At 72.3% G+C, this 42923-nt stretch carries 41 protein-coding genes; 15 read left to right on the forward strand and 26 right to left on the reverse strand.

Annotated features, from left to right (window positions below; genetic code table 11):
• The 3 genes from DEJ32_RS15140 to DEJ32_RS15150 all read right to left on the reverse strand — a co-directional run.
• Positions 1-771, reverse strand: a 771-nt coding sequence (locus DEJ32_RS15140; protein ID WP_110901883.1) for a metal ABC transporter ATP-binding protein, incomplete at its 3' end; no start/stop codon positions are given.
• Complete coding sequence (locus DEJ32_RS15145; protein ID WP_110901884.1) at positions 768-1682, reverse strand: metal ABC transporter solute-binding protein, Zn/Mn family; 915 nt, start codon at positions 1680-1682, stop codon at positions 768-770. The genes DEJ32_RS15140 and DEJ32_RS15145, both read right to left, overlap by 4 nt.
• Positions 1683-1803: 121 nt before the next feature.
• Positions 1804-3072: a PTS transporter subunit EIIC gene (locus DEJ32_RS15150; protein WP_110901885.1), complete on the reverse strand. Its 1269-nt coding sequence runs from the start codon at positions 3070-3072 to the stop codon at positions 1804-1806.
• 178 nt (positions 3073-3250) lie between these two features.
• Between DEJ32_RS15150 and DEJ32_RS15155 the strand changes: the two genes are divergently transcribed.
• Both DEJ32_RS15155 and DEJ32_RS15160 read left to right on the forward strand, forming a co-directional pair.
• Positions 3251-3487, forward strand: coding sequence for a glucose PTS transporter subunit EIIB (locus DEJ32_RS15155; protein WP_110823137.1), 237 nt, complete (start codon positions 3251-3253; stop codon positions 3485-3487).
• Entirely contained in the window at positions 3484-3936 is a 453-nt protein-coding gene (locus tag DEJ32_RS15160) for a PTS glucose transporter subunit IIA (protein ID WP_110901886.1), read from the forward strand. Before DEJ32_RS15155 ends, DEJ32_RS15160 begins: the two co-directional genes overlap by 4 nt.
• Before the next feature lie 7 nt (positions 3937-3943).
• On the opposite strand, the gene DEJ32_RS15165 is transcribed toward DEJ32_RS15160, so the two are convergent.
• The 6 genes from DEJ32_RS15165 to DEJ32_RS15190 all read right to left on the reverse strand — a co-directional run bounded on the left by DEJ32_RS15165 (position 3944) and on the right by DEJ32_RS15190 (position 10486).
• On the reverse strand, positions 3944-4678 hold the full coding sequence (locus tag DEJ32_RS15165) for a GntR family transcriptional regulator (RefSeq protein WP_110901887.1): 735 nt from the start codon (positions 4676-4678) through the stop codon (positions 3944-3946).
• Positions 4679-4908: 230 nt separating this feature from the next.
• Positions 4909-5484 (reverse strand): GNAT family N-acetyltransferase, encoded by a 576-nt coding sequence (locus DEJ32_RS15170; protein ID WP_110823131.1) that lies wholly within the window; start codon positions 5482-5484, stop codon positions 4909-4911.
• Between the two features lie 121 nt (positions 5485-5605).
• Positions 5606-7156 carry a dihydrolipoamide acetyltransferase family protein gene (locus DEJ32_RS15175; protein WP_110901888.1) on the reverse strand — a complete coding sequence of 517 codons (1551 nt, stop codon included), beginning with the start codon at positions 7154-7156 and terminating at the stop codon, positions 5606-5608.
• A gap of 44 nt (positions 7157-7200) precedes the next feature.
• Complete coding sequence (locus DEJ32_RS15180) at positions 7201-8160, reverse strand: alpha-ketoacid dehydrogenase subunit beta (protein ID WP_110823934.1); 960 nt, start codon at positions 8158-8160, stop codon at positions 7201-7203.
• An 86-nt stretch (positions 8161-8246) separates the two neighbouring features.
• Positions 8247-9383, reverse strand: coding sequence for a thiamine pyrophosphate-dependent dehydrogenase E1 component subunit alpha (locus tag DEJ32_RS15185; RefSeq protein ID WP_110823127.1), 1137 nt, complete (start codon positions 9381-9383; stop codon positions 8247-8249).
• A gap of 5 nt (positions 9384-9388) precedes the next feature.
• Positions 9389-10486: a histidinol-phosphate transaminase gene (locus tag DEJ32_RS15190; protein WP_110891411.1), complete on the reverse strand. Its 1098-nt coding sequence runs from the start codon at positions 10484-10486 to the stop codon at positions 9389-9391.
• A gap of 257 nt (positions 10487-10743) precedes the next feature.
• Here DEJ32_RS15190 and DEJ32_RS15195 point away from each other — a divergent pair, with 257 nt between their 5' ends.
• From DEJ32_RS15195 to purB, 3 genes are read left to right on the forward strand one after another with little or no spacing between them, the layout of a single operon-like run.
• Positions 10744-11145 carry a phage holin family protein gene (locus DEJ32_RS15195; protein ID WP_110901889.1) on the forward strand — a complete coding sequence of 134 codons (402 nt, stop codon included), beginning with the start codon at positions 10744-10746 and terminating at the stop codon, positions 11143-11145.
• A 51-nt stretch (positions 11146-11196) separates the two neighbouring features.
• The gene (locus DEJ32_RS15200) at positions 11197-11709 is read left to right on the forward strand and encodes a low molecular weight protein-tyrosine-phosphatase (RefSeq protein WP_110901908.1); all 513 of its coding nucleotides are present in this window, start codon (positions 11197-11199) and stop codon (positions 11707-11709) included.
• A complete protein-coding gene (gene purB / locus DEJ32_RS15205; protein WP_110901890.1) occupies positions 11706-13091 on the forward strand; it encodes an adenylosuccinate lyase in 1386 nt (461 codons plus the stop codon). Before DEJ32_RS15200 ends, purB begins: the two co-directional genes overlap by 4 nt.
• Positions 13092-13336: 245 nt before the next feature.
• Here purB and DEJ32_RS15210 read toward each other — a convergent pair whose 3' ends face one another.
• Positions 13337-14251 (reverse strand): LysR family transcriptional regulator, encoded by a 915-nt coding sequence (locus DEJ32_RS15210; protein WP_110901891.1) that lies wholly within the window; start codon positions 14249-14251, stop codon positions 13337-13339.
• A gap of 71 nt (positions 14252-14322) precedes the next feature.
• On the opposite strand from DEJ32_RS15210, the gene DEJ32_RS15215 reads away from it, so the two are divergent.
• Positions 14323-15360, forward strand: a complete 1038-nt coding sequence (locus DEJ32_RS15215; RefSeq protein WP_110901892.1) for an EamA family transporter — start codon at positions 14323-14325, stop codon at positions 15358-15360.
• On the opposite strand, the gene DEJ32_RS15220 is transcribed toward DEJ32_RS15215, so the two are convergent.
• Both DEJ32_RS15220 and DEJ32_RS15225 read right to left on the reverse strand, forming a co-directional pair.
• Positions 15332-16309 carry an epimerase gene (locus DEJ32_RS15220; RefSeq protein WP_110901893.1) on the reverse strand — a complete coding sequence of 326 codons (978 nt, stop codon included), beginning with the start codon at positions 16307-16309 and terminating at the stop codon, positions 15332-15334. The genes DEJ32_RS15215 and DEJ32_RS15220 overlap by 29 nt on opposite strands.
• 19 nt (positions 16310-16328) lie before the next feature.
• Positions 16329-17063, reverse strand: coding sequence for a DUF4166 domain-containing protein (locus DEJ32_RS15225; protein ID WP_181420707.1), 735 nt, complete (start codon positions 17061-17063; stop codon positions 16329-16331).
• 48 nt (positions 17064-17111) lie between these two features.
• On the opposite strand from DEJ32_RS15225, the gene DEJ32_RS15230 reads away from it, so the two are divergent.
• Positions 17112-18026, forward strand: a complete 915-nt coding sequence (locus DEJ32_RS15230) for a cation diffusion facilitator family transporter (RefSeq protein ID WP_110901894.1) — start codon at positions 17112-17114, stop codon at positions 18024-18026.
• Between the two features lie 24 nt (positions 18027-18050).
• Here DEJ32_RS15230 and DEJ32_RS15235 read toward each other — a convergent pair whose 3' ends face one another.
• A complete protein-coding gene (locus DEJ32_RS15235; RefSeq protein ID WP_110901895.1) occupies positions 18051-18683 on the reverse strand; it encodes a hypothetical protein in 633 nt (210 codons plus the stop codon).
• Positions 18684-18864: 181 nt separating this feature from the next.
• Positions 18865-20124, reverse strand: a complete 1260-nt coding sequence (locus DEJ32_RS15240; RefSeq protein WP_110823930.1) for an MFS transporter — start codon at positions 20122-20124, stop codon at positions 18865-18867.
• Between the two features lie 81 nt (positions 20125-20205).
• Between DEJ32_RS15240 and DEJ32_RS15245 the strand changes: the two genes are divergently transcribed.
• Positions 20206-21081 carry a LysR family transcriptional regulator gene (locus DEJ32_RS15245; protein WP_181420708.1) on the forward strand — a complete coding sequence of 292 codons (876 nt, stop codon included), beginning with the start codon at positions 20206-20208 and terminating at the stop codon, positions 21079-21081.
• Positions 21082-21231: 150 nt separating this feature from the next.
• On the opposite strand, the gene DEJ32_RS15250 is transcribed toward DEJ32_RS15245, so the two are convergent.
• The 5 genes from DEJ32_RS15250 to DEJ32_RS15270 all read right to left on the reverse strand — a co-directional run bounded on the left by DEJ32_RS15250 (position 21232) and on the right by DEJ32_RS15270 (position 27505).
• Positions 21232-22644, reverse strand: coding sequence for an MFS transporter (locus DEJ32_RS15250; RefSeq protein WP_258369099.1), 1413 nt, complete (start codon positions 22642-22644; stop codon positions 21232-21234).
• Positions 22645-22702: 58 nt separating this feature from the next.
• A complete protein-coding gene (locus DEJ32_RS15255; protein ID WP_110823101.1) occupies positions 22703-22966 on the reverse strand; it encodes a hypothetical protein in 264 nt (87 codons plus the stop codon).
• Positions 22963-23604 carry a DUF308 domain-containing protein gene (locus tag DEJ32_RS15260; RefSeq protein WP_258369094.1) on the reverse strand — a complete coding sequence of 214 codons (642 nt, stop codon included), beginning with the start codon at positions 23602-23604 and terminating at the stop codon, positions 22963-22965. Before DEJ32_RS15260 ends, DEJ32_RS15255 begins: the two co-directional genes overlap by 4 nt.
• 121 nt (positions 23605-23725) lie before the next feature.
• Positions 23726-25771, reverse strand: a complete 2046-nt coding sequence (locus DEJ32_RS15265; protein WP_110901898.1) for a DUF11 domain-containing protein — start codon at positions 25769-25771, stop codon at positions 23726-23728.
• A gap of 99 nt (positions 25772-25870) precedes the next feature.
• The gene (locus tag DEJ32_RS15270) at positions 25871-27505 is read right to left on the reverse strand and encodes a glycoside hydrolase family 13 protein (protein WP_110901899.1); all 1635 of its coding nucleotides are present in this window, start codon (positions 27503-27505) and stop codon (positions 25871-25873) included.
• Positions 27506-27631: 126 nt separating this feature from the next.
• Between DEJ32_RS15270 and DEJ32_RS15275 the strand changes: the two genes are divergently transcribed.
• The 5 genes from DEJ32_RS15275 to DEJ32_RS15295 all read left to right on the forward strand — a co-directional run bounded on the left by DEJ32_RS15275 (position 27632) and on the right by DEJ32_RS15295 (position 31511).
• The gene (locus DEJ32_RS15275; protein ID WP_110891423.1) at positions 27632-28189 is read left to right on the forward strand and encodes an NADPH-dependent FMN reductase; all 558 of its coding nucleotides are present in this window, start codon (positions 27632-27634) and stop codon (positions 28187-28189) included.
• A gap of 132 nt (positions 28190-28321) precedes the next feature.
• Positions 28322-28837, forward strand: a complete 516-nt coding sequence (locus DEJ32_RS15280) for a MarR family winged helix-turn-helix transcriptional regulator (protein ID WP_110901900.1) — start codon at positions 28322-28324, stop codon at positions 28835-28837.
• 146 nt (positions 28838-28983) lie between these two features.
• Positions 28984-29490: a Dps family protein gene (locus DEJ32_RS15285; protein ID WP_110823091.1), complete on the forward strand. Its 507-nt coding sequence runs from the start codon at positions 28984-28986 to the stop codon at positions 29488-29490.
• A 13-nt stretch (positions 29491-29503) separates the two neighbouring features.
• Positions 29504-30304, forward strand: a complete 801-nt coding sequence (locus DEJ32_RS15290) for an SDR family NAD(P)-dependent oxidoreductase (protein WP_110901901.1) — start codon at positions 29504-29506, stop codon at positions 30302-30304.
• A 10-nt stretch (positions 30305-30314) separates the two neighbouring features.
• Positions 30315-31511, forward strand: a complete 1197-nt coding sequence (locus DEJ32_RS15295; protein WP_110901902.1) for an NAD(P)/FAD-dependent oxidoreductase — start codon at positions 30315-30317, stop codon at positions 31509-31511.
• Positions 31512-31591: 80 nt separating this feature from the next.
• Here DEJ32_RS15295 and DEJ32_RS15300 read toward each other — a convergent pair whose 3' ends face one another.
• The 6 genes from DEJ32_RS15300 to DEJ32_RS16360 form a co-directional block, all read right to left on the reverse strand.
• Positions 31592-32698 (reverse strand): alpha/beta fold hydrolase, encoded by a 1107-nt coding sequence (locus tag DEJ32_RS15300; RefSeq protein ID WP_258369096.1) that lies wholly within the window; start codon positions 32696-32698, stop codon positions 31592-31594.
• A 111-nt stretch (positions 32699-32809) separates the two neighbouring features.
• Complete coding sequence (locus DEJ32_RS15305) at positions 32810-33685, reverse strand: SMP-30/gluconolactonase/LRE family protein (protein ID WP_110823082.1); 876 nt, start codon at positions 33683-33685, stop codon at positions 32810-32812.
• A 170-nt stretch (positions 33686-33855) separates the two neighbouring features.
• A complete protein-coding gene (treS, locus tag DEJ32_RS15310; RefSeq protein ID WP_375342329.1) occupies positions 33856-36099 on the reverse strand; it encodes a maltose alpha-D-glucosyltransferase in 2244 nt (747 codons plus the stop codon).
• 182 nt (positions 36100-36281) lie between these two features.
• Entirely contained in the window at positions 36282-37847 is a 1566-nt protein-coding gene (locus tag DEJ32_RS15315; protein ID WP_110901903.1) for a GAF domain-containing serine/threonine-protein kinase, read from the reverse strand.
• A 128-nt stretch (positions 37848-37975) separates the two neighbouring features.
• Positions 37976-38833 (reverse strand): DUF1206 domain-containing protein, encoded by an 858-nt coding sequence (locus tag DEJ32_RS15320; protein ID WP_110891428.1) that lies wholly within the window; start codon positions 38831-38833, stop codon positions 37976-37978.
• A 113-nt stretch (positions 38834-38946) separates the two neighbouring features.
• Positions 38947-39090: a hypothetical protein gene (locus tag DEJ32_RS16360; protein WP_181420486.1), complete on the reverse strand. Its 144-nt coding sequence runs from the start codon at positions 39088-39090 to the stop codon at positions 38947-38949.
• A 9-nt stretch (positions 39091-39099) separates the two neighbouring features.
• Here DEJ32_RS16360 and DEJ32_RS15325 point away from each other — a divergent pair, with 9 nt between their 5' ends.
• Positions 39100-40917 carry a glycoside hydrolase family 15 protein gene (locus tag DEJ32_RS15325; protein WP_110901905.1) on the forward strand — a complete coding sequence of 606 codons (1818 nt, stop codon included), beginning with the start codon at positions 39100-39102 and terminating at the stop codon, positions 40915-40917.
• 17 nt (positions 40918-40934) lie between these two features.
• On the opposite strand, the gene DEJ32_RS15330 is transcribed toward DEJ32_RS15325, so the two are convergent.
• A complete protein-coding gene (locus DEJ32_RS15330) occupies positions 40935-41996 on the reverse strand; it encodes a sodium:calcium antiporter (RefSeq protein ID WP_110901906.1) in 1062 nt (353 codons plus the stop codon).
• A 121-nt stretch (positions 41997-42117) separates the two neighbouring features.
• On the opposite strand from DEJ32_RS15330, the gene DEJ32_RS15335 reads away from it, so the two are divergent.
• Positions 42118-42714 (forward strand): DUF1992 domain-containing protein, encoded by a 597-nt coding sequence (locus DEJ32_RS15335; protein WP_110901907.1) that lies wholly within the window; start codon positions 42118-42120, stop codon positions 42712-42714.
• Positions 42715-42923: the final 209 nt, after the last annotated feature.

Raw genomic sequence — 42923 nt, forward strand, 5'->3', positions numbered from 1 at the left:
GACGTCGACGGGCGTGCCGTACAGGTCGCTGAGCACCTCGGCGCGGAGGACCTCGTCGGGAGCGCCGATCCGGAAGCGTCCGCCGGCGATGTAGAGCACCCGGTCGACGACGTCGAGGATGGGGTTGACGTCGTGGGTGACGAACAGCACCGCGGCGCCCTGCTGACGGCGCTGCCGGTCGATGAGCTCGGTGACACCGCGCTGGTGCCGGAGGTCGAGCGAGATGAGGGGCTCGTCGCACAGCAGGAGCGCGGGGTCGGCGGCGATCGCCTGGCCGACACGGGTGCGCTGCTGCTCGCCGCCGGACAGCTCGGCGACGGGTGCGTCGGCGAACTCGGTGGCACCGACCTCGTGGACGATCCGGTCGATGCGCTCGCGCTCGGCCTTCCGCTCGGGTCGGAGGCCCCAGCGGTGCCCGGTCACGCCCTGCGCGATCATGTCGCGGGCACGCAGGGGGGTGCCGGACTCCATGAGCCGCTGCTGCGGGATGTACCCGATCTTCCGGTGCCCACGGCGGACCGGTCGTCCGAGGAAGGCCATCGAGCCGCTCGTCAGACGCTGCTGGCCGAGCACGGTCCGGAGCAACGAGGTCTTGCCCGCACCGTTCGGCCCGAGGACCGCGACGAACTCACCCGGTGCCACGTGCAGGTCGAGGCCGTCCCAGAGCGCGCGGCTCCCGTACGACAGCCCGGCCTGGCGGAGCGCGAGCACAGCGGGACCGCCACTGCGCGCGGCAGTGGCGGTCCGGTTCGGCTCCTGGACCGTCGTCACTTCGTCAGTGCCGCCTGCACCGCGTCGATGTTCGCCTGCTGCCACGAGACGTAATCCTCCCCCTTCGGGAGCGTCTCCGTCACACCGACCACCGGGACACCGGCGTCCTCGGCGGCCTTCTGGACCTGTTCGGTCTCCGGGCTGGAGGTCTGCTCGTTGACGGCCAGGAGCTCCGCACCGCCGTCCGTGAAGAGCTTGAGCGTGTCGTTGAGCGCTGCCGGCGGGACGTCGTCGCCCTCCTCGATCGCCTCGGAGAAGTCGCCGGGGGTCACGTTGTCGAGGCCCATCGCGTCGAACAGGTAGCCCGGCACCGGCTCGGTGTAGGCGACCTTGTCCCCGTCGACCGTCCGCGCGATGTCGGCGGTCTGCGACTCGAGGTCCTGCAGCTTCTCGGTGAGTGCGTCGGCGTTCGTGGCGAACGTGCTCTTGTCCGCCCCGTCGAGGTCGCTGAGGCGCTTCGCGACCTCGTCGACGAGCTTCACCATGGCCGGGTAGCTGTAGAACACGTGCTCGTTGAACTCGTCGGAGCCGCCCGAGTCGAGCCCGGAGACGTCGACGGCGTTGATCATGTCGGCCTCCGTGTTCGACGACTTCGCGAGCGTCGTCATGAAGTCGTCGTAGCCGCCGCCGTTCTCGATGAGCAGGTCGGCCTTGGACACGGCGAGCTGCGTCTTCGCGCTCGACTCGAACGAGTGCGGGTCCTGGGACGGGTCCTCGAGGATGCTCGTCACGTCGACGTGGTCGCCGCCGATCGTCTCGACGATCGAGCCGTAGACGTTCGTCGAGGCGACGACGCGGATCGTGCCGTCGCTGCTGTCGTCGGAGGGCGTGGAGGAGGTGGCGCAGCCGGTCAGGGCGAGCGCGGCGGCGCCGACGACGAGCGGCAGGGCGAGGAGGCGGCGGGAGTGCATGGGGAGGACGCTAGCGCCAGGTGATAACGATTGTCAAAAGCGCGAGCACCGGGCAGTCCTCGGACCGACGGGAGGCCCGTCACCAGCTGGTGACGGGCCTCCCGGTGGGCGGTCCCGACGGCTACGGCTTGGTCGCCGCGTCGATCGAGTTCTCGGCGATCGTGTCCTCCTCGCGCCCCGGGGTGCGGAGGTTCCACTTCTTGATCACGAAGCTGAAGAGGAAGTAGTAGACGACCGCGTACGCCAGGCCGATCGGGATGAGCCAGATCGCCCCGTCCGCCTTGCCGAAGTTGAGCACGTAGTCGATCGCCCCCGCCGAGAACGAGAACCCGTCGTTGATGCCGAGGGCGTTCACCAGCGCGAGCGAGGTCCCGGTGAGCACCGCGTGGATGACGTAGAGCGGGAACGCCACGAACATGAAGGAGTACTCGAGCGGCTCGGTGATGCCGGTGACGAACGACGTCAGCGCGGCCGAGAGCATGATGCCGCCGACGAGCTTGCGGTTCTGCGGCTTGGCGTTCCGCCAGATCGCCAGGGCCCCGGCCGGGAGCGCGAACATCATGATCGGGAAGAAGCCGGTCTGGAAGATGCCCGCCGTCGGGTCGCCCGCGAGGAAGCGCGGGATGTCGCCGTGGACGATCGTGCCGTCGGCGCCGGTGAAGCTGCCGAGCTGGAACCACGGGAAGAAGTTGAGCAGCTGGTGCAGGCCGATCGGGATGAGCATGCGGTTGACGAACCCGAACACGCCACCACCGAGGACGGCGTTGTCCGCGACGGTCTGCCCGGCCCAGGTGAGCGCGATGTCGAAGTACCGGTAGAAGAACGACATGACCACGGCGATGACCAGTGCGGCGGCGGCGGTCAGGATCGGCACGAGACGACGGCCCGAGAAGAACCCGAGGAAGTCGGGCATCTTCGTCCGGTGGAAGCGCTGCCAGAGGACCGCGGAGACGAGGCCCATCACGATGCCGCCGAGGACACCGAAGTTGATGGTGGCCTGGTTGCCGTTCGCGTCCTCGACACCGGCGAGCACGATCGGCGACATGGCCGCGAACACCTGGTACATGACCATGTAGCCGACGACCGCGGCGAGTGCCGTCGTGCCGTCCGACTTCTTCGCCCAGCCGATCGCGATGCCGACCGCGAAGAGCAGCGGGAGCCAGGTGAAGACACCGTTGCCCGCCGCGGCGATGATCGTCGCGCCCTGCTCGAAGCCCGGGATGGCGCCGAGCATGTCGGACTGACCGAGGCGGAGGAGGATGCCGGCCGCGGGCATGACCGCGATCGGGAGGAGCAGACTGCGGCCGAGCCGCTGGGCGTTGGCGAAGAGCTTGCTCTGCTTCTTCGGCGTCTTCTTCTCCGGCACGTCCGTGGGGGCAGCGGTGCTCATCGGCGGTCCTCTCGTCATCGGGTGGAGCTGGTCGGGGTGAGTTGAGTCGTGTGGTCGGCGCAGGTACCCTCGGCAGTGTCGCCAGGTCCGGTCCTGTCCGGTCATGACCAGTTCGTAGTGTCGATGACCACGACGGTCGTGTCAACCTGTGAGCGAACCCGTAACGAGGAGGAAACAGATGGCCGACATCAAGGCAGCCGACATCATCGCCGCACTCGGCGGAACCGACAACATCGACGAGGTCGAGGGCTGCATCACCCGCCTCCGCGTCGAGGTCGAGGACGGCGACCTGGTCGACAAGGACGCCCTCAAGGCCGCCGGCGCCCAGGCCGTCGTCGGAGGCGGCACCGGCTGGCAGGTCATCGTCGGCCCGATCGCGGACAACCTCGCGCAGGACATCCAGGACGAACTGTGACGGTCGTCCGCACGCCGTTCGCCGGACCGGTCGTCGCACTCGCCGACGTGCCGGACCCGGTGTTCGCCGAGCAGCTCGTCGGCGCGGGTGTCGCGGTCGATCCCTCCGCCGTGACCGGCCCGGTCACCGCCGTCGCCCCGGTCGACGGGACCATCGTCAAGCTGCACCCGCACGCGTTCGCCCTGCAGGGTGCGGCCGGGACCGACGTCCTCGTGCACGTCGGCATCGACACGGTCAAGCTCAAGGGCAAGGGCTTCGAGCTGCTCGCCGCCGAGGGCGACACCGTCGCGGCCGGCGACCCCGTCGTGCGCTTCGTCCCGTCGGCGATCATCGCCGCGGGCTACTCCCCGGTCGTGCCGGTCGTCGTGCTCGGGTCCACGCCGGACTCGGTCCCGCAGGACACCGTCGGCAGCGACGTCGCCGCCGGGGACGGGCTGTTCGAGGTCTGACGGCCGGTCAGGCGATCGCCCGCGCGGCCGTCACCTCCATCTGCACCCGGTACCGGTCCGACCGGTACCAGCTGCGCGCGTGCTCGACCGGCCGGGTGCCCGAGTAGGACACCCGGTCGAACTCGAGCAGGGGCGCTCCGGTCCGTGTGCCCAGGAGCGTCGCGATCTCGTCCGCGGCCGGGTTCGCCGCGACCGTCTGCTGCGCCCGGTCGATCGGGTGCCCGTACACGTCGGCGGCGATCGAGTACACCGAGCCCGACAGGTCGTGGTCGAGCAGGCCGGGGAAGACCGCCGCGGCGAGCCAGGCGTCGTCGACGGAGACGGGCGCACCGTCCGCCATCCGCAGTCGCTTGAGGTGGTACGCGGCCTCGCCCTCGGCCAGCCGGAGCGCGGCGACCGTCGCGGCCGGCGGTACCCGCTCCTCGCGGACCAGCACCACCGTCGTCGGCACGTGCCCCATCGCCCGCATCTCCTCGGTGAACGAGGCGAGGTGCAGCGTCGACTGCATCGGACGGTGCGCGACGAAGGTGCCCTTGCCGCGGACGCGCTCGAGGTGCCCCTCGTTCACGAGCTGCCCGAGGGCCTCCCGGACCGTGATGCGGGAGACGCCGTACTCGGCGATGAGCTGGCGCTCCGAGGGGATCGCGGCACCGGGCGCCAGTCGCGTGTTGATGAGGTCGAGCAGGATCCGCCGCAGCTGCTGGTGCTTCGGTTCAGCACCCTCGGTGATGCGGCGGGACAAGCGGGCTCCTCGGGCTGCGGCGGTGGTCCTGTGCGGACATGACCAGTCCCTCCACAGTACCGTCCGACGCTGCACGGTCCAACGGAGCCCGGCCGGCGGCGGCACGGTCGACGAGAGGCACGGTCGACGAACGGCGCGGTCGACGAAGGGCACGGTCGGCAGAGGCGCCGTGCGGTCGGACGCGTGACCGCGGCACCGCGGCACCGCGGCACCGCGGCACCGCGGCACCGCTACGCGTTGGCGATGAGCCAGTCGAGCTGTTCCCGCGTCAGCTCGCGGTCGCTCCACGCCTGGCACTCCACGTCGTCCGACCCGGCGGCCGCCGACGGACCCTGCCACACCTGCGTCAGCCCGACGCGGGTCAGCACCCGAGCCGAGGCGGGGTTGTTCGTGAGCACCCTGCCCGTGACCGGGAGCTCGGGGCGCACGTCGCGCGCCGCGTCCACCGCAGCCCGTGCGAGCTCGGTCGCGTAGCCGTGCCCGTGGTGTTCCGGGGCGAGCCGGTACCCGAGGTTCCACACGCCGCCGGCGGTGCGGTCGACCCCGCCGAGCCCGATGAAGGCGCGGGAGTCCGCCGCACGCGCGACCCACGAGCCGAGCCCGTACCGCACCCGACCGCCGATCTTCCGCTGCACGAGGTCCTCGGTCTGGGCCCGGGAGGTGTGCCGTCCGGCGGGGAGGTGCGTCCAGGTGCGGGCGTCCGAGAAGAGCTCGTGCACCGCGTCGATGTCCGCGGGCGTCACGGGGGTGAGCACCAGGCGACCCGTCCGGATCTCCTGCTGCGGGACGAGCAGCTGGTGGACCATGGCTCGATCTTCCCCCGCGCCGCCGACAACGGCGAGGACGGCACACCGGGACCGCGCGACCCGGACCACGTCGACCGGTCCGGCCGGGACGGAGCGGGGTCGCGCTCCGGTGTCCGGGACGTCAGTCCAGCAGGAGCGCCGGCTCCTCGAGGACCGAGGCGACGTCGTGCACGAACCGCGAGGCCACGTCGCCGTCCACCACACGGTGGTCGAACGAGGCGCCGATCGTCGTCACCATGCGCGACCGCACGTCCCCGTCGACGACCCACGGCTTCGGCTTGATCGTGCCCATGGCGACGATGGCGACCTCGCCCGGGTTGAGGATGGGCGTACCGGTGTCCATGCCGAAGACCCCGATGTTCGTGATCGTGATCGTGCCGTCGGCCATCTGCGCGGGGCTCGTCTTGCCGTCACGCGCGGTCAGGGTCATCTCCTCGATCGCCTTGGCGAGCTCGAGGAGCGACATGTCCTGCGCGTCCTTGATGTTCGGCACGAGGAGCCCGCGCGGGGTGGCCGCGGCGAACCCGAGGTTCACGAAGTGGTGGACGATGATCTCGCGGTCGGTCCACGACGAGTTCACCGAGCGGTTGCGCCGGACGGCCCAGATCACGGCCTTCGCCATGACGAGCAGCGGGGACACCTTCACCCCGGCGAACGTCGGCGACTCCTTGAGGCGCTTGACGAACTCCATCGTGCGGGTCGCGTCGACGTCCACGAAGAGCGACACGTGCGGCGCGGTGAACGCCGAGGTCGTCATCGCGGTCGCGATGGCCTTGCGGACGCCCTTCACCGGGATGGTCTCCTGGCGGACACCGCCCCACTCCGGCGTCTCGATGTTGCGGAACACGCTGGCCTGCTTCGCGTGCCGGATCACGTCGTCCCGCGTGACCTCGCCGGCGAGCCCGGTGGGGACGACCGTCGTCAGGTCGACGTCCAGGTCCTTCGCGAGCTTCCGGATCGGCGGCTTCGCCATGACCTGCAGCGCCGAGCCGCTCGGCATCGTCGGGCGGGCGGGGCGCCGACCCTGCGCGGCGACGGCGTCGGCGGTCGTGGCCTCGCCGTCGTCGGTCACCAGGTCGAGGTCGGCCTCCCGACTGGAGGCCCGGCTCGCCTGCGCCGCGGCCGCTGCGGCCCGGCGGGCACCCGGCTTGCGGCGGGACGGTGCGGAGGTCGCGGACCCGTAGCCGACGAGGACGGCGCCGGAGCCCTCGTCCGTGCCGACCACGCCGGCGTCGACGGCGACCTGTGCGGGCGCAGCGGGGGCCGTCGGTGCGGCGGCGGAGGCCGGGGCAGCGGCGGGCGCGGGGACGGCGGCGGTCTGTGCCGGCGCAGCGGAGGCCGGCGCGGGAGCCGGTGCGGCCGGAGCGGGCGTCTGCGCGACGGTGGCTGCGTCGGCGACGGGTGCCGATCCTCCCGGCACGCCCGCGGCTCCGTCGGACTCGACGCGGATGATCGGCTTGCCGACCTCCACCGTGTCGCCCTCGGCGACGAGCAGCCCGGTCACGGTGCCGGAGAACGGCGACGGGAGCTCGACGAGCGACTTCGCGGTCTCGATCTCGACGAGCACCTGGTCCACGGCGATCTCGTCGCCGGGGGCGACGCGCCACTGGACGATCTCGGCCTCGGTCAGGCCCTCCCCCACGTCGGGCAGGGGGAATTCGGCGACGGCCACGTCGGCTCCTTCAGCAGGGTTCGTTCGTACGGGTGCGGTGCGGGTCAGTAGGCGAGGGCGCGGTCGACGGCCTCGAGGACGCGGTCGGCGTCCGGCAGGTGGAAGTGCTCGAGCTTGGACTGCGGGAACGGGACGTCGAACCCGGACACCCGCAGCGGCGGTGCCTGCAGCGTGTAGAACGCCCGCTCGGCGACGGTCGCGGCGATCTCGCTGCCGACGCTGATGAAGCCCGAGTCCTCCTGCGCGATGACCAGGCGACCGGTCTTGCGCACCGAGGCGAGCAACGGCTCCCAGTCGATCGGCGAGATCGAGCGGAGGTCGACGACCTCGCAGCTCGTGCCCTCGGCCTCGGCGATGTCGGCGGCCTGCATGAGCGTCGCGACCATCGCACCGTGACCGACGAGCGTGACCTCGGTGCCGGTGCGGGCGACGCGGGTCGTGTGCATCGGCACGTGGCCGTCGACGAGGTCGACCTGCCCCTTCGGCCAGTAGCGCGACTTCGGCTCGAAGAACACCACCGGGTCCTTCGACGCGATGGCCTCCTGGATCATCCAGTAGGCGTCGTTCGGGGTGCTCGGGCTCACGACGCGCAAGCCCGGGGTGTGCGCGAAGTACGCCTCCGGGCTCTCCTGGTGGTGCTCGATCGCGCCGATGTGACCGCCGTAGGGGATGCGGATGACGATCGGCAGCGACATGTGCGCCGGCAGGCGGTTCGCCATCTTCGCGAGCTGCGAGGTGATCTGGTTGAACGCCGGCCAGACGAAGCCGTCGAACTGGATCTCGATCACCGGACGGTAGCCGCGCAGGGCGAGTCCGATCGCGGTGCCGACGATGCCGGACTCCGCGAGCGGGGTGTCCCGCACACGGTCGGCGCCGAAACGGTCCTGCAGGCCCTCGGTGATGCGGAAGACGCCGCCGAGACGGCCGATGTCCTCGCCCATCAGCAGGACCTTGTCGTCCGCCTCCATCGCCTTCGCCAGGCCGGCGTTCAGCGCCTTGGCCATCGGGAGGGTCGGCGTCGGGTCCGCGGGGACCTCGCCGGCGCCCGGGTGCGCGCGCAGCGTGTAGTCGAAGAGCTGCTCGGTCGTGCTCATGCGTGGGCTCCTGCGTCCTGGCCGGCCTCGTAGTCCCGGAGCCATGCGCGCTGCTCGTCGATGCGCGGGTGCGGCTCCCGGTACACGTTGTCGAACATCGCTTCCATCGGCGGGTCCTGGAGGGCGTTCGTGCGGGTGCGCACGTCGACGGCGATCTGCTCGCCCTCGGCGTCGAACTCCGCGAACTGGGCGTCGGTGGCGCCACGGCTGCGGAGGTACGCCTCGGACCGGGTGATCGGGTCGCGGGCGACCCAGCCGGCGAGCTCGTCGTCGGCACGGTACCGGGTCGGGTCGTCCGAGCTCGTGTGCGCGCCGATGCGGTAGGTGTCCGCCTCGACGAACGCCGGGCCCTGCCCGGTCCGGGCGTGCTCGGTCGCGATGACGCTGGCCGCGTACGAGGCCAGCACGTCGTTGCCGTCCACACGGATGCTCGGGATGCCGAAGCCGCGCGGCCGGTCGACGAGCGGGGTCGGCGACTGCACCGACACCGGCACCGAGATGGCCCAGTGGTTGTTCTGCAGGAAGAAGACGACCGGGGCGGTGTGCGACGCGGCGAACACGTACGCCTCGTTCACGTCACCCTGGCTGGTCGCGCCGTCGCCGAAGTACACGATCGAGCACTCGTCGACCGTCGGGTCGCCCGTGCCGACGACGCCGTCGAGCGCCTGGCCCATCGCGTAGCCGGTGGCGTGCAGCGTCTGCGCGCCGATGACGAGCGTGTAGACGTGCGTGTTGCCGCGCTCGTCCGGGTCCCAGTTGCCGTGGGCCTGCCCGCGGAAGAGCGAGATGATCTCCATCGGGTCGACCCCGCGCTGCAGGACGACGGCGTGCTCGCGGTACGACGGGAAGACGTGGTCCTGCGGGCGGAGCGCGAACGCGGAACCGACCTGCGCCGCCTCCTGCCCGTGGCTCGGCGCCCAGAGCCCGAGCTGACCGGTGCGCTGCAGGTTCGCGGCGGCGTGGTCGAAGCGTCGGGTGAGCACCATCTGACGGTGCATGGCGAGGAGGGTCTCGTCGGGGAGGGCCTGTGCGACGGCGGCGAGTTCGGCGTTCTCGTCGGTCTCCACGAACCGGCCCTCGGGGTCGAGGAGCTGGACGGGGGTCGTCGCAGGAGCCGCGGCGCGGAACAACATGTCGGTCAGCGTACCGGCCGGTCCGAAGCCCCCGTTGTGAGACGTCCCACAACGGCACCCGTGGTTTCGAGGAGCTTTGCGACAGCCTCGTGCTCGCCGATCGAGACACGGATGCCCTCGGGCGCGAAGGCCCGGACGATGAGCCCGGCGTGCTCGAGGGCCTCGGCCACGACCGCCGTGTGCTCGCCCGTCGGCAGCCACACGAAGTTGCCCTGCGCCTCCGGCACGTCCCAGCCCTGCGCGAGCAGCCCCGCGCGGATCCGGTCCCGTCGATCGGCGAGCTCGGCGACCCGCTCGAGCAGCTCGCCCTCGCGCTCCAGACTGGCCAGCGCGGCCGCCTGACCCTGCGCCGTCACGGACAGCGGGATGGCGCACGCACGGACGGCGTCGAGGACGTATGCCGGTCCGAGTGCGTACCCGACCCGGAGGCCCGCGAGGCCGTACGCCTTGGAGAAGGTCCGGAGCACCACGAGGTTCGGGTACCGCTCGAGCAGCGCAGGACCGCGGACGGCGTCCACGTCGGTGACGAACTCGGCGTACGCCTCGTCGAGCACCACGAGCACCGAGGACGGCACCTGCGCCATGAACGACTCGAACTCCGCCCCGGTGACGATCGGTCCCGTGGGGTTGTTCGGGGTGCACACGAGCACCATGCGCGTCCGCTCGGTGACCGCCGCCGCCATCGCGTCGAGGTCGTGCCCGCCGTCGGGCCGGTTCGGCACCTGCACGCTCGTCGCGCCGGCGACCGTGACGACGCCCGGGTACGCCTCGAAGGAGCGCCAGGCGTAGACGACCTCGTCGCCGGGGCCGGAGGTGGCCTTCGCCAGCTCGTGCAGGATCGCGACGCTGCCGGGGGCGACGTGCACCTCGTCGACCGTGACGCCGAACCGGTTCGCGAGCACCGCCCGGACGGCGAGCGCGGTGGCGTCCGGGTAGCGGTTGTACGACGTCTGCGCCTGCACGGCCTCGACCACGCCGGGCAGCGGCGGGAAGGGGTTCTCGTTGCTCGAGAGCTTGAGGGCGTCCGGCGCGGCCTGGCGTCCCTGCTTGTAGGGCGGGAGGACCGCGATCTCGGGTCGGATGTGGACGGGCTGGTCGGTCACCGGGTCAGGCTAACGGGCACGACCGCGATGCTGCGTCCTCCGGGCGTCGGATGTGGACGGGCTGGTCGGTCACCGGGTCAGGCCAACGGGCAGGACCGCGATGCTGCGTCCTCCGGGCGTCGGATGTGGACGGGCTGGTCGGTCACCGGGTCAGGCCAACGGGCAGGACCGCGATGCTGCGTCCTCCGGGCGTCGGATGTGGACGGGCTGGTCGGTCACCGGGTCAGGCCAACGGGCAGGACCGGCATCATGGGTGCATGCGGTTCATCGTCCGGCTCGTCGTCAACGCCGTCGCCCTGTGGCTCACCACGCTCGTCGTCGCGGGGGTGTCCGTCGACGCCTTCGGGGACGCCGGCCCCGTCGAGACCGTCCTGACCTACCTGCTCGTCGCGTTCGTCTTCGGCATCGTGAACGCCGTCATCGGCACGCTCATCCGGATCGTGGCGTTCCCGCTCTACGTGCTGACGCTCGGGCTCATCTCGTTCGTCGTGAACGGCGTCCTGCTGCTCATCGTCGCGGGGGTGTCCACCGCGCTGGGCTTCGGCCTGTCGGTGGAGTCCTTCGGCTGGGGCATCGTCGGCGCCTTCGTGCTCGCGGTGTGCTCCTGGCTGGTCGGACTCGTCGCCCGCCCGGTGCTCGGCGGTCGCGGTCGCGCCTGACGGACGGGCGTCGCGTCCGCACCCCGGCTGCGCCATGATGTGCACATGACCATGGACGCCGGCGCCCCGTCGCCCTTCCGTGTCTCCTTCGTCTGCAGCGGCAACATCTGCCGGTCCCCCATGGCCGAGATCGTCTTCGCGCAGGTCGCCGCCGACGCGGGCATGGCGGACCGGTTCGTGGTCGTGTCCGCGGGCACCGGGGACTGGCACGTCGGCGAACCCGCCGACGAGCGCACGATCGCAGCGCTCGCGGCACGCGGATACGATGGCAGCAGGCATCGCGCCCGTCAGTTCGACCCGGACCGGTTCCCGGACCTCGACCTGGTGGTCGCACTCGACCGCTCCCACGAACGCATCCTGCGCTCGTGGGCCCCGACCATGGACGACGCCGCCAAGGTGACGCTCCTGTTGCGGTACGACGACGCCTGGCCCCAGCAGGCCGACGTGCCGGACCCGTACTACGCGGACCGACACGAGTTCGACCGGGTGCTCAGCACGGTCGAACGGGCCTGCCGGGCGCTCTTCCACCAGCTCGAGCCGGCAGTCCGCCAGGGAGCCCCATGACCCCCCTTCCCCCGCAGCCGATCAGCCCGCTCGACGGGCGCTACTACCCGATCGTGCACACGGTGGGCGAGCACCTGTCCGAGGCCGGTCTCAACCGTGCCCGGATCCGGGTCGAGGTCGAGTGGCTCGTGTTCCTCACCGACCACGCGATGTTCACCACCTCGCCGCTCTCGGTCGACGACAAGGCCGCCCTCCGCGCGATCGTCGACGACTTCGGGCAGGCCCAGATCGCGGAGCTCGCCGAGATCGAGGCGACGACCCGTCACGACGTCAAGGCGGTCGAGTACTTCGTCCGCCGTCGACTCAGCGACCTCGGCCTCGACGCCGTCGCCGAGCTCACCCACTTCGCGGCGACGAGCGAGGACGTCAACAACCTGTCGTACGCCCTCACCGTGCGCGACGCCGTCGAACACGTCTGGCTGCCGTCCGCCCGTGCGGTCGTGGAGCGCCTGCGCGAGATGGCCACGAGCCTCCGCGCCGTCCCGATGCTCTCGCACACGCACGGCCAGCCCGCGACGCCGACCACCCTCGGCAAGGAGATCGCGGTCGTGGTCTACCGGCTGGAGCGGATCCTGTCGCAGGTCGAGCGGGGCGAGTACCTCGGCAAGTTCTCCGGCGCGACCGGGACGTTCTCCGCGCACCTGGCCGCGGACCCCGAGGCCGACTGGCCCGCGCTGTCCCGGGAGTTCGTCGAGGGCCTCGGCCTGACGTGGAACCCGCTGACCACGCAGATCGAGTCGCACGACTGGCAGGCCGAGCTGTACGACCGGGTCCGCCACGCGAACCGGATCCTGCACAACCTGGCGACCGACGTGTGGACCTACATCTCGATGGGGTACTTCACGCAGATCCCGGTGGCCGGCGCCACGGGGTCGTCGACGATGCCGCACAAGATCAACCCGATCCGGTTCGAGAACGCCGAGGCGAACCTCGAGATCTCGTCGGCGCTGTTCTCGACGCTGTCCGAGACCCTCGTCACGAGCCGCCTGCAGCGTGACCTGACCGACTCGACCACGCAGCGGAACATCGGCGTCGCGTTCGGGCACTCGCTCCTGGCGCTCGACAACCTGCGCCGTGGGCTCGGCGAGATCGCGGTCAACGAGACCCGTCTGGCCGAGGACCTCGACGGCAACTGGGAGGTGCTCGCGGAGGCGATCCAGACCGTCATCCGCGCCGAGGTCACCGCCGGGCAGTCCGACATCGAGGACCCGTACGCGATGCTCAAGGAGCTCACGCGCGGCAAGCGGATCGGACGCGACGACCTGGTCGCATTCGTGAACGGCCTGGACATCTCGGACGGCGCGAAGGCCCGGCTGACGAACCTGACGCCGGCCGGCTACACGGGCCTGGCGGACGAGCTGGTCGACCACCTGGACGTCTGAGCCGCACAGCGTCGCGACGGCGGCGGGTCGCACCGGTGCGTCCCGCCGCCGTCGTCGTCTCCGCGGTCGGACGGGAGGCCCGGCACGGCAGTGCCGACCCGTCGCCTTCACGGGGCAGTGCTGACGCGCCCGCTCGCTCGACAGGATGGACCCCGACCCCGTGCTCCGCTCCCGCATCGCCGCAGCCGCCGGTCTCGGGGAACGTCTCCTCCGCCACAACAGCACGACCGCGCGGTCCCACCACCTCAGGTGGTGACGTCCGTCGCTCCGGCGACCAGGGCCTCCAGGACGACGCGCACCGCCGGTCGGACCGCTCGGTCCGGCCGCACGAGCGCCTCGATCCGCCGTCCGGCGCGCACGTCGGCGAGGGTGGCGAGGTGGAACCGTCCGGGTGCGCGCGTCCGTGAGGTGTACCGCGGGACGAGCGCGATGCCGTGTCCGGCTGCGACGAGGTTCTCGATGACCGGCAGGTGGATCGTGCGGAACGCGACCGACGGCGGTGCATCCGAGGCCGCGGCCATGGCGGTGAGCACGCGGTCGATCGGGTAGTCCTCCGGGACGCCGATCCAGGTCTCGCCGAGGACGTCCTCGATCCCCACGCGTTCCCGGCCCGCGAGGGGGTGGTCGAGCGGCAGGGCGACGTCGAGCGGTTCCCGGAGCAGCGCGACGGTCTCCACCGCGGGACGGTCGGCACGGCGCGCCCCGTCGGGCCGGTGACCGATGACGACGTCGTGGTCGGCGGTGAGCGGGGCGAACTCCCCCTCGCTGACGTCGACGTCGGAGAGTTCGAGGGCGATGCCCGGGTGCTCGCGCATCCGCGTCAGGAGCCCGGGCAGCAGCAGTTCCGCGGCCGAGGGGAACACCGCGAGGTCGACGGTCCCGGTGGCACCGGCGAGGTGTTCGGCCCAGGCGGACTCGACGGTGGCGAGGGCGGTGGCGACGCCGGTGGCCATCCCGGCCAGGACACGACCGTGCTCGGTGAGCCGCACCCCACGCCCGACGCGCTCCACGAGCGGCACCCCGGCCTGGCGCTGCAGCGTCCGGAGCTGCTGTGACACCGCACTCGGTGTCCGGTGCGTGGCGGCGGCGACCGCGGTCACGCTCCCGCGTTCGGCGAGCTCGCGGAGGACCGGCAACAGGGCGATGTCGAACCCGACCATGCAGGGACCCTACAACGATCCTGTCGGAACGTACGCTGGTGCTACTGCTTCAGGTGCGGGACGATCATCCGGTGCTGTTCCGCGATCGCATCCTCGCCCTCGTCGTCGCCGTCGCCTGGGGTCTGAACTTCCCGGCGACCGCGATCGCCCTCGAGCACTTCCCGCCGTTCCTGCTCGCCGCGGTGCGCTTCACACTGCTCGCCGTGCCGACCCTGCTGTTCGTGCCGCGGCCGCAGGTGCCGTTCCGGTGGATCCTCCTCGTCGGCTCGACGCTCGGCGTCGTGCAGTTCGCGTTCCTCTACCTGGGCATGTCGGCCGGGATGCCCTCGGGGCTGGCGTCGCTCGTCATCCAGGCCGCGGCGCCCTTCACCGTCGTGCTCGCCGGGGTCCTGCTCCGCGAACGCCTGACCACCCGGCAGGTCGTCGGCGTGAGCATCGCCGTCGCCGCGCTCGGCGTCATCGCGGTGCACCGGGCGCAGACGGCCGCGCTGCTCCCCGTCGTCCTCGTGCTCCTGGGGGCGATCGGGTGGGCGACGGGCAACGTGGCGACGCGCCGGACGGGACCGGTGAACCCGCTGCACCTGACGCTCTGGTGGGCGGTCGTCCCGCCGATCCCGATGGCCGTGCTGTCGTTCGTGGTCGAGGGTCCGGAACGGATCGGGCAGGCACTGGGCACCGCGTTCACGCTCGAGGCGCTGCCGGCCGACCTCGGCGTCCTGTACATCGTCGTCGCGGCGAGCCTGGTGGGCTACGGCATCTGGTCGCGGTTGATGGGGAAGTACCCGTCGAGCACGGTCGCGCCGTTCTCGATGCTCGTGCCGGTCGTCGGGGTGCTCGCGTCCTGGGCGGCCTTCGGCGAGGTGCCCGATGCGGTCGAGGCCGTGGCCGGGGCGGTCGTGGTCGCGGCGGTGCTGTGGTCCTCGCGCCCGCCGCGGACCGGCCTGGCCGTCGGGACGCCGCCGGGTGCTCGGGACGCCGCGGGGCCCGGCGGCGTCCCGAGGGCGTCCGGGCGTCCTGCGCAGACGGGGGCGTCCCGGCCCGACTCCGGCTCCGCGCCCGGCTCCGGGCCCGCCGCCCCGGTCAGCCCCGGTGCTGGCGTCGCTCCGTGATGATCCCGGCGAGCGCGCCGCGGAGGTGCGGGTACCGGAACTCGTAGCCGGCCTGCACGAGCCGGGTCGGCACCACCCACCGGCTCTTCAGCACGAGTTCGGTCTCGGTGCGGATCGCGAACGCCCCGAGCTCCAGCATCCACCGCCACGTCGGCAGTCCGAAGCGGCGCCCCACGGCGTCCCGGATCGTCGCCATCACCGTGCGGTTGTCGGACGGGTTCGGGCTCGTCACGTTCACCGGGCCGTCGAGGTCCTCGTGGTCGCGGACGAACCGGATCGCGCCGAGGACGTCCTCGATGTGCACCCAGCTGAAGCGCTGCCGACCGTGGGTGTGCCGGTCGTGGTGGTACGTCCCCGCGGCCAGGCGCGCCCTGGTGGGGAACCACGGCCCGTCGTACTGGGGTCCGCCCAGGCCGGCCTGCGCGAGGCGGAGCAGGGGGACGAGGGCGCTGCCGTCGCCGAACACGATCGCCATCCGGAGCGCCACGCGGCGGGTGCTCGGCAGGTCGGTGCGGAACAGGGCGTCCTCCCACGCGCGGGCGACACCGACGGAGAAGCCCTCGCCGAGCTCCCCGGTCTCCTCGTCCTGCGGGCGGTCGTCGGCGTGCCGGTAGATGGTCGCGGTGGACGCGTTCACCCACAGCGGCGGCGGGTGCTCGGCGGTCCGGATGGCCTCGGCCAGTTCGAGCGTGGTGTCGACCCGGGAGCGCAGGATCTCCGCACGGTTGCGGCGCCCGTACCGGCAGTCGACGCTCTTGCCCGCCATGTTCACCACGAGGTCGGCGCCGTCGACGAGCTCGCGGATCCGCAGGGTGTTCCCCCAGACGGCGTCGCCGGTGCGACCGACCGTGACGACCTCGTAGCCCTCGTCGCGGAACGCTTCCTGCAGGTACCGGCCGACGAACCCGCTCGCCCCCGCCACCACCACGCGTCGCTGCTGACCGCTCATGCTGTCCTCCTGCTCCCGGTCACTCGTCGGGTACGACGGCGTACCGGAACGCCCCCTCGTACCGGTACAGCGTGCCGAGCACCGGTGCGGAGAGCACCAGGGACACGCGCTGCACGTCGGCTTCGTCATCGAATCGTTCCGTGAGCTCGACCCGCGGTGCGACGCCGGCCGGAAGGCTCCACGCGCGTCCCAGCGCGCGCACCGACACGCGCGTGGAGACCAGGCGGAGCGCCCCGGCGTCGGGTCCGGTCGCCGGTACCTCCACCGTGAGCACCGCGCTCACCCGCCCGCGGGTGCCGAGGTGGTCGACGAGCCCCTCCGGCTCGGCGGTGATCGCGTCGACCATCGTCCGGTCTCCGGAGGCGAAGTGGAAGGTGCGGTGCGCACGCACCGCGGGACGCCCCTCCCGGCCGTCGGCCCGACCACGATCGGCGCGGGAGCTGCCGGACCGGTGGGCGTCGCGGCGGCCGGAGCCGGGTTCCTCGTCCGGCGCCGGGCCCCGGCCGACGCGGACCGGGCGGTTCTCGACGGTGAAGGGCACGTCGTGCTCCCAGACCGGGAACATCACCGCGTCCCGCGCGAAGACGGCGAGCACGAGCCACACCCAGCGGCGGGGCGTGCCGACGACGCGGAACGTGCCTGACCCGCGCCCGACGTACCCGGACGGGATCCGGCCGAAGTACGTGCGGAGACGCGGATGGAGCCGCGCGAGGACGTCGGCCGACGCGCTCAGCTCGTACGGCGATCCGCTCACGCTCCCGATCCTGGCACGCCATCGGACGGGGCTCCTACGATGGCGGTCATGGGACACGACCACGGCCACACGCACGGACACGCGTCCGAGCGTGCGCTGCTGATCGCGTTCTGCATCTCCGCCGGGATCCTGCTCGCCGAGGTCGTCGGCGCGGTCGTCACCGGCTCCCTCGCCCTGCTCGTCGACGCCGGGCACATGGTCGTCGACACCGGCGGACTGGGCATCGGCCTCGTCGCCACACGTCTGGCACGCCGGATCCCGACGGCCCGGCGCACGTGGGGGTACCAGCGGGCGGAGGTCCTCGGCGCGACCGCGCAGGCCGCGGTCCTGCTCGCGGTCGGCGTCTACGTGGTGATCTCCGCCGTGCAGCGGTTGTTCGTGCCCGAGGACATCGAGGCGGGGCCGCTGCTCGTCTTCGGGGTCGTCGGACTCGTCGGCAACCTCATCGCGTTCGCGGTGCTCGTGCGGGCGTCCGGCGAGGGCTTCACCTCGCGGGCGGCACGGCTCGAGGTCCTGAACGACACCCTCGGGTCCGTCGCCGTGATCCTGGCCGCGGTCGTGCTGTTCCTGACCGGCTGGCAACGAGCCGACTCGGTCGCGGCACTGCTCATCGGAGCGCTCATCCTGCCCCGGGCCGTGAAGCTCCTGCGCGAGACCGCCGACGTCCTGCTCGAGGCCACCCCGCGCGGACTCGACCTGGACGCGGTGCGCGGGCACATCCTCGAGCTCGACCACGTCATCGCGGTGCACGACCTGCACGCGACGCTCGTGTCGACCGGCGTCCCGAACCTCACCGCACACGTCGTGGTGGACGACCACTGCTTCACGACGGCGCACGCCCCCGCGATCCTCGACGAACTGCAGCAGTGCGTGGCGGAGCACTTCGACGTGCCGGTCGAGCACTCGACCTTCCAGCTCGAGCCGGCGTCACACCAGCGGCACGAGCACGAGGTGCACGCCTGATCCTCCCCCTGGTGCCCCCGGGCGTCAGCAGTCGGACTCGTCCGTCGGGTAGGCCGTGATGACCCGCTCGGTCGTCGCGGACACGATCACCTTGACGAAGCCGTCCGGGCTCGGCGCGCTGCCGTCGTCGAACCGCACGGGCGCGGCGTAGCAGACCTTGCCGTCGCCGGCGTCGACCGGCAGGCCCTTCTGCGGGTTCGTCACCGCGGTCCGCACGGCGGTGAGCATGGCGTCGTCCCAGTCGCGCGCGTCGGTGTGCCCGCGGAGGACGTCCTGCCAGTCGGCGGTGTGCCGCACCATGATGTGTTCGTACCCCTGCGCAGCGTCCCCGCACTGCAGGACGACGGTGCCGAGGGCGGCGGTGTCGTACGACGCGACCTCCGCACGGGTGTCGGTGCCGCAGCGGTCGAGCACCGCGGCGCCCGGCAGATCGGGTCCCCTCCGGGCGATGACCGCCACGCCGCCCGCGTCGCCCTCGCCGCCCTGCGTCGACTGCGGCTCGTCGGCGGTCGTGGACGCGGTCGCCGACGGTGCGGCGGAGAGGACGGCGTCGTCACCCTCCCGCGCGTTCGTCAGGGCGAAGCCGCCGACCACGAGGACGGCGGCGACCGCCGCGGCGATGCCGGTCAGCGTGGAACGCGGGCGCTTCTGGGCCATCGGGCCAGTATGCCGGAGGGGTGCGGGCCTCCCGGTCGGACCGGCGGGGCTGCTGCATCGCGGCGCGGTCGTCACGGTCGTCACGGTCGTCACGGTCGTCGGGACGCCGCGCGACCCCGCCCGACCCGGGCGACGCCGACGTGGCGAGCGGCGCCGGACCGGGGGCGGCGTCTCGCGGCGGTCAGGCGCGCGCGGCCAGCCGTCCGCCCGCGACGATCGCGAGCACGGAGACGAGCACCACGTACCCGATGAGGACCGGCAGGGTGGGCAGGACGAGCAGTGCGGCGCCGACCGCGACGACCGGGATCGTGAGCCCGGCGTAGGCGATGAGGAACGTCGCGGCGAGGACGCCGCCGCGCTCCTCGGGGCCGACGAGGGCTCCGGCGCTGCCGATCGAGGCGCGGAACAGCAGACCCACACCGGCACCGGCGACGACCCCGCCACCGATGAACCCGGCGACCTGCAGCACCACCGCCGAGACCGCGAGGACCGCGAGACCGCCGACGAGCAGGCCGACACCGAGGCGGATCTGCCTGCGCTGCGGGAGCGCGGCGAACACGATCTGCGACAGGGCACTCGCGGCGAAGACCCCGAAGGTCGTGGCGCCGGCGGCCAACCGGTCGGTGACGTGGAACGTCGTCCCGAGGAACGTCGGCGCGACGGAGGTGAACAGCCCCTGCACCGCGAGGGCGGCGAAGGCCCCGGTGCCGGCGGCCCAGAACGCGGCGCTCTGGCCCTCCGGAGCCTGCAGGCGCTGCGGGTGGTACGGCACGGGCTCGGCCGGACGGTCGACGGTCTCCGGGACGGCCAGCACGACGACGAACGCGACCGCCAGGGCGACGACGAACACGACGTAGGGCACCATGAGCGGCTGACCGACGAACTCCGCGAGGGCACCACCGACGAGGGCGCCCAGCGACAGGCCGCCGAGGTTGACGACGCCCGCGGCGACGCTGGCGCCCTTCGCCGAGGACTCGTCGCCGGTGGCCCGCACCTTGAGCTCCCCGAGGTGTGCGGTCGCCGTCGCGGTCAACGTGCCGACACCCAGTCCGGTGACGAGTCGCGCCACGATCAGACCGGTGACGTCGTTCCAGAGGAGGAACAGCACCGCGGCGACGAGCTCCAGCGCCACGGACACGAGGATGAGCGGACGACGCCCGTGCACGTCGCTGAGGTGTCCGGCGAGCCAGAGGGAGCCGACGACGCCCAGACCGTACGCGGCGAAGACGACGGTCGTCGTGAACGTCGGGAAGCCGTCGCGCGCCTGGTAGATGACGTAGAGCGGCGCGGGGACGGTCGCGAAGGCCATCACCGAGGTGAACGCGAAGGCGACGGCCCAGAAGCCGAAGCCGTGCCGACGGCGGGTGTGCGCACGCCGACCACGGGGAGCCGGAGCGGTGGCCTGGGCGCCGGTCGCCGGCGTTTCGATGACGGTTGACATGCCCCGATCGTCCCGCCGGTTGACCATCGGGTCAAACGCAGCTCCTTGATGGCCGGCATCGATCTCGTCGATGATGTCCGGATGGAGACCCGCTTGCTCGAACAGTTCGTCACGGTCGCGGCCGAGGGCAGTGTCACCCGTGCCGCCGAGCGCCTGTGGGCGGCGCAGTCGACGGTGTCCGCGGGGATCGCGAGCCTGGAACGGTCGCTCGGGACCCGCCTGTTCGAGCGTGGCGGCCGGCGGCTCGTCCTCACCCCGACCGGAGCGGACCTCCTGCCCCACGCCCGGGCCGTGCTGGAGTCGCTCGACCGGATGCGTGACCTCGCCGCGGCGTCGGACGCGGAGCTGCGCGGTCGGGTGCGCCTCGGCATCTTCACGAGCATGGACGTCGTCGACCTGACCGGCGTCCTGCGCGACTTCCGGCGGCAGCACCCGCTCGTCGCCGTCGAACTGATGACCTCGCCGAGCGGGACGACCGGGCTCGTGCAGGACCTCGTGGCCGGGCGCCTCGACCTCGCGTACACGGGGCTGCCGAACACGCCGTCCGGGGTCGTGGTGGAGCCGCTCCGGGAGATGCCCTTCCGGGTGTTCCTCGCCGCCGACCACCCGCTGGCGGACCGGCGCTCGGTGTCCCTCGCCGACCTGGCCGACGAGACCTTCGTGGACACCGCGCACGGGTTCGGCAACCGCATGATCCTGGACGCGGTGCTCGAGCGGCTCGGCATCCGACGTCGGGTTGTCGCCGAGATGAACGACATGCCCGCGGTGGTCCGGTTCGCCTCGGCCGGGATCGGTGTCGGGGTCGTCCCGGACTCCGGCGTCCGCTTCGACGGCGCGGTGCTCGACCTCGAGGACGTGGTCGAGCCGCTGCGGATCGGGCTCGCCATGCGGGCGGACCCGGAGCCGAACCGGGCGACACAGGCACTGGCGCGGGCGATCGTGGCGGCCCGACGCTGAGCCGCGCGCGCAGCCGGAGCCCCGCGGATGGTCGGCCCAGCCCCCGTCGGGTCAGCCGCCGCCGGGTCAGCCGCTGTGTCAGCCGCCTCCGGGGTCAGCCCCGTCACGTCAGCCGCGGTCGGGTCAGCCCGGCGGTGAACCGCCGCCGGGTCAGCCGCGGAGCAGGGGCGCGACGGCCTCGACCGACCGCCGGGCCGCCCCCGTGGTCGACAGCACGCCGACCAGGACGATGACGGCGCCGATGCCCACGACGATCCACCACATCGGATGGGTCGCGACCGCGAACGCGGGGCCGACCGTCGCGACCGCACTCGCCCCCGTGACGGTCCCGGCGAGCGCGACGCCGAGGGACACCCCGGTCTGCCGACTGGTCGACGCGACGGCCGCCGCCGACCCGGACTGCGCGCGGGGCATGCCGGAGACCGCGGTGTTCGTGATGGGCGCGTTCACCATGCCGAACCCGAAGCCGAACAGCACGAAGGCGACCACGAGGACCCACATCGGCGTCGAGACCTGCACGGTGGTCAGGACCGCACCGGCCGCCCCGATCCCCAGACCCGCGAGGACGAGCGGCACCCGCGTCCCGACCGTGCCGATGAGCCGCCCGGAGACCGGCGACACGACCATCGTCGCGAGGGCCGACGGCAGCGTCCACAGCCCCGCTTCGAAGGGGGTCAGGCCGCGCACCTCCTGCAGGTACAGAGCGCTGAGGAACAGGAACGCCCCGTTCGCCCCGAACGCCACGAGCGCGGTGCCCACGGCGGACGAGAACGGGACGCTCCGGAAGAAGCGGAGGTCGATGAGCGGCTCGGCGGTCCGACCTTCGACGACCACCAGGGCGACCAACGCGGCCGCGGCGAGGACGAACAGACCCAGCGTGCCTGCGGACGCCCAGCCCAGGCGGGGGCCCTCGATCAGCCCGCCGACCAGGCTCGCGAGCAGCACGATCACGATGCCCTGCCCGAGCGGGTCGAACCGCCGGGGCTTCGGCGACCGCGACTCCGGGACGAACAGGAACGTGAGGACGATGGCGGCGATGCCGATCGGCACGTTGATCCAGAAGATCGCGCGCCATCCGACGGTGTCGGTCAGCGCTCCGCCGACCAGGGGGCCCAGCCCCATCGACACCCCGACGACCGCGCCCCAGACGCCGACCGCGCGGGCACGTTCCTTCGCGTCGTCGAACGTCGCCGTGATGATGCTCATCGCGACCGGGTTCATCATCGAGCCGCCGACGGCCTGCACCATGCGGAAGACGACGAGCCACTCGACGCTCGGAGCGAGCGAGCAGAGCAACGACCCGACGGTGAAGAGCGCGAGACCGACCTGGAACGTCGTCCGACGGCCGATGCGGTCGGCGGTCGATCCCGACAGCAGGAGCAGGCTCGCGAGGACGAGCGTGTAGGCGTCGATGGTCCACTGCAGGCCGGCGATGGGGCTGTGGAGTTCGCGTCCGATCGACGGGAGGGCGACGTTCACCACGGTGGCGTCCATCGAGACGATGAACAGGCTCATGCAGCAGACCGCGAGGATGAGGGTGCGGTGCCGGTACCGGCTCGGCAGTGCGGGGTCACCCTGCTCGGGGCGGCGCCGGCCGCGGGCCGTGCGTCCCGCCGCTGCTTCAGTGGAAGCCGTCGTCGTCTCCTCGTCCGGGGGTGTTGTGTCCGCCGAGCATGTCGTTGTCGTCCTGGTCGGACGTCGACGTCAGCTGGAGCATCGCCATCACGACGACCACGACGACGAAGCCGACGCCGAAGAAGACGAGCGCGAGCGTGGGCTCCCGTGTCGACATCAGCACGACGAGGCCGACGACCACCGCGATGACCGCGGAGATGCCGAGGAGTTCGACCGGGCGCAGGCGGTCACGACGGCTGGGGGTGGTCATACGTGTGGTGCTCCGTCCGGGGTGGCCGCCGGAGCAGCCGTCCCCCACTTGTGCGAGAGGCCGGCGATCAGGTGGAAGACCGCCGCGATGGCGAGGTAGGCGCCGAGCAGGCCGACGAGGACGATCGAGGCGTCGAGGGTGCCGGTGACGCGTTCGACCCCACCGAGCTGCTGTGAGTAGTCGGGCGGGGTCACGAGGAAGGCGACCGCGAGCAGCAGCGTGAGACCGCCGACGGTCATCCAGTCACGGGCGAACGGTGACCGCCCGCGAGCGCGGAGCCCCTGCGACAGCTCGAGTGCGCCGGTCAGCACGGCGGAGCACACGACGACGGTGATCAGCGCGGGGAGACCGAGACCGCTGCACGCGATCGCCGCGAGGCCGGCGACGATGGACAGGGCGGCCTGCGCCGTCCCGGATCGCCGCGAGCGGTCGTCCCCGGGCAGCCGCGAGGCGCTCCCCCAGGCGAGGACGGCCCCGTCGACGAGGGCGAAGACGCCGAACAGCACGAGGCCGAAGCCGGCCGAGTGGTTCGGGGAGAACGTGATCACCATCGCGATCACGGCTGCCGGGACTGCCCGGAGGACCGGGACCGGCCAGTACCGTGCTCGCTGCGCGGCGTCGTCCACGGAGTGGGACACGGGACCTCTCTCGGGCTGTCGGTTCGTACGCTCGATCCTACCGCCGCGTCCGTGGGCACCTGCCCGACCGTCGACCCCGGCGGTCGGACGGGGCGGACCACGATCCGCCCCGTCCGTGGCACTAGCGCTCTTCCGGTGCCTCCGCTGCGTCCTCGGGACGGCGTCGACGGACGAGCCACACGGTCGCACCGGTGCCGGTCAGCACGATCCCGGCCAGGCCCACCAGGCCGAGTCCCTGCGTTCCCGTGTAGGCGAGGGCACCCGGCTGCCGCGGTGCCGTCGCTCCGGGAGCACCGCTCCCGTCACCGGTGCCCGCCCCGTGCTCGTCGACCGGTCCGTCCGGCCGTCCGGCAGGTCCCGGCGTCGGGTCCGGGTGACCGGCGTCGCCCGGTCCACCCGTGCCGCCCGGCCCGTCGGGGTCCCCCGGGCCGTCGGGACCGTCCGGCCCGTCGGGACCACCCGGGCCGTCCGGCTCGATCACCTCGATCGGCACCTCGGGCGACTCCTCGCCGCCGTCGGGGTCGGTCGGCGAGGTCGCCGTCGCGACGTTCACCACGTCGGAGCCGTCACCCGTGTAGCCGGCGTCCAGTCGGGCGCGGAACCGGAAGGCGTGATCCTGCCCGGGCGCGACGTCCCCGCCGCCGGTGCACGTCACACGCTGGCCGTCGGCCGTGCACGCGTCGTCCGACCCGACGAACGCCAGCTGCTCCGGCAGGTCGTCGACCGCGCCCACGTCGTGAGCGGTGGAGGGGCCGCCGTTCCGTGCGGTGACCGTGTACTCGAGCTCGTCCCCGGGCTCGACGGGACGGTCCGGCGCGACGCTCTTGTCCGTCGTCATCTGGGCGATCGTCGTCGCCGGTGCCGAGGCCTGTGACACGTTGTCGGCGGGTCGCGCGTCGAACAGCCCCGGGGCGATCGCCACGGTGGCCTCGCTGTCGATCTGCCCGGTCGTGCCCGGGTCGAGCTGCCCGGACACCGTGAAGGTCGCGGCCGCTCCACGCCGCAGACCGAGGGTCGTCGCGACGTCGCCGGTGCCCGAGGCGTCGGCACAGCTGGAGGGCGCGGGGACGCTGCACGTCCAGGTCACGTCGTGGAGCTCGTCCGGTACGTCGACGGCGACCGCGCTCGGGTCGGAGTCGTTCGCCCCGACGTTCGAGGCGGTGACCGTGTACGCGACCCGGTCGCCGGCGACGACGGGCGGCATGTCGTGCTCGATCCGGAGGTCGGCCGGCTGCGTCACCCGCAGCGCATCGATCTCGTGCACGCTCCGGAAGGACCCGGTGGCCGCCGTGAACCCGAGCCGGAGGGTCGGTGGGAGCGGAGCCTGGCCCGGCCCCTGCAGTTGGACGTGGTCGAGGACGGTGCGCATCCCGCCGTCCGCGGAGGCGAGTCGGACGGTCAGGGTCAGCCCGCCGTCCTCGGGCAGCAGCAGCACGCGGACCTTCCGTGGTGTGGCGGTACCGGTCGCGACGCCGCCCGGGACCTGCGCGTGCTGGACGAACCGGTACCCCGTCGTCCCGTTCCCGGACCCCCGGATGGTCACGGTGTCCGGCGTCCGACCGGGCCCGCTCTCGTTGAAGGGCAGCGAGAAGTTGCCGTACTGGTCGAGGGCGACCCCCGCGAACGCCCCGGGGAGTCCGGGGAGGGTGCACTCGCGCGCTCCCTGGTTCGTCGCCGACCGGCACGAGTACCCGAGCGCCGCGCCGTACGCGCCGACCCCGGGTGCGACCGCCCCGTCCGAAAGGGACAGCAGCAGACCGTCGGCCCCCTGCTCGTACGGGGTGTACATGGCGTAGTCGAACTCGATGTCGAGCCCCAGGCTCGACGGGAAGGAGTCGTCCATCGCCCAGGCGCCGGCAGCGTCGACGTCGGCATCGGTCAGGCGGAGGCGCCCGTCGACGATGTCGGCGTCGCCGCTCAGGGTGCCCCCGTCAGCCGTGCTGAAGCCGGTCGACCAGGGGAACGGCAGGTCGTCCGCCGCTGCACCGCCGCCGACGCCGAGCGGCACCGTGCTGCCGACCGCGACGGCGACCGCGGTCCCGGCGAGCCACCGCCGGAGTCCGCGTCGTGCGCGCGACGGACGGGGCGAGCGCCGCCGCCGGGGCGGTCGGCTGCGGACGGCGGTGGGCGTCGGAGGCGGGCCGGAGCAGGTCGTGTCATGTGTCATGTCACGATCTTCGCGAGCCGGCTCCCCGCGCCTCCGGTCGGGGCACCGCCCTGTGGATCGATGCCGCTCCCCTCACAGGTGTGGAGGGGAGCCCGACCGCTACGCCACCCAGACCGTCGTGCCGCCGGGTAGTCCGTCGTCGCCCAGCGGGCCCGAGGTGACCACGACGGCGCCCTGGGGCATCGGGACCGGCTCCGTCCCGAAGTTCGTGTAGGACCGCCAGCCGTCGTGCCGGGCGAAGGCGACGACCTCCGGCGAGTCGGTCTCGAGCCACTCGAGCGCCTCACCCTGCTGCAGCCGGCGACGGGCGGACAGAGCCTCACGGTAGAACGACAGCGTCGACCCGGGCACCCGGTCCTCGGCCTCGACGCTGCTCGCGCCGAAGTCGCTCGGCTGCGGCAGGTGCGGAGCGGCGTCACCGAAGCCGAACGAGGGCCCGGACTTCGTCCACGGGATCGGCACCCGGCAGCCGTCGCGGCCCTTCACGGTGTGCCCGGTGCGGATCCACTTCGGGTCCTGCAGCTGATCGTGCGGGATGGCGGGCGCCTCGTGCAGCCCGAGCTCCTCGCCCTGGTAGACGTAGGACGAGCCGGGCAGCGCGAGCACGAGGAGCGTCGCCGCCCGGGCCCGACGGAGGCCGGCGGCGCGGTCGAGGGGCGGCGTCTCGCCGTCGGACATGAGCCAGGCGTCCGTGTCGGCGTCGTCGGGCAGCCCGTAGCGCGTGGCGTGGCGCACGACGTCGTGGTTCGAGAGCACCCACGTGCTCGAGCCACCGGAGGTCTCCGCGGCGTCGAGGTTCTGCTCGATGAGTGACCGGAACACGGCCGCCTCGAACGGCGCCTCGAGGAGGTCGAAGTTGAAGGCCTGACCGAGTTCGGTCGGTCGGGCGTAGAGGACACGGCGGGGGGCCGGGGACCACGCCTCGGCGATTGCGGCGCGCGGCGGGGCGTACTCGTCGAGCACCTTCCGCCACTCGGTGAAGATCGCGTGGACCTCGTCGCGGTCGTACAGCGGGTCGGAGCCGTCGAGGGGCAGGGCTTCACCGTTCGACGGCCGGTACGGCTCCGACAGGTCCTTCGCGAGCCCGTGCGCGACGTCCACGCGGAACCCGTCGACCCCGCGGTCGGACCAGAACCGGAGGGTGTCCTCGAAGTCCTGCCGCACCTCGGGGTTCGTCCAGTCCAGGTCGGGCTGCTCGGGAGCGAAGAGGTGCAGGTACCACTGGCCGTCCGGCACCCGCGTCCACGCGCTGCCGCCGAAGTTCGACACCCAGTCGCTCGGCGGCTGGTCGCCGTCCGGGCCGGAGCCGTCCCGGAACACGTACCGGGCCCGTTCGGCGGACCCGGGGTCGGCCGCGAGCGCCGCCCGGAACCACGCGTGCTGGTCCGAGGTGTGGTTCGGCACGAGGTCGACGATGACGCGCAGGTCGTGCTCGTGCGCGGTGGAGATCAGCTCGTCGATCCCGTCGAGCGTCCCGAGCTTCGGGTCGACATCCCGGTAGTCGGCGACGTCGTAGCCGCCGTCGGCGAGCGGTGACGGGTAGAAGGGCGACAGCCAGACGGCATCGACACCGAGCTCGGCGAGGTACGGCACCCGGCTCGTCACACCCGCGATGTCGCCGATGCCGTCCGCGTCCGAGTCGGCGAAGCTCCGCGGGTACACCTGGTAGACGACGGCCTGCCGCCACCAGTTCGGATCGGTGGTGCGGGGCGTGTCACTCGGCGTCTTCTTCACGAGGCCGACAGTACCGACGGCCCCTCCGCACGGCTCGGGCGGGCGGACACGCCGGAGGTCACCGCGGGGAATCCCGCGCTGGACGGATCGGTTGTCGCTGCAACCACCACGACCAGAAGGAACGCCATGACCCAGATCGTCGCCCTCGTCGGCAGCCTCCGCGCCGGCTCCACCAACCGCCAGCTCACCGAGGCTGCCGTCCAGCACGCACCGGAGGGCATCGAGCTCACGGTCTTCGACGGCATCGTCGACCTGCCCTTCTACAACGAGGACCTCGACGGCGACACCCCGCCCGCCGCGGCCGTCGCCTTCCGCCAGGCGGTCGCCGACGCCGACGGCCTGCTCCTCGTGACCCCGGAGTACAACGGGACGATGCCGGCGGTGCTGAAGAACGCCCTCGACTGGGCGTCGCGTCCGTTCGGCTCCTCGCCCATCTCCGGCAAGCCGGTCGCCGTCATCGGTTCCGCGTTCGGCCAGTACGGCGGGGTCTGGGCCCACGACGAGGCCCGCAAGGCCGCGGGCATCGCCGGCGCGAAGGTCCTGGAGGACGTCAAGGTCGCGATCCCGCAGTCGGTCGTCCGCTTCGCCGAAACCCACCCACGTGAGGACGAGGAGGTCGTCGGTCTCGTCCGCGGCGCCCTGACCGCGCTCGCCGACGCGGCCGGCGAGCCGGTCGCGGCGTAGCCCGTCCGGTCGGAACGCGACCGGGGACGGACGGGAGGCGCGGTGCGAGCGAGCACCGGGCCTCCCGTCCGTCTGCTGGACGTCCGCCGCATCGCTAGACAGCCTCGCTACCAGACGGATTATCCTTTCGGGATGACCACGCAGGAGATCACGGAGGCGTCCGGCTACTGGTTCCCGGACGACGACGCGACCCAGCGCGGTGTCGCCGTGTTGAACGCCCTCCGTCGCTACCGCGCCGCCGAGACCGCCATGCGTCGCCGCACGCGTGACTCGATGGGCATGGGCGAGACCGACCTGCTGGCCATCCGTCACCTGCTGCAGGCGCAGCGCTCCGGGCACGCCGTCAGCCCGAAGGACCTCTCCGCGTACCTGAAGATCTCGTCGGCGTCGACGACGATCCTGGTCGACCGACTCGTCAAGAGCGGGCACGTCCGGCGCGAGCCGCACCCGACCGACCGCCGCGGCCTCATCATCGTGCCGACGGTGGAGACCGACGCCGAGGTGCGCGCCACGCTCGGTGTCATGCACCGGCGCATGATGGGCATCGCCGAGGGACTCAGCGCGCAGGACGCCCGCGTCGTCGCGGTGTTCCTCGAGCAGATGCGCACCGCGGTCGACCAGGTCGACCCGCCCGTCGTCGCGCACTGACGTCCACCGGCGCCTCGACCGTGCCGTGACGCGCCCCGCCGCGCCCCGCCGCGCCGCGGGGGACGCCACCTCGACACCCACTGGGAACACGGGGGGAGCGAGCGGGTAGACCGGGATCGTCAACACCGCGAAGAAGGAGTCGTCACATGCACGCGTCGGACACGCTCGCCGCCAACCTCCAGAAGGTCCTCGTCGACCTGATCGACCTGCACCTGCAGGGCAAGCAGGCCCACTGGAACATCCTCGGCACCAACTTCCGCGACCTCCACCTGCAGCTCGACGAGATCGTCGAGGCCGCCCGTGAGTTCGCCGACGACATGGCGGAGCGCATGCGTGCGCTCTACGCCGTGCCGGACGGCCGTTCCGCGACCGTCGCGGCCGGTACCCACCTCGACCCGTTCCCGGACGGCGAGGTCCTCACGCACGACGCGATCGACCTGATCACGCTGCGCCTCTACCAGACCACCGCCACGATGCGTGACGTGCACGACGAGGTCGACGAGGAGGACCCGACGACCGCCGACCTGCTGCACGGCTTCATCGAGCGCCTCGAGCAGCTCGCGTGGATGGTCAGCGCCGAGAACCGCGCCCCCCGGACGCCGCTGGCGAGTGCGACGACCCCCGCGGTGGCCGAAGCCTCCGAGCACGAGTAAGCCCGGGCCGGACGTGGACCTCGGGATCCAGGGCAAGACCGCACTCGTCTTCGGTGGTGACTCCGGCATCGGCTGGAACACGGCGCGCATCCTCCTGGCGGAGGGTGCGACCGTCGTCGTGACCGACATCGACCAGAGCCGCCTCGACACAAGCGCGGACCAGCTCGAGGCGCCGCACGGCAAGCTGCACGCGTTCGCGGCGGACGTCCGCAGCGCCGACAGCCTGGCCGCGCTGCATGCGGAGGTGCGGGACGCCGTCGGCGAGATCGACATCCTCGTGCAGTCCTCGGGCGTCACGGGAGCACAGGGCATGTTCCACGAGATCGACGAGGCCGGCTGGCAGGAGACGCTGGACATCGACCTGATGGGGCCGGTCCGCATCACCCGCGAGTTCATCAGCGACCTGCGGAACGGCGGCTGGGGCCGGATCGTCTACCTGGTGTCCGAGGACGCCAGGCAGCCGTACGACGACGAACTGCCCTACTGTGCCGCCAAGGCGGGGGTGCTCTCGTTCGCGAAGGGCCTCTCGCGCTCCTACGCGCAGGAGGGGCTGCTCGTGAACACGGTCTCCCCCGCGTTCATCCACACCCCGATGACCGACGCCATGATGGACAAGCGGTCGAAGCAGCTCGGCACCTCGTTCGACGAGGCGATCTCGAGCTTCCTCGACGAAGAGCGTCCGTACATGGAACTGAAGCGCCGAGGTGAGCCGGAGGAGGTCGCCAACGTCGTGGCGTTCCTGTGCTCGGAGCTCGCCAGCTTCGTCAACGGGGCGGACTACCGCGTCGACTCCGGCTCGGTCGCGACCATCTGACGGAGGACCCGTGACGCACCACCGACACCTCATCATCGGCGGCGGGATGGTCGCCGACTCGGCTGCCCGCGGCATCCGCGAGCTCGACCCCGACGGCACGATCGGGATCATCAGCGAGGACGTCGACCGCCCGTACGCCCGTCCGGCCCTGTCCAAGAAGCTCTGGACGGATCCGGACTTCAGCTGGGACGACGGGGTCGACCTGCACACCGAGGAGACCGGCGCCGAGTTCGTGCTCGGCACCAGGGTCGAGTCGATCGACCGCGCGGCGAAGACCGTGACGACCGCCGACGGGCAGACGATCGGCTACGACCGGCTACTCCTGGCCACCGGCGGTGGTCCGCGGGACCTGCCCGGTCTCCGGCCGTCCGACCGGGTGCTCAGCTACCGCAGCGCCGCCGACTACCGGACACTCCGACGGCACGCCGACGCGGGTGCCTCCGTGGTGGTCGTCGGCGGCAGCTACATCGGGACCGAGATCGCCGCGGGCCTGGTGCAGAACGGTGCCCGTGTCACGCTCGTCACCCCCGACGACGTGCTCGGTGGTCACATGTTCCCGGCGGCACTGGCGGCCGTCTTCCAGCAGCGCTTCGTCGATGCCGGGGTGGAGGTCCGCACGGGCAGTCGGGTCACGTCGGGCGAGGAGACGGCCGACGGCGTCGTCCTGACCCTCGACGACGGCTCGACGGTGACCGCCGACGTCGCCGTCGCCGGCCTGGGCATCGATCCTGCCACGCAGCTCGCCGAGGACGCCGGCCTCGCCGTCGACGACGGCGTGCGCGTGTCCGCGACGCTCAGCACGGACGACCCCGCGGTGTACGCCGCCGGCGACGTCGCGTCCTACCCGGACCGGCTGCTCGGCACCCGCCGCGTCGAACACGTCGACAACGCGCAGCAGCAGGGTCGGCAGGCCGGTCGCAACCTGGCCGGAGCGGACGAGCCGTACGAGCACACCCCGATGTTCTACTCCACCGTCTTCGACGTCCGGTACGAGGCCGTCGGCGTCGTGTCCTCCTCGCTCCGCACCGTCGAGGACTGGGCCGAACCACACGAGCGGGGCGTCGTCTACCACCTGGACGACGACGACCTGGTCGTCGGCGCGCTGCTCTGGAACGTGCCCGGCAAGACCGACGACGCCCGCAAGGTGCTGGCCGAGGCGCATGCGCTGACACCGGACATGCTGCCCGGCACCATCACCGCCGACTGACCCGCGCGGCGCCACGCCCCGGCGGGGAGGCCCGGAGCCGGTCCTGCGGGACGGGTTCCGGGCCTCCTGGGCGGACGGGGTCAGAACGGGCGGCGGTCGCCGCCGCGCTCCGGGGCGACCGTCTCGACGACTGTCTCCCGTTCCTCCGGGTCGACCGGGACGCCGTCGCGGTCGGCCATCGCGACCGCGTGCGCGGACTTGGCTGCCTCCAGCCGCTCGTCGTCGCCCTTCGCCATCCCGACGAGTTCCATGAAGCGCGACTTCACGACGAGCCAGCGGTCGGTGAAGCCGAGGCGGTCGAGGTCGGACGCGGTGGAGTCATCTCGGACGCGCTGCAGCGAGGAGACCCCGCGGTCCGGGAGCCGACCGTCGACGTGCGCGACGGCGAGGCGTGCGACGGCGTCCGCCTGGGCGTGCATCACCGAGTGCGCGCCCCCGACCACCTCGCGGAGGACCGCGTACGGCAGGGCACGCGCGAGCCGCCGCACCCAGGAGCGCGGCACGAGTGCGTCGTGTTCGCCGCGGACGACCAGGGTCCGGGCCTGGACGTCGGCGGCACGCTCCTCGATCGGGTAGGCGATCATCTCGGGCAGGACCTTGCGGAACCAGTGCCACCCGCAGAGCGCGTACGCGGTGACCGCGTGCCACCGCACGGCGGACGGCTCGTGCACGGAGGACCGGAGGAACCGCAGCGCGGCTCGCCGCACCGACCGCGCCGCCGGGTCGAGGACCGGGCTGATGAGCACCACGTCGGAGACGTCCGGGCGCCGGGCGGCGACCTCGGTGACGACCTGCGTGCCCATCGAGTGCCCGACCAGCACCGGGTCGTGCAGGCGGAGCTCGTCGATGACCGCCTCGACCGCGTCGGCGTAGCGCTCGATCGACACGGCACCGCGGAAGCGCGGGACCCCGGCGAACCCGGGCAGGTCCAGCGCGTGCACCGGGCCGTACTCGTTGAGGTGCGGCGCGAGCCGTTCGTAGTACGTCGACGCGATGCCGAGGCCGGCCACCAGGACGAAGGCCCGTTCCCCGGGTTCCCCGATCGAGCTGACGCGGACGTACGTGCCGTCGACGGCGATGCGGTCGACGCGCACCTCGACGTCGGCGTCCTCGGCGTGGGCGAGCTTCCCGGCCGGGTCCGGTGCCCCCGGTGGCACGGGGGTCCCCTGGTGCTGCTCGTCGTTCACTGACGCTCCTCGCGGTCGCTGGCGGTCGCCCAGGCTACCGCGAGCACCCCGCCGGGCGGCCCGACGCGCTGGAGCGCACCGGTCGCCGGGCGGTGCCCGGCGACCGGCCGCTCAGCCGGCGAAGGGGAACGCCGGGCGGCCGTGCACCCGTGTCGGCACGGCGAAGACGGACCCGGAGTGCGGCGCCTCTGCGAGCTGCTCGTCGGTCAGGTTCTCGCGTGCCGTACCCACCAGCAGCAGGGACATGTCCGTCCCGCCGAAGGCGACCGAGGTCACGTTCGGTGCCGGGATCTCGACCGTCTCCAGGTGCGTGCCGTCGGGGCCGTACCGCTCCACGCGGGACTCGCCGTAGATCGCGCCCCAGAAGCAGCCCTCGTCGTCACGGACCAGACCGTCGTGCGCCGCGCCGGCGATGAACGGCTCGAGGTCGCCGAGCTCTCCGTCCGGGCCGTACGCACCGCGGTAGACCGTGTCGGTGTCGGTGTCGGTGACGTACATCTCGGAGCCGTCGTCGTTCCACTCCATGCCGTTCGTGGTGCCGAAGCCGTCGCGGAGGACCCGGACCGTGCCGTCCGGCGAGAACGCGTACAGCACCCCGGCCGGCGGCCCGTCCGTCGGGTCCATGCTCCCGACCAGGAAGCGTCCGAACGGGTCGCACTTGCCCTCGTTGAAGCGCATCTCGTCGTTCGCGTGCTGCACGCCGGCGAGTTCGCGCTCGACGTGACCGTCCTGGTCCGTCAGCACCACGGTGTCGTCCTTCGCGGCGACGAACCCACCTGCGGCGCGGGGCTGGAACGACGGCAGCGGCGGGTCGAGCGTCACCGTGTGCAGCACGCGGCCCTCGGCGTCCGCGGTCGTCAGCGTGCCCTGCGGGATGTCCACCCAGCGGGCCACCTGCTGCCCGGGGTCCCACACGATGCTCTCGGCGAGGGTCGCCTGCACGTCGGAGAACACGCGGGCCGGGCCGGTGGTGGCGCTCGTCGTCATGCCGTCCGGTCTACCGGTCGCTCGGTGCCCGGCCGCTCAGACCGCAGTGCGTCCGTCCCGATCGCGCGCGACCGGGACGGACGGCGGTACGGTCACCGCTCGGTGCAGGTCACTGCTCGGTGTGGGTCACTGCTCGGTGTGGGTCACTGCTCGGTGCGGATCGGTGCAGGTCACTGCTCGGGCGCGGTCCGGCGCAGGACGAGGAAGCGCGACCCGTAGGCGTCGATGCGCAGCGGGAAGCTGCACAGGTCGTCGACGGTGCCGAGCTCGCTGTGGTCCGTCGCGTCGACGACCGTCGCGCCGTGCGGGAGCGACTCCGACCGGATGGTGCCGTCGAGCGCCGTGTCGGTCATGTTGAGCACGGTGATCTGCACGATCGGCTCGCCCTGCTCGTCCGTCGACTCGAGTTCGTGGACCATGACGAGCATCCCGCGGTGCGCCACCTCGGGCACGTCCACCTGGCGGGCCGAGGCGATGCCGTACTCGGTCCGGACCCGCAGGAGTTCCCCGAGCCGGGACGCGAACGAGTCCGGCCGCTCGAGCTGCTCCGGAAGCGGACCGTACAGGGACCGGGCCAGCGGCATGCCGGACGCGGACCGCTCGGTGTCCGGGGCGACGCCGAGCAGGTCGTGCGCGCCGCGCTCGATCCACCGCGTGTCCCCCTCGGCGATCAGGTCGGTGACGAGTTCCTTCGGGAGGGTCAGCGACCCGAGCAGGTCCCACCCCGACATCGCGAAGACGCCCGGCTGCCAGGCGTTGAACGCCGCCAGCAGCAGGTGGGCGTCACGGATCTGCGGGACGTGCTCGTCGGTGATCGCGTCGAGCGTGGTGTGCCCCTGGGTCGCCGCGATGAGCGACGCCGTGGTGCAGGCGATGCCGTTCGTGGTGAACACGAGGTTGTAGTCGGCGGCGTCGCCCGTGAGCGCGTCCGTCAGGTCGGCCCGGATCCGCTCGGCGAGCGCGCCGCCGGTCGTGTCCTCGCCGTGGAACGTGTACACGTCGTCCTTGTGCAGCGTCGCCCAGTGCACGAGCTCGTACGTGAGCTCGTCGTGGTTCTGCATGCCGTGCACCAGACTGACCGGTTCCACGCCGAGTTCGAGCGAGGTGCGGAGCGTCAGGCGGAGGAACTCGGTGTCCCCGGTCGCGAGGGCGTGGTGGTACGCCGGACGGTTGATGAAGTCGTACGACAGGTCGGCGCCGACGGCCCCGGTGTCGCGGATGTCCTCGACCGTCAGGTTGAGCTCCTGGAACGTGAAGCCACCGACCTTGCGGACCATGCCCGCGATGACGTGGTTCGCCGCGTGCGACAGCGGGTGGCCCTCCGACCAGCCGGGGGCACCCTCCGCGCTCTTCTCGACGCCGAGGAACCCGTTCGCGTCGAGACGGAGCGCGCTCGTGCCGAGGTCGCCCAGGGAGTGCAGGGCGTCGCCGATGACCAGACGCATGCCCGCGAAGGTGGGGTCGAGCCAGTTGACCGACGGCTGTCCCTCCTTGAAGTAGTGCAGGTACACCCAGCGGCGGGTGACGCCGTCGACGCCGACGACCGGCGCGGTGACGCTCCAGTTCGTCTCCTTGACGCCGGGCTGGTGGAAGATCACGCGCTGCAGCTCGCCGATGATGTAGCCGCGCTCGGCGAGGGCGGACTCGGTGGCGGAGTCGAGGTTCACCGAGTCGCGGTGCTCCGGCACGGTCGGGAGCAGGTGCCACTCCTCCGGCGGGATCTCGACCATGTGGTAGATCCCCGGGTAGTCCTTGAACGCCATCTCGGCCAGACGGAAGTCCGCGCCCTTGCCGGTGTGTCCCGGGACGATGTCGTCGATGATGCTGCCGCCGTGCTCCTCGGCGACGTCCGTCATCCGCTGGAACGTCTCCTCGTCCCCGAAGGTGGGGTCGATCTGCGTCCCGATCCGGTCGAAGTGGCCGTCGACGCTCGGGGTCTCCTGCCACCCGCGGATGCCACCGGCGCGCTTCACCGGTCCGGTGTGCACGCCGTTGATGCCGATGCGCTCGAACGCGGTCCAGAGCTCGGGGTCGGCGAGCGCCGTCAGGAACGACTCCCCCGGACGCGTGATGAGCGAGATCGGGTACGCGGTGAACCAGACGTCCGACGTCGACACGGCGCGCCGGGCGTCCGGACGGGCGTACGGGTTGCGCCACATGCTCGGCGACCCCGACAGCTGGCGGCTCAGGACGTCCGCGTCCTTGAGCATCGACTGGCGCACCAGCCACTCGATGTAGGCCGGGTTCTCGCCGTTGGCCGCACGCGGGTCCGAGAACCGCCGCTGCAGGCTGCCGCCGCGCAGGTTGGCGCGCGGCCGCAGTCGCCGGGGTCGGGCCGGGTACAGCTGCTCGTCGTAGGTGATCTCGGGGGCCGCCGGGGTCGTGTCCTCGTCGGTCACGTCCTCGTCGGTCACGTCCTCGTCGGTCGTGCCCTCGGCTGCCGTGCCCTGGTCGTCCGGAGTCCGGTCGACCGGGAACCGCGTACCGGTGATGTGCTCGTCGGCGACCTGCTCGTCGATCCGGGGTGCCTCGTCGTCCATGTCCACGTCTCCCACGCTAGTCATGCCTACCCGACGACGGTCGCCGGTTCGGCGGGTCAGCCGGCGCGGTCCGGCTCCGGGGCCGCACGGACGTCCCCGCTGTGTCGGCCCGCGGTGTGCCCGCCACCCGGAAGCGCACCGCCCGTGTCCGGTCCGCCGGTGTGCGTCCCGCCGGTGCGCACGATCGGGACGGCGTCGCTGGTGCCGGTCCGCAGGGACTCCTGCCGGAGCTCCAGTTGCGTCACCGCGAGCGCCGCGAGGTCCCGCAGGTTCGCCATGTCGGCCTCGTCGGCGGTGCGGGGACGCGAGTCGAGCACCGCGAGCGTGCCGACCGTCGCGCCGTCGTGTCGGACGAGCGGCACGCTGACGTAGAACCGGATGCCGAGCGGGCCGGTGACGAGCGGGCTGTTCCGCATCTCCGGGTGGGTCGACCCGTCGGGGATCACCACGGGCACCGGCACCGGGGCGAACCCGTTGCGGAACGTGATGCTCCGCGCGGACTTGTCGACGCCGTCGGCCACGTACGACTGCGACCACTCCCGGTCCTCGTCGAGCACCTCGATGAGTGCGATGGGCGCGTCGAAGAGCCGCGCCGCCATCGCGGTCGTGCGCTGCAGGGCCTCCTCGGGCAGGACGTCGAGCGTCGTCGGACGCCCGTCGCCCTCGCCGGAGACCGAGCCGGACGCGGACACCGAGCCGGACGCGGGTGCCGCACCCGCCTCGGGACGACCGGGAGCGGAGTCCGCCGCGGCCACGTCCGCCGGTTCGTCGCTCGCGGTGTCGGTGAGCACGACGTGTCGGAGCAACGCGACGAGCTCGCCGCCGACCGGTCGGGCCGCCGGGTCCTGCGCCGTCATCGCCGCGAGCGCCTGCTTCCAGTGCTCGGGCAGCGGCTCCGGCACGATCGGGTCACGCGAGAGCCGTGCGAGCGCGGACTCGACGAGCGAGCCGGGGAACTCCCGCCGTCGGGTGAAGCACTGCAACAGCACCAGTCCGAGCGAGTACACGTCGCTGGCCGGACCGACGTCCGCGCCCCGGGCCTGCTCCGGACTCAGGTAGGCCGCCGTGCCCGTCGTGACGCCGTCCGCGGTGAGCCGCTCGACGCCGGCCGCGAGCGCGATCCCGAAGTCGGTGAGCCGTGCCCGTGCCCGGTCGGACCCGTTGCCGTAGTCGACGAGCAGGATGTTCGACGGCTTGATGTCACGGTGCACGACGCCCTGCGCGTGGATGTAGTCGAGCGCCTCGGCCATGTCGTAGCCGATCTCGGCGATGTGCCGCGAGGCGAGCGGCCCGAGGGACAGCCGCTCCTCGAGGTCCTGGCCGTGCACGAGCGCCATCACGATGAACCGCTGCAGCGACCCGTTCTGGTCCTCCACGACGCCTGCGTCGAGGAGGCTGACGAGGTTGTGGTGGTCGAGGGACGCCAGGACGCCCTGCTCGGCCTCCTGCCGCGCGATGTCGACGATGCCCGGGTGGAAGAGCTTCACGGCGACCGGTCGGTCCAGGCTCTCGTCCCACGCGCGGTGCACGATCGACATGCCACCCCGACCGATCACCTGCTCCAGGCGGTACCGGCCTGCCAGGAGCGGGGCGGCCTCCTGGTGTCCCTCCGTCGGAACCATGCTTCCTCGTCTTCGATGTGGGCGAGCCGCGACCGGTGGTCACGGGCACAGGCGACGCGCGACGTGTCACCGCGATGCATCATCGCATCGCCCGGGTCGCGGTGTCCGCGACCATCCCGTGCGCGCGGTCAGATCCGCGCGTAGCGGGCACGGAAGAAGCTGTAGACGCCGAACGCGGCGAACCCGAGCCCGACCACGACGAGGACGACGGACCCGCCCGGCATCGACCGCAGCGCGTCGAACGCCCCGTCGAGCCCGCTCGCCTGCTCCGGGTCGCTGCGGAACGCGGCCACCGCGACGAGCACGCCGACGATGACGACCGCGACCCCCTTGGCGACGTACCCGAGGGTCGCGAGCACGGCCACCGGTCGACGGACGGACTGCGGCTGGGGCCGGAGGTGCTTCTTCCAGGACCCCCGCACCCCGATCACGACGAGTCCCACCCCGATGGCGATCGCGACCGCGGCGACGACGAGCAGGAGCACGACACCGCCCGGCGTCGCGAGCGCGGTCGCGGCGGCGCTCGTCGTCGACCCGGACGAGCTCTTCCCGGCGCCGACCGCGTAGCTGGCGGACGAGTACGTGATGACGCCGTAGACCACGGCCTTGCCGACGTTCTTCCCCCGGTTCACCCAGGCACGCGCGTCGTCCGTGCGACCGCCGACCACGGCCTCGACCAGGAGTCGGATGGTCAGCGCCGCGGTGCCGACGGCGACGAGCCAGAGGAGCACGACACCACCCGGGACCGAGGCCAGCTGCGCCAGGGCACCGGACTGGTCGGTGTCGCCGGACTCCGATCCCTGCGCACCGCTGCCGGCCGAGGCGTTCCCGACACCGAGCAGCACCGCGAGGTACCCGATGAGCAGGTGCACGACACCGCTGCCGACGAACCCGGCACGGGCCGTCGTCTCGAACCACCTGCTGTCGGCGGCGCGGCGCGCCTGTCGTCCGGTCTCACGGGCGGCGTCCTGGGCTGCGTCGGTCACCCCACGAGTCTGCCCGCCCGGACGGGGGCTGTCCGGACCGACGGGCGTCGCGCCGATCCGGACGGGAGGCCCGTGGCGGGCCCGCCACGGGCCTCCCGTCCGTCGCCGCCCGGTCAGTCCCCCTCGACGTCGACGATCTGCCGCCGCGTGTGCCGGACCGTGACGAGGTCGGCGGCGTCCGCCATCACCTGGAGCCCCCACCACCGGCCGCCCGGGGTACGTGGGGTGCGCGGGGCACGCTGAGCCGCGGCGGGCACGATGGGACCATGCCGGAACGGACACGAGACACACCCGACGCCACCGACAACGAGGAGCGCACCGACGGCTACGTGCCGCTGCGGTCCTACGGCGCCATCGGTGACGGCCGGACCGTGGCCCTCATCGCCCGCGACGGCCGGATCGACTGGCTCCCGATCCCGTCGATGGACTCGCCGCCGGTGTTCGCGAGCATCGTCGACGCCGAACACGGCGGGCACATCGCCCTCCGTCCGGTGGACGACGACGCCGAAGCCTCCCGTCAGTACCTGCCCGGGACGAACGTCCTCGTCACGACCTGGACGACCTCCGAGGGGAAGGCGACCGTGACCGACGCGATGGTGACCGGTGTCGCCGGTCGTCTGCCCTGGGCCGAGATCGGCCGTTGCGTGGAGGGCGTCGAGGGGTCGGTCGAGATGGAGTGGGCGGTTGTACCCGGGACACTGCTCGACACGGCCGAGCCGGAGCGTCTGGACACCGGCAACGGAACCGTGATCGGCATCGACGGCGTCACGATCGCGATCGTCGAGCAGGGCTTCGAACCGGTGCACGACGACGGTCCGCGCTTCTCCGGTCGCTTCCACACGAGCGAGGGATCGAAGTCGATCCTGACGGTCGTCGGCACGCACGACGAACCGATCTTCCTGCCGGACCCGGAGCGCAGCCTCGAGGGCGTGGACCGCACGATCGCGAACTGGTCGGCGTGGTCGGAGGAGTTCGACTACGACGGCCCGTGGGCTGAAGCGGTCCAGCGGAGCGCTCTCACGCTGAAGCTGCTCATCTTCGCGCCGACGGGCGCGATCGCGGCCGCGCCGACCACGAGCCTCCCCGAGGACCGCACCGGCGGGAAGAACTGGGACTACCGCTTCGCCTGGGTCCGCGACCTCGCGTACACGGTGCACGCGCTCACCCGGTTCGGGCTGCGCGAGGAGACACACGCCGCCGTGTCGTGGGTGATGCGCACCATCGCCGAGCACGACGAGACCATGCCGATCTTCTACGGCCTGGACGGCTCGAAGACCGACGAGGTCGAGGAGCGCACCGTCCCGGGGTGGAACGGCATCGGGCCGGTCACGGTGGGCAACCGCGCGGGCGACCAGCTGCAGCTCGGCGTGTGGGGCGACGTCTTCGCGATCATGCAGCAGTACGTGCGCGCCGGCAACGTCCTCGACCGGAAGACCGCATCGGTGCTGCAGGACCTGGCCGACGACGCGTGTCATCGCTGGGTCGAACCGGACTCGGGCATGTGGGAGCTCGAGGACGCGCAGCACTACGTGACGAGCAAGATCGGCTGCTGGCAGGCCCTCGACGCGGCCGTCGAGCTGCACGACGCCGGGATGATCGACGGCCCGCGTGGGAAGTGGATCGAGAACCGCGAGCTCATCGAGCAGTGGGTGTCCGAGAAGGGGTGGGACGAGGAGCGCGGACACTACGTGATGTACCCGGGCAGCCACGCCCTCGACACCTCGATCCTGCTGCACGCCATGAGCGGGTTCGACCGGGGGCCTCGCATGGAGTCGACGATCCGGGCGATCGAGGAGCAGCTGCAGCGCGGTCCGCTCGTCTACCGCTACTCGGGGATCGAGGACGAGGAGTCACCCTTCGTCGCGTGCTCGTTCTGGCTCGCGGCCGCGATGGCCTGCGTCGGCCGCACCGACGACGCGCGGGCGCTGATGGACGAGATGGTCGACCAGGCGAACGACGTCGGACTGTTCAGCGAGATGCTCAGCGAGGGCGGGGCGTTCATGGGCAACATCCCGCAGGGGCTGTCCCACCTGGCGCTCATCCAGGCGGCGCTGACGATCGAGGAGGTCGCGGCCGACCACTGACCGCGACCGGCCGGCGCTCACCCGAGCGTGATCGCGACGAGCCCGCCGATGCCGAGCAGGTAGAGCACGACGACGAGGAACGAGTCGACGCCCATCCCGATGACCCGACGCTGCGGCCGGAACACGAGTCCGACGGCGTAGACGAGCGTCAGCAGTGCCGCGAGCGCCGTCAGGTACACGTCGCTCGCGTTCGCCTGCGGCAGCACCGCCTTGCCGGAGAGCACGGTGGCCACCAGGAAGAGGACGGGCAGGAACGCGTTCCCGCCGAAGATGTCCGAGACCGCCAGGTTGTCGTCGCCCTGTCTGACCGCCTGGAGGCCCGTGGAGATCTCCGGCAGGCTCGTCGCCAGGGCGAGGACGGTGGCGCCGAACAGCACACCGGAGAGCCCGATCTGGCCGGACGCCGCGTCACCGGCCCGCTCGAGCACGACACCGGCGACGAGGGTCGCGAGCGCCGAGACGGTGAAGACGACGGCGGCCTTCCGGGTGCTCATCGGCGGGGTGTCCGGCTTGCGGGTCCGGTGTCCGGACGCGTGCGGGCTCGCGTCCGGGGCGTGCCCGCTCTCGTGCCACGGGAGTCCCTTGCCGGCGCGCTGCACGAGGAACAGCCCGGCGATCCAGATGAGGGCGATGAGCACGACGTCCGGGGTGAGCCGCGCGACGACCAGGTCCGGCGGCAGCTGACTCCCGGCGATGACGACGGCGAGGACCGCCACGACGACGATCGCTTCGAGCACCAGGGTCAGCGAGGCCGCCCGGTACGTGATCGGCTCGACGCCCTTCCCGCGCTTGCCGAAGGCGTCGAGCACGGCGATGACGACCGTCTGGATAGCGATGCCACCGAGGATGTTGCCGGCGGCCACCTCGATCGACCCGGAGAGCCCGGCGCTGACGGTGATGGCGATCTCGGGCAGGTTCGTCGCGACGGCCAGGACGATGAGTCCGCCGAGCGCGCTGCCGAGGTGCAGCCGGGCGTCGAGCACGTCGGTGGTCTTCGACAGTTGGATGCCGGCGACCCAGATGACGGCCGCACCAGCGACGAAGACCAGACAGAGCAACCAGAGGGGCAGGGATTCCACCTCTGCGACCCTGGACCGCCGCGTCCGTCTTGTCCGAGTCCTGCGTCCATCGGCTCCTCGTCCTGTCCGTGGACGGCGGCTGAGGGTGACAGTCGGTGGTGGGGCGCATCATGGTCCGACGATGAACGACGTCGACGCCCGGATGGACCGCCTGCGGAAGGCCGCGCGGTACCGCTACCAGCAGCTCGTGGACGCCGAGGTCGAGCGGGGCTCGCTCGACCCGGATGAGGTCCGCGCCGAGCGCGAGGAACGTCGACTGCTCAAGGCCGCCGACGTCGCTGCGCACGCGCGTGCCCAGATCGCCGAGGCCGAACGGCGCGGGGTCTTCGAGGGGAACCCGTACCACGGCAAGCCGCTCCCCGGGCTCGGTGAGCAGCACGACCCGAACTGGTGGATCAAGGCGAAGATCGAGCGCGAGGACATCCGCGGGATCGCCCCGCCCGCCCTGGCCCTGCGCACCGAGGACGCCGAACTCGACGACCACCTCGACGCGCTGTCGGCCGAGTCCGACGTGCGGGACGTCCTGGTCGACTTCAACGCCCGGGTGAAGGAGGCCCGCCGTCAGCTGCTCGGCGGCCCGCCCGTGGTCACCCCGATGCGGGACGTCGAGGCAGAGGTCGTCGCGTGGAAGGACCGCCGGGAGGCCCGGTTCGCGGTCGCTGCGGCCGAGCGGGCGGCCGGTTCCCGGCCCACCCGCTGGTGGCGCCGGCGCGGCTGACCCCGGGCGTCTGGTTCCGGGGACGCGAGAACGCCGTCCCGCGGTGTGCGGGACGGCGTTCTGGTGGTGGTGCGTCAGATCGGGTGTTACTTGATCTGGGCGGTGATGGTGGCGGTGCCGACGAGCAGGCCCCGCTTGACGGCGTCGGTCTTGAAGGTCTGGTTCAGCAGGTCCGCGGCGTCCTGGGAGATGTGGACGGTGGTGCCGGT

The organism is Curtobacterium sp. MCPF17_046, from assembly GCF_003224295.1.
Taxonomy (GTDB): Bacteria; Actinomycetota; Actinomycetes; order Actinomycetales; family Microbacteriaceae; genus Curtobacterium.

Excerpts from the sequence above, each read along its gene's own strand:
- DEJ32_RS15145 (WP_110901884.1), bottom strand. The coding sequence starts at position 1,682 with ATGCACTCCCGCCGCCTCCTCGCCCTGCCGCTCGTCGTCGGCGCCGCC.
- DEJ32_RS15150 (WP_110901885.1), bottom strand. The coding sequence starts at position 3,072 with ATGAGCACCGCTGCCCCCACGGACGTGCCGGAGAAGAAGACGCCGAAG.
- DEJ32_RS15155 (WP_110823137.1), top strand. The coding sequence starts at position 3,251 with ATGGCCGACATCAAGGCAGCCGACATCATCGCCGCACTCGGCGGAACC.
- DEJ32_RS15170 (WP_110823131.1), bottom strand. The coding sequence starts at position 5,484 with ATGGTCCACCAGCTGCTCGTCCCGCAGCAGGAGATCCGGACGGGTCGC.
- DEJ32_RS15180 (WP_110823934.1), bottom strand. The coding sequence starts at position 8,160 with ATGGCCAAGGCGCTGAACGCCGGCCTGGCGAAGGCGATGGAGGCGGAC.
- DEJ32_RS15185 (WP_110823127.1), bottom strand. The coding sequence starts at position 9,383 with ATGTTGTTCCGCGCCGCGGCTCCTGCGACGACCCCCGTCCAGCTCCTC.
- DEJ32_RS15195 (WP_110901889.1), top strand. The coding sequence starts at position 10,744 with ATGCGGTTCATCGTCCGGCTCGTCGTCAACGCCGTCGCCCTGTGGCTC.
- DEJ32_RS15200 (WP_110901908.1), top strand. The coding sequence starts at position 11,197 with ATGGACGCCGGCGCCCCGTCGCCCTTCCGTGTCTCCTTCGTCTGCAGC.
- purB (WP_110901890.1), top strand. The coding sequence starts at position 11,706 with ATGACCCCCCTTCCCCCGCAGCCGATCAGCCCGCTCGACGGGCGCTAC.
- DEJ32_RS15210 (WP_110901891.1), bottom strand. The coding sequence starts at position 14,251 with ATGGTCGGGTTCGACATCGCCCTGTTGCCGGTCCTCCGCGAGCTCGCC.
- DEJ32_RS15220 (WP_110901893.1), bottom strand. The coding sequence starts at position 16,309 with ATGAGCGGTCAGCAGCGACGCGTGGTGGTGGCGGGGGCGAGCGGGTTC.
- DEJ32_RS15230 (WP_110901894.1), top strand. The coding sequence starts at position 17,112 with ATGGGACACGACCACGGCCACACGCACGGACACGCGTCCGAGCGTGCG.
- DEJ32_RS15235 (WP_110901895.1), bottom strand. The coding sequence starts at position 18,683 with ATGGCCCAGAAGCGCCCGCGTTCCACGCTGACCGGCATCGCCGCGGCG.
- DEJ32_RS15240 (WP_110823930.1), bottom strand. The coding sequence starts at position 20,124 with ATGTCAACCGTCATCGAAACGCCGGCGACCGGCGCCCAGGCCACCGCT.
- DEJ32_RS15245 (WP_181420708.1), top strand. The coding sequence starts at position 20,206 with ATGGAGACCCGCTTGCTCGAACAGTTCGTCACGGTCGCGGCCGAGGGC.
- DEJ32_RS15255 (WP_110823101.1), bottom strand. The coding sequence starts at position 22,966 with ATGACCACCCCCAGCCGTCGTGACCGCCTGCGCCCGGTCGAACTCCTC.
- DEJ32_RS15265 (WP_110901898.1), bottom strand. The coding sequence starts at position 25,771 with ATGACACATGACACGACCTGCTCCGGCCCGCCTCCGACGCCCACCGCC.
- DEJ32_RS15275 (WP_110891423.1), top strand. The coding sequence starts at position 27,632 with ATGACCCAGATCGTCGCCCTCGTCGGCAGCCTCCGCGCCGGCTCCACC.
- DEJ32_RS15280 (WP_110901900.1), top strand. The coding sequence starts at position 28,322 with ATGACCACGCAGGAGATCACGGAGGCGTCCGGCTACTGGTTCCCGGAC.
- DEJ32_RS15285 (WP_110823091.1), top strand. The coding sequence starts at position 28,984 with ATGCACGCGTCGGACACGCTCGCCGCCAACCTCCAGAAGGTCCTCGTC.
- DEJ32_RS15305 (WP_110823082.1), bottom strand. The coding sequence starts at position 33,685 with ATGACGACGAGCGCCACCACCGGCCCGGCCCGCGTGTTCTCCGACGTG.
- DEJ32_RS15315 (WP_110901903.1), bottom strand. The coding sequence starts at position 37,847 with ATGGTTCCGACGGAGGGACACCAGGAGGCCGCCCCGCTCCTGGCAGGC.
- DEJ32_RS15325 (WP_110901905.1), top strand. The coding sequence starts at position 39,100 with ATGCCGGAACGGACACGAGACACACCCGACGCCACCGACAACGAGGAG.
- DEJ32_RS15335 (WP_110901907.1), top strand. The coding sequence starts at position 42,118 with ATGAACGACGTCGACGCCCGGATGGACCGCCTGCGGAAGGCCGCGCGG.